Source organism: Pseudomonas sp. B6002 (assembly GCF_013385985.1).
In the GTDB taxonomy this organism is placed as follows: Bacteria; Pseudomonadota; Gammaproteobacteria; order Pseudomonadales; family Pseudomonadaceae; genus Aquipseudomonas.
This window is the reverse complement of the sequence record NZ_JACAOY010000025.1, coordinates 112,925-169,865: the sequence shown is the minus strand read 5'-3', so window position 1 is coordinate 169,865 and position 56,941 is coordinate 112,925. Positions and strand designations below refer to the sequence as shown.

Sequence of the window (56,941 nt, the reverse complement as noted above, 5' to 3'; positions counted from 1 at the left end):
GCACACAAACGTCCCTGCCGTTTGCGAGACTGACGCGGCAATGCCCGACTCACGCACAGCCTTGACCATGGCCTTGGTCGGCAACGTGGAAAAATAGGCAGCCGGGCCATCAGGCACCACGGCCGTATCAATTGGCTGCGCACCCAGGTTATCCGGGATTCGCGCATCGTTGAGGTTGATTGCCACTCGCTCAACGGAGATATCGCTGCGCCCAGGCCCCAGGCCCGTCGCAATGACCATCGACGGTCGCAGCTCATCGATCAACTGGATCAGGCAGTCTCCCGCCGTGGCAAACGCACAGGGCAAGCGACGCGCAACAACCTGCATGTCGCTCCCTACTTGCACTCCATCCAGTTGGCGAACCGCTTCCCAAGAAGGATTCACCGGGTCTTGATCAAAGGGCTCAAAGCCCGTCAGCAAAACAGTGTGCATCGTTAGCCTCACATCAACAGGTAGAGCAGGACAATATTGACCACCAGCATCATCAAGGCGGTCGGCAGCTGCGCCTTGATCACGGCATTCTTGTCGGGCAACTCGAGCAACGCTGCCGGCACGATGTTGAAGTTGGCCGCCATCGGCGTCATCAGCGTACCGCAGTAGCCGGAGAACATGCCGATCGCAGCCATCACCGCCGGGTTACCACCATAGATCCCCACCAGCACAGGGACACCCACGCCACCGGTCATCACCGGGAACGCGGCAAAGCCGTTGCCCATGATCACGGTGAACAAGGCCATGCCCAGCACATAGACCATCACCGCCACCAGCTTGAAATCCAGGTTGATGTAAGTGGTGGTGACATGCGCCACCGCCGTGCCGACCCCGGCCTCGTTGAACAACAGCCCGAGCATGGCCAGCATCTGCGGCAGCACCATGGCCCAGCCCAAGGCTTCGGTCAGGCGTCGTGACTCGCGCAGGGCTTGCACCGGCGTGTCACGGGTCAGCCAGCACGCCAGGCCGAGGGCGATCAGGCAGCCAATGCCGAGGGAGACGAACGTGGTGTTCTTCGGGTCCAGCAATGCCACGCCGCCGATTTGAGTGTTTTTGAGCAGCACCGAACCAATCACCGTGGTCAACGGAATCGCCAGCGCCGGGATAAACAGTTTGTGGCCCAGGCGACCGGCACTGGCGCGGGCAGCCTTGTCGTGCAATTGGCCATGAACCCCGCGCCCTACGCCACCCAACCCTGCGATCAGCGCCATCACCACCACGCCCATCCCGATGACCACCGGCGGCAGGCGCTCGCCTACCAGGAACGGAATAGCGAAAAGTAACCAGAACAACGCAGTGGACCAGCGTTTGGGGTGGTTTCGATCCAGCAGGATCATGCCCGCCGTGATCAGCAGCAACACACCGGCCAGCCAGTACAGGTATTGAATGGAGATGATCATTGCGCAGCCTCCACTGAGGTGGCTGCCGGCGTCATGTCGCGGGTGAGCCTTCGGTCAAATCGATGCAGGCGGATCGCATGGATGATGAAAGCGCAGATCGCCGTCGGGATGCCCCACACGGCGATGTGCAGGGGCTCCACGTCGATGCCGGAGCCCAGCAGGAAGGTGTGCATCAGTGCAATCGCACCAAAGGCGACGAAGATGTCCTCGCCAAAAAACAGGCCGACGTTGTCGGTCGCCGCGCACATGGCCAGCACTTTGTGGCGCAGTTTATCAGGCAGCTTGCCATAGCGTTTTTCCGCCGCACCTTCCGCCATCGGCGCCAGCAACGGGCGCACCATTTGCGGGTGGCCACCCAGGCTGGTCAAGCCCATGGCCGCGGTGGATTCGCGTACAAACAGGTAGATGATCAACAAGCGCCCGACGGTCGCACGCTCGAACCGCGCAATCCAGTTTTGCGCATGCAAGCGCAGGCCATGGCGCTCCAGCAGGCCAATGACCGCCAGGGGCAGTAACAGAATCAGTTGCAGGGCGCGGGTCTGAAGGAAACCTTCACCCATGCTGGCGAGAATTTTCTCCGACGGAAACTGCGCTGCCAGCCCGGTGGCGATGGCGGCTGCGGTGACCACCAGCAGCGGATTGAAGCGCAAGACAAAGCCAACCACGATGACAAGTACGCCGATTAACGGCCATAGGTTCACAACAGTTTGCATGACGATGAGGTCCTGAATGCGCGCTGCGGCGCCGTGATAGCAGGTTGTGAGCCAAGGGTTCACAGCATGAAAGTGGCGTGCAGCCCGGCGCGGTTTTTATTGTTGACCTTGAAGGTCGAGCGTCAGTGGCGGCAACTTTGCTGCCTGGGGGCGGGGGTGTCCAACAAGAAAAATTGTTGCTGCAAACCAATAATTCTTGTGGGTGATTGCAGGGCTGAACGTAACAAGATGTGGACAAACAACCGCATGGTCGAGCATCGTAGCGCCGCCCGATTCTCGGGTGCGGTGCCGACACCGGCGCGCCCTCCCCAAACTGTTGTGGATATGGAAATTCAATGAAAGCCCCAAAGGCCCTGATCGTTCTCTCGTGTGCTGTAGCCCTGTCCATGCTGGGGGGTTGCGCCGCCAAGGTAAAAAGTGGCGGTAGTGAAGCGCTGGCCATCCCCGAATCTGCCAAGCAGAACCTCGTCGTCAGCATCAAAGGCGAAAACCAGGTGGAGCAGAATCCGGACTGGAACCTGCTCAAGCGTGACTGGAACAACGCACTTGCGGTTGAAGCGCGCCAGGCCGGTTTCAACCTGACGGAAAGCCCGTCGGTCACCACTGGTGCCGCAGACGGCGTCGGTATCAGCATCAACGTCAGCAAGTTCCGCTACATCGAACCGGGTTCGCGCTACGTGGCCGGCGCCCTGGTGGGGAATGCCTGGGTGTTCTCACGTGCCGACTTTTCTGACCTGAAATCCGGCGCGCCGATCGGCTCACGTACTTACGACACGTCGTCGTCCGCCTGGGAAGGGATTGCCTCGGCCATGACCCAGAAGCAGGTCCAGGCGATTGCCAAGCAATTGATCAGCGACATCAAGAGCGCCAAAGCCAAGTAATTCGCCTGCAAGAAAAGCCTCGCTGATGGCCTGAAGGTCATCCGCGAGCGCCCCTCCTCACTCCGGCTTGAGCAACGCCTCATAGTCAGGGCTGATCTCGGCCAGGATCATCAGGGCGGCCGCCCCCAGCGCCACCGCATCCTGCCCCGCCGCGCCCATCTGAATGCGCGAATACTGACGGCCCGAACGGCTGCTGATCGAACGGCTCAAGGGCTCAAGGCGGGTGATCAAGCGCGCCAGAATGGCGTCGGGCAGAAAGCCGCTGATCAAGATAGTCTGCGGGTCGAGCACCGACTCAAGAATGTTGATCGCTTGGCGCAACGCTGGCACCGCCTCATCCAGCCAACCCTCTACGCGCGCGTTGAGCACCTGATCGTTGGCGTCCCAGGTGCCGAGGTCATGATCGGCGGGATATCCCAGGTGCTCGAGCAATGCAGCGATCGAAATGTAGCGCTCCAGGCATCCCTGGTTGCCGCAAAAACACGCCTTGCCCCCCGGGATGACCGTCATGTGACCGATCTCACCGGCATTGTGCCAATGGCCGGAATACAAACGGTTACCCAGGTAAAGACCCGCGCCAAGCCCACTGCCGATGAACAAATGCACGAAATTGTTCAGGTCGCTGGCAATACCGTACAGGCGCTCGCCCATGGTCGCGGCGGTGGCGTCGTTTTCAATCAGCACCGGCAGGCCGACCTCTTGCTGCAAGCGCAACGGGATACCTGGATCGTCCCAGCCGGACATCGCCGTTGGCCCCACGGCCGTCATGCCCTCGACGCTGAAAGGCCCGGGCAACGCAATGCCCACCCCCAGAAAACGCGCCCCCGGTCGTTGCTGCCGAAACCCTTTCACATGGTCCAGGATCAGCGGCAACGCCTGCTCGAAAGTGGGATAGCTGACCGTCAGGGTGACTTGAGCCACCGTCTCACCGAGCAGGTTTAGTAATACCCCGATGATGCGGTGCTGCTCGATATGAAACCCAATGGAATAGCCGCCCTCAGGGTTCAACGACAGCGGTACCGGCGGCTGGCCTCGCCCACCCTTCTCGGCCGCGTGGGCCAGCAACACGCCCTCCTCCTGCAACTCGGTGACGATGTTGGAAATCGTCTGCGCAGTGAGCGAGGTCAGCCGTGTGAGGTCGGCACGGGTCAGGCGCCCGCTCTGGCGAATGGCTTCGAGAATCACCCGACGATTATGCAAACGGGCGTGTTCGGCGTTGGTGCCGGTGGTGACGGTGCGTGTGTTCGGGAGGTTCTTCATGGGCCGATAATCCGTGCAGGTGATTAATTAAATCAAGTTGAATTAATACTCTTGCTGTGGTTTTCTAGGCGCCTCGGTCTCTCGCACCCACTGCGAATGCCGGTTACGCCCCATAAAAACAATGACGGGTCGACAGCACCCTCGATGGCAAGCAGGCCCTTTTGCAATCTGCCCTCACGCGTCTGTCACTCGAACAAGAGGTCGTCCCCATGAGCACGCTGACACCCGTCGATCCGGATTTGCCCAACGGCAAACGCAAAATCGGCCTATTCCCCGCCATCACCCTGAACATGAGCCAGATGTGCGGCGTGGGCCCCTTCATTACCATCCCGGCCATGATCGTGATCATGGGTGGGCCCCAGGCCTACCTGGGCTGGATTCTCGGCGCGCTGTTGGCGCTGTGTGACGGGCTGGTTTGGGCCGAACTCGGTGCGTCGCTGCCGGGTGCGGGCGGCACTTACGTTTACCTGCGCGAAGCCTTTGGCAAACGCACCGGCAAGCTGCTGCCATTTCTGTTCGTGTGGACGGCGATGCTGTTTATCCCGCTGATCATGTCCACCGGCATCATCGGCTTCGTGCAATACCTCACCTGGTTCTGGCCCGACATGAGCCCGACGGCTGGCAACCTGATCGGTCTGGCCGTCATCTGGCTGATCATCGTCATGCTTTGGCGCAAAATCGAATCCATCGCCAAATTGAGCATCGTGCTGTGGGCGATCATGCTGGTCAGCATCGGCGCACTGATCGCTGCCGCGCTGTCCAATTTCCACGCCGACCTGGCGTTCACTTTCCCGGAAGGCGCGTTCAACCTGGCCGACAGCGGTTTCTGGTTCGGCATGGCCGGTGGCCTGACCATCGGCATCTATGACTACCTGGGCTACAACACCTCGGCCTACCTGGCGGGTGAAGTCGAGCAGCCCGGGCGGGTGATTCCCAAGTCGATCATCCTGTCGATCGTCGGCATCCTGACGATCTACCTGGTGATGCAAGTGGGCGTGCTGGGCGTGGTGGACTGGCACCGCATGCTGGATCCGGAATCTGCCGCGTACAAATCCGTCGCCTCCGTGGTGCTCAGCGAAACCTGGGGCAGCACCGCTGCGGGCATTGTTACCGTGCTGATCCTGATCACCGCCGTTGCCTCGGTGTTCGCCGGCTTGCTCGGCGGCTCCCGCGTGCCCTTCGAAGCGGCCAAGGACAACGTGTTCTTCAGTGCTTTCAGCAAGACCCACCCCAAGCATGAGTTCCCCACCTGGGGCATCTTGAGCATGGGCCTGCTGACCTCCGTGGGTTTCATGATCGGCCGGCTGACTGACTTGAACACGCTGATCCAACTGCTGACAGCGGTGATGATCCTGGTGCAGTCGGTGGCGCAGATCGTCTCCTTGCTGGTGCTGCGCAAGACCAAGCCGCACCTGGCACGGCCTTACAAAATGTGGCTCTACCCAGTGCCTGCGCTGATCGCTCTGCTGGGCTGGGTCTATATCTACATGGCGTCCAACCACAATGCGCCTGGCGCCTACCCTGTCCAATGGTCGCTGGTGTGGGTGCTGGCCGGCAGCGTGGCCTACCTGTTCTGGGCACGGGTCCAGCGGTTGTGGCCTTTCAATAAGTGATCAATGCAATGCACGAAACCATCGAATCAACGGGCGCTGCGGCGCCCCGGCAAGGCTTGCTGCTGGCGATCGACGTGGGCGGCACCAAGACGCAGGTGGCCTGCTACGACACCGCTCGCCAGCGTATGAATACGCGGATCCTCGCCACCCACGCCGACGGTTTGTCTGGCGTGCCGGCTTTGCAGCGCATCCTCGACGCCGCGCGCGACTGCGTGGCGGAATTCGACAGTGCCCAAGTGCTGAGCGTGGCCGCGGTGTTCCCCGGCGTGGTCCGCGGCCCGACCTTGCTGATGGCGCCCAACACACCAGGCTTCGAGGGGCTCGACTTACAGGCATTGATCGCCCGCGCCTTCGGCAACGTGTGCGTCACCCTCGACAACGATGTGAAAGCCGGCGCCCTGGCGGAAGTGCGCTGGGGTTCGTTGGCCGGTGTCGACAACGCGATCTACTTGAACCTGGGCACTGGGCTTTCTGCCGCCGCCATCGCCAATGGCAAGCTGGTACGCGGGCACAATGGCGCCGCGATGGAAATCGGCTACCTGCTCTCGCCCTTTATCGACCCGGCACATCCTGAGCAATGGGCCACCTTCCAGAACGGCAACGCGCCCCTGGAAGAACTGTTTTCCGGCAATGCGCTGAGCCGCTTGGCTGACGAAATGCTCGGGAACGGGCATCAGCCTCTGGATCTGTTTGCCAGCGCCAATCCCGACGTGCGCAGAGCCCTTGAGCTGCGCATTGCCGCATGTGCCGTACAGGTCGCCAACCTGGCGGTAGCGCTGGATGTGGAGCGCATCGCGATTGGCGGCGGCCTGTATCGCCAGGCGTCCCTGTTGGCACCGATGATTGAGCAATTGATCCAACGCGTAGTGCCCTTCCCGCCCGCGCTCACTACCGCGTTTTTCACCCACGATGCGCCGCTCTGGGGCGCCTTCAGCATGGCCATGGACGCCGCCGGGTTGAACGCCATCGCCCACCAGTTGATCGCCGCTGGCGAGTCCATTGACGCCCTTGGAGATTGATCATGTCGTTCATGTTGAGTGAAACCCTTTCCATCCCCGCGATCGTGCAACGCATGCTCGACGAGGACAGCGCCGTGCGTGCGCTGAGCCAGCAATGGGCCCACGCGCTGCCCGAACTGATGATCACCGTTGCACGCGGCAGCTCGGACCATGCAGCCGCCTATTTCAGCTACGCCCTGATGAGCCAGGTGGGCGTGCCTAGCCTGTCGATTCCGTTGTCGCTGGTCAGCCTGCAACAGCCGCCGCTGCGCCTGAAAAACGCGTGGGTCGCGGCCTTTTCCCAGTCCGGCAAAAGCCCGGACCTGATCGACAGCGTGCGCTACCTGCAGCAACGCGGTGCACGTTCGGTGGCGCTGGTCAACACACCGGCCTCGCCGCTGGCGGCGGTGAGCGATCATGAAGTGCTGTTGCCGGCCGGCCTGGAACAGAGCGTGGCCGCCACCAAGAGCTATGTGGCGATGTTGATCGCGGGCGCTCAATCCGTGGCCTACCTGGCCGACGCGCTGGCCATCGACAACGGATTGACCAGCGCCCTGCATCTGCTGCCGGAGCAAATGCGCCAGGCGGCCAGCGAAGACTGGTCGGCGCTGCACACGTTATTGGCGACCGCCGACAAGATGATCGTGATCGGCCGAGGGGCAGCCTTACCCATCGCGCAAGAAGCCGCGCTCAAGTTGAAGGAAACCTCCGGCATTCAGGCCGAGGCGTTTTCCAGTGCCGAAGTGCGTCATGGCCCGATGGAGATCATTGAAGAAGGCTACCCCGTGCTGGTCTTCGCCCCCTCGGGCCCGGAGCAGCCGGGTAGCCTGGCATTTGCCGAAGAAATGCGCGCCCGCGGCGCCCAGGTGCTGGTGGTGGCCCCGCGTGACACCGTCTGCGAAGGCTTGCTGCCCAGCGTACCGACGGCGCACCCGTTGCTGGAGCCGTTCACGATGATCCAGGGGTTTTATCTGAGTGCTGCGCAGTTGGCGGTGGCGCGCGGGCGTAATCCCGATCAGCCGAGGTTTTTGAAGAAGGTGACGCAGACTCACTGACTTCAGCGACAGGCGAGGCATACGGCAGAAACAAAAATGGGCCAATCTTTCGGTTGACCCATTTTTTTATTCGAGGTCAGAGCTGCTTGAGTGTTTCGCGCGACACTTCCTGCAAACCGGCCTCGGTGATCTTCTTCCAGTCGTTTTCAGTCACTGCCTGCATGCTTTCGTTTTTACGGGTGACCACATTCAACTCAGTGGCACCCGGCGTCTCGATGCGCAGGTGGGACTTGTTGCTGACGTCGACGTAGAAGAACCCCGGGGTGAACCACGACCAGAACTCAACGATGTGCACCTTCACGGCCGTTGCATCGGCGGTGCCCGGCTCGGTCACCACTTGGTAGCCGGCCTGCTTGTAAGCGGCGGCGACCGACTCATTCACCAACTGGGACACCGTGCGCCCCGACGGCAGCAGCACATCGCCCAGGCCTTTGCCATAGCTGTTGCGCTTGCGCGCAATGGCGCGCTCGGTGATCGACTTGTCCGTCACTTCATCGTTTTTCAGGGAGGGGACATCGGGGCTGCGAGGGGAGATCTGGAAGACACGATCATCGACGGTGCTGATCAGCACCTTCTTGCCATTGCTGGCGGCAGCCGCCTGCGTGGTATTCAGCGGTGCAACATTGACATCCACTTCCGAGCGACTGGTGGCACAACCTGCCAACATCACCAATGCTGCAACCCCAAACGCAATCCGAACGCTCATAACCACCACTCCCTATCGCCGTCATTGGCTCGACCGGTTATCGGTCGGGGGCGATTGTACATAGATGATGGCACTTAGGTATTACTGATCAGATGTGAAAATACAGAGCTTCCATCGCCTCGCAGGCACAGTGCCAGCCCAACAGTGACGAATTCTGTTACAGACCTATACTCAATTCAGGCCTTGCGCGTTCCCGCGCATCGCCGACGGCACTGTTGCCGATCAAGAGGGTAGCCGCTATGTACGCCGGACAAATGGGAATGGCGACAACGAATGGTGAAATACGCTGCCAAATGGTGGTGCAAATCATCTGCCTGCTGTCGGTGGCTACACTTTTCTGCTGACTCTCCTGTAGCAACCGATATTGGTGATTAAGGCCAAGGGAGCCGCTTGGCCAAATCACAGGCAACAAAAAAGGGCTCACCTTTCGGTGAGCCCTTCTAGACCGCCCAGCAGAGCGGATTTTGTTTGGTAGGCGCGATTGGACTCGAACCAACGACCCCCACCATGTCAAGGTGGTGCTCTAACCAACTGAGCTACGTGCCTGCTGTGAGGCGGCATTCTACGGAATTCCGAAGGGGTGTCAACATCTTTTTTGCAGCTAACCCTATGAATATGCGAATTTTTTATTTGCGTAGGGCACACCTGTGGTTTTCGGGTGGCTGGCAGGCAATTTTCAACTCAGGTAGGATCTGGGCACTCGTAAAAAATATAAAACAGAGGTTCCAGGATGGCGAACACCCCCTACCCCCAGTCGTATTACGCCGCGTCCGCCAATGCGGTCCCGCCTCGCCCAATGCTGCAAGGGGACGTCGAAACCGATGTGTGCGTGATTGGCGCCGGCTACACCGGCCTCTCCAGCGCGCTGTTCCTGCTGGAGAACGGTTTTCGCGTCACGGTACTGGAAGCCGCCAAGGTGGGGTTTGGCGCTTCGGGCCGCAATGGCGGGCAGATCGTCAACAGCTACAGCCGCGATATCGACGTGATCGAGCGCAGCGTCGGCCCGAAGCAGGCGCAACTGCTGGGGCAGATGGCGTTTGAAGGCGGCAAGATCATTCGCGAGCGGGTCGCCAAGTATCAGATCCAGTGCGACCTGAAGGATGGCGGCGTGTTCGCCGCCCTCAACAGCAAGCACATGGGCCACCTGGAGTCGCAGAAGCGCCTGTGGGAGCGCTACGGGCACACACAACTGGAGCTGCTGGACGAACGCCGTATCCGCGAAGTGGTGGCGTGCGACAACTATGTCGGCGGCCTGCTGGACATGAGCGGCGGCCATATCCACCCACTCAACCTGGCACTCGGCGAAGCGGCGGCCGTTGAATCCCTGGGCGGCACCATCTACGAGCAATCGGCAGCGGTGCGCATCGAGCGCGGCGCGAACCCTGTGGTGCACACCGCAGAAGGCAAGGTCAGAGCCAAGTTCATCATCGTCGCGGGCAACGCGTATCTCGGGAACCTGGTGCCGGAGCTGGCGGCCAAGTCCATGCCCTGCGGCACGCAAGTCATCACCACCGCGCCGCTGGGTGATGAGCTGGCTAAAACGCTGCTGCCGCAGGATTACTGCGTCGAAGACTGCAACTACCTGCTCGATTACTACCGACTCACCCGCGACAAGCGCCTGATCTTCGGCGGCGGTGTGGTGTATGGCGCGCGCGACCCGGCCAACATCGAAGCGATCATTCGTCCGAAGATGCTCAAGGCGTTCCCGCAGCTCAAGGATGTGAAGATTGACTACGCCTGGACCGGCAACTTCCTGCTGACCCTGTCGCGCTTGCCGCAAGTGGGTCGCCTGGGCGACAACATCTACTACTCGCAGGGCTGCAGCGGCCATGGCGTGACGTACACGCACCTGGCAGGCAAGGTACTGGCCGAAGCGCTCAGAGGCCAGGCAGAGCGTTTTGATGCGTTTGCCGACCTGCCGCACTACCCCTTCCCGGGCGGGCAACTCTTGCGCACACCGTTTGCCGCCATGGGTGCCTGGTATTACGGCCTGCGCGACAAGTTAGGTTTCTAACTCAACCCTGTAGGAGCCCGCTTGCGGGCGATGGCATCCATGAAATCGCCATCGCCCGCAAGCGGGCTCCTACAGACCGTATTTATCAAATCGCAGAAACAAAAAACCCCGGTCTTTCGACCAGGGTCTTTGCTATCGGATCAAAGTAGCCAGAGGCTTGCTTTGTGCTTCAAGGCGTTCAGTGGGCCTTGATGCAGATATGGCGCAGCGGACGGGACTCGAACCCGCGACCCCCGGCGTGACAGGCCGGTATTCTAACCGACTGAACTACCGCTGCGTATCGCTTGACTGACTGAGCGAAACCGCTCAACCGTCTTTAAACATCTGATCAATCAGCCTTGACTGTTCAATCTCAAGCCCGACGAGTCGAACCTGGAAAATATGGCGCAGCGGACGGGACTCGAACCCGCGACCCCCGGCGTGACAGGCCGGTATTCTAACCGACTGAACTACCGCTGCGCGTCGGTGCAACCTTTAACGTTGCGTCTTGCCCTGGGGCAAAACTCTCAAGAAGTGGTGGGTGATGACGGGATCGAACCGCCGACCCTCTGCTTGTAAGGCAGATGCTCTCCCAGCTGAGCTAATCACCCTTTGCTTCGTTGAGGCCGCGAAATTTACGCAGGTAACGGACCTAAGTCAATACCCTGCTTGAAGTTTTTCTAAAAAAGACAAAATTACTTCAAGACGGCCACCCGCCTCACTCGCTGTAAATCATCTTCTTGCTCATGCCACCGTCCACCACAAACTCTTGCCCGGTGACAAAGCCTGCCTGACGCGACAACAGCCACGCGACCATCGCAGCAACATCTTCCACCGTGCCTACCCTGCCCGCCGGATGCTGAGCATGATCAGCATCGCTCAACGGCTCGGCACGGCGTGCAGCCGGGTCACGCGCGTCGATCCAGCCCGGGCTGACGGCATTGACCCGCACTTCCGGCCCCAGGCTCATGGCCAGTGCGTGAGTCAGGGCCAGCAAGCCACCCTTGCTCGCCGCATAGGCTTCGCTGTCCGGTTCCGATTGACGGGCGCGGGTCGAGGCCAGGTTGACGATCGCCCCGCCGTGAGCACGCAGGTACGGCGCACAGTGCTTGGCCAGCAGCATCGGCCCGCTCAGGTTCACCGCCAGCACCCGGTTCCAGTAAGCCAGGTCGAGGCTTTCCAGGGTGATGTTGTGCGGGTCAGCCACTGCAGCGTTGCACACCAACGCATCCAGGCGCCCGAACTGGCCGAGCACCTCGGCAACGCCCTGGGCCACCTGCTTCTCGTCAGCCACGTCCATGGTGATAAACCAGGCGTTGTCGCCCAGTACCTTGGACACCTTGGCACCGCGCTCGCGGTCCAGGTCGGTCAACACCACCTGCCAGCCTTCGCTGATCAGCCACGCCGCGATACCGAGGCCAATGCCCCGCGCGGCGCCTGTCACCAACGCTACACGGCCGTTACTGGCCGTCGCTGCTTCCATGGACCACTCGATCACAAGGCTGCCAGCCCGCGAGCCAGGTCAGCCTGCAGGTCGACCACATCTTCCAGGCCGACCGCGATGCGGATCAGACTGTCGCGGATACCGGCCGCTTCACGCTCCGCCGGCGCCAGACGCCCGTGGGACGTGGTGCTCGGATGAGTGATAGTGGTCTTGCTGTCACCCAGGTTGGCGGTGATGGAGATCAGCCGCGTGGCGTCGATAAAGCGCCAGGCGCCCTCTTTGCCGCCCTTCACTTCAAAGCTCACCACCGCACCGAAGCCACGCTGCTGGCGCTGGGCCAACTCGTGCTGCGGGTGGCTCTTGAGGCCGGCGTAATGCACCTTCTCGATACCGTCCTGCTGCTCCAGCCACTCGGCCAGCGCCTGGGCGTTGGCGCAATGGGCCTTCATCCGCAGGTTGAGGGTTTCCAGGCCCTTGAGGAAGATCCAAGCGTTGAACGGGCTCAAGGTCGGGCCAGCGGTACGCAGGAAGCCGACGACTTCTTTCATCTGCTCGCTGCGACCGGCCACCACACCGCCCATGCAACGACCCTGGCCGTCGATGAACTTGGTGGCCGAGTGCACGACGATGTCCGCGCCCAGCTTCAACGGCTGTTGCAGCGCAGGCGTGCAGAAGCAGTTGTCGACCACCAGCATCGCGCCCTTGGCGTGAGCCACTTCGGACAACGCGGCAATATCTACCAGTTCAGCCAGCGGGTTGGACGGCGACTCGACGAACAGCAGCTTGGTATTGGCCTTGATCGCCTTATCCCAGCCAGACAAGTCCGCCAGGGGCACGTAGTCCACTTCGATACCGAAGCGCTTGAAATACTTTTCGAACAGGCTGATGGTCGAGCCGAACACGCTGCGCGACACCAACACATGGTCGCCCGCGCTGCACAGGCTCATTACCACTGCCAGGATCGCTGCCATGCCGGTTGCCGTGGCAACCGCCTGCTCAGCCCCTTCCAGCGCCGCGATACGCTCTTCGAACGCACGCACGGTCGGGTTGGTGTAGCGCGAATAGACGTTGCCCGGCACTTCACCGGCAAACCGCGCAGCCGCATCGGCCGCGGTGCGGAACACATAGCTGGAGGTGAAGAACATCGGATCACCGTGCTCACCTTCCGGGGTGCGGTGCTGGCCAGCGCGCACAGCCAGGGTATCGAAAGCTACGCCATCGAGGTCGCTGTCCAACCGACCGGCATCCCATTCCTGACTCATGCTGCCACTCCTTACTCAATTCTTTATTTAAGATACAAAACCGGCCCCTCAGGGCCGGTGTTTACTCAGTTGTTGTACAGATCGATGATCGCGCTGACCGCCTGGGTCTTGATCTTCGAGGAGTCGTTACGCGCCTGCTCGATCTTGTTCAGGTAAGCCTCGTCGACGTCACCGGTCACGTACTTGCCGTCGAACACGGCGCAGTCGAACTGCTCGATCTTGATCTTGCCACCGCCGACCGCTTCGATCAGGTCCGGCAGGTCCTGGTAGATCAGCCAGTCGGCGCCGATCAGGTCAGCCACGTCCTGGGTCGAACGGTTGTGAGCGATCAGCTCGTGGGCGCTCGGCATGTCGATGCCGTAAACGTTCGGGTAACGCACGGCTGGCGCTGCGGAACAGAAGTACACGTTCTTCGCACCGGCTTCGCGGGCCATCTGGATGATCTGCTTGCAGGTGGTGCCGCGTACGATGGAGTCATCCACCAGCATCACGTTCTTGCCGCGGAATTCCAGCTCGATGGCGTTGAGCTTCTGACGCACCGACTTCTTGCGCGCTGCCTGGCCCGGCATGATGAAGGTACGGCCGATGTAGCGGTTCTTCACGAAGCCTTCGCGGAACTTGACGCCCAAGTGGTTGGCCAGCTCCAGCGCAGCGGTACGGCTGGTGTCCGGAATCGGGATCACCACGTCGATGTCGTGTTCAGGGCGCTCGCGCAGGATCTTCTCGGCCAGCTTCTCGCCCATGCGCAGGCGCGCTTTGTAGACCGAAACGCCGTCAATGATCGAATCCGGACGCGCCAGGTAGACGTGTTCGAAGATGCACGGGGTGAGTTTCGGCGCCACGGCGCATTGACGGGTGTGCAGCTTGCCGTCTTCGGTGATGTACACCGCTTCGCCCGGCGCGAGGTCGCGAATCAGGGTGAAACCCAGCACGTCCAGGGACACGCTTTCGGAAGCGATCATGTACTCGACGCCTTCGTCGGTGTGACGCTGGCCGAACACGATCGGGCGGATGCCGTGGGGATCACGGAAACCGACGATGCCATAACCGGTGACCATGGCCACGACGGCGTAGCCACCGACGCAACGGTTGTGCACGTCGGTCACGGCGGCAAACACGTCTTCTTCGGTCGGCTGCAGCTTGCCGCGCTGGGCCAGCTCGTGGGCGAACACGTTGAGCAGCACTTCCGAGTCGGAGCTGGTATTGACGTGGCGCAGGTCAGATTCGTAAATCTCCTTGGCCAGCTGTTCAACGTTGGTCAGGTTACCGTTGTGCGCCAGGGTGATGCCGTAAGGCGAGTTGACGTAAAACGGTTGAGCTTCGGCCGAAGTCGAGCTACCGGCAGTCGGATAACGCACATGGCCAATGCCCATGTGCCCGACCAGGCGCTGCATGTGACGCTGATGGAACACGTCACGAACCAGGCCATTGTCCTTGCGCAGGAATAACCGGCCGTCGTGGCTGGTCACAATACCGGCAGCGTCCTGGCCGCGGTGCTGGAGGACGGTTAGCGCGTCATACAGCGCCTGATTGACGTTCGACTTACCGACGATACCGACGATGCCACACATGCGACGCAACCCCTACTTAATGAATCTTGACTGAACACAACTTACTGAGGCGTTTTGGCCGGTAAGAGGTGTTCCTTGAACGGAAGGTCAGCGGGTACGCTGATTCCGCTGGCCAGCCACTGACTGCTCCACCCCAATATGAGGTTCTTGGACCAATCTGCAACCAATAGAAATTTTGGCACGAGCACAGACTCTTGCCACCACGAATCCTGCTGTACTGGCCCCAGGCTCAACAGCCCGACCGCCACAACCACCAGCAAGCCGCCACGTGCGGCGCCGAAGGCCATGCCGAGAAATCGATCGGTCCCGGAGAGGCCGGTGACACGTATCAACTCGCCAATAAGATAATTGACCATTGCCCCCACCAGCAGCGTGGCGATGAACATGATGGCGCAGCCCGCGATGACGCGAGCCGAAGGTGTCTCGATGTATCCGGCCAGGTAGACCGACAGTGAACCGCCGAACATCCAGGCTACGACTCCTGCAATGATCCAGGTCAGCAACGACAGCGCTTCTTTTACGAAGCCGCGGCTTAGACTGATCAAAGCGGAGATGGCGACGATGGCAACGATCGCCCAATCAACCCAGGTAAATGGCACAGTGCAGCCTATGGACAGATGAGGCGGCGCATTTTAGCAGAGCGCTGGGCTATCGGTAAGCTGTGATTACGGCTGCTTTGCAAATCAATAGGTTGGGGTTGGAATATCCGATTTCAACCTCACCCCAAAACCAATGTGGGAGCTGGCTTGCCTGCGATGGGGCCGGCACATTCAACATCACTGTTGACTGACCCACCGTCATCGCAGGCAAACCAGCTCCCACATTTGGCTTGCATTAGGCGGTATTAACCGCGCTCAGGCTGGAAACGGGTGACGAAACCCTTCAGGTTCTGCTGGCGATCCAGCAGGTCACGCAGGCGGTCCGCCTCGGCACGCTCGATCAGCGGCCCGATAAACACGCGGTTCTTGCCATCGGCACTGCGGATATAAGCGTTATAGCCCTGGCTGCGCAGCTTTTTCTGCAAGGCATCGGCACCTTCACGGTTGCCCAGGCTGGCAACCTGGATGGACCAACTGATCGGCAAGCCATTCGGGTCGATGCGGCTCTGACCCACATCCGGCTTACCCGGCGCAGCCGGTTGCGGCGCTACGGGCTTGGGTGCAGGTGCCGGGGCGACAGGCTTGGCCGCAGCCACCGGCGCAGCAGGCGCCGGCTTGACCACTGGCACACTCGGCTGCACAGGCGCAGACGGCGGTTGCTGGGCGGCCACTTCCGCATCGCTCGGCACCGGCTCTTCTTCCGGCAACGCCTGAGGTTCGGGCACCACCACCGGCTCAACCTGCACCTGAGGCACAGCGGGCGCCTGGGGCGCAGCCGGGGCTTCTACGACCACTTGGCGCTGCTCGTCCTGGCGGGAAAACAGCATCGGCAGAAAAATCACCGCCAACGCCACCAGAACCAGGGCTCCGACCATTCGCTGCTTGTATGCGCTATCCAGTAATGCCATGTGCAGCTTCCTCCGTGGAGCGCCGGGCCAACCACTCAAGCGCCTCGGCAACACAATAAAATGATCCGAACAACAGGATTTCGTCCTCGGCCGTTGCCACCGCACACTGCGCTTCAAGCGCCGCGGTGACGCTTGCATACGACGCCACCGGCGCACCAAGGTTCTGCAACGCCACTTCCAGCTCGGCGGCCGGGCGGCTGCGCGGCGTATCCAGCGGCGCTACAGCCCAGGCCTGGACATTGCCCAGCAAAGGCGCGACCACGCCCTCCAGGTCCTTGTCGGCGAGCAAGCCAAACACTGCAAGGCGGCGCCCCACCGGCGGCGTGCGGGACAGGCGTTGCGCCAGGTACTCGGCGGCATGGGGGTTGTGCCCCACGTCCAACAACAGGTTCAGGCGCTTGCCCTGCCATTCGAACTCACGACGATCCAGACGCCCCACCACGCGAGTCGCCAACAAGGTGGCGGCGATCTGCTCGGCATTCCACGGCAGGTCCAGCAGCAGATAAGCCTGCAGTGCCAGCGCGGCGTTCTCCATCGGCAGGTTCAGCAACGGCAGGTCGCGTAGCTCGACAACCTGGCCGCGCACATCACGCCCACGCCATTGCCAGGATTGAGCACCAATATCGAGATTGAATTCGCGACCACGCAGGAAGAACGGGCAATCCAGTTCGCGCACCTTGTCGAGCAAGGTGTGCGGCGGGTCAAGATCACCACACAGCGCCGGCTTGCCCTGACGGAAGATCCCGGCCTTTTCAAAGGCCACGGATTCGCGGGTATTGCCCAGGTAATCAGCGTGATCCACACCAATGCTGGTGATCAACGCCAGGTCGGCGTCCACCACATTGACCGTGTCCAGGCGCCCGCCCAGGCCAACTTCCAGCACGACCACATCCAGCTGGGCGCGCTCGAACAGCCAGAACGCCGCCAGGGTGCCCATTTCGAAGTAGGTCAGGGAAATCTCGCCACGCCCGGCATCGAGTGCGGCGAAGGCTTCGCAGAGTTGCGCGTCAGTGGCTTCGACGCCATTGAGCTGCACCCGCTCGTTGTAACGCAGCAGGTGCGGGGAATTGTACACGCCCACTTTCAGCCCTTGGGCTTGCAGCAGCGCGGCGACAAAGGCGCAGGTAGAGCCTTTGCCGTTGGTGCCGGTCACCGTGATCACTCGCGGTGCCGGGCGGCCCAACCCGAGGCGGGCCGCTACCTGTTGCGAGCGCTCCAGGCCCATGTCGATGGCGGACGGATGCAACTGCTCAAGGTAGGCGAGCCATTCGCCCAGGGTACGTTGGGTCATAGGTTTGCTGGCACCGGTGGCACAACGATGGGTTCGACTTTAGGCGCAACGTAGACAGGCGTCGGCAGGCCCATCATCTGTGCCAGCAAGTTACCCAGGCGCGGGCGCAGCTCGCCACGCGGGATGATCAGGTCGATCGCGCCGTGCTCCAGCAGGAATTCGCTACGCTGGAAGCCTTCCGGCAGTTTTTCACGCACGGTCTGCTCGATCACACGCGGGCCGGCAAAGCCGATCAGGGCCTTTGGCTCGCCAACGATCACGTCACCCAGCATCGCCAGGCTGGCGGAAACGCCGCCGTAGACCGGGTCGGTCAGCACGGAGATGAACGGAATGCCTTCTTCACGCAAACGCGCCAGTACCGCCGAGGTCTTGGCCATTTGCATCAGGGAGATCAGGGCTTCCTGCATGCGCGCACCACCGGAGGCGGCGAAGCAGATCATCGGGCAACGGTTTTCCAGGGCGTAGTTGGCAGCGCGCACAAAGCGCTCGCCGACGATGGCACCCATGGAGCCGCCCATGAACGAGAACTCGAACGCCGAAACGACGACGGGCATGCCCAACAGCTTGCCGCTGACGGAGATCAGCGCGTCTTTCTCGCCGGTCTGCTTCTGCGCACCGACCAGACGGTCCTTGTACTTCTTGCTGTCGCGGAACTTGAGACGGTCAACCGGCTCCAGGTCAGCACCCAGCTCGTTGCGGCCTTCGGCATCCAGGAAGATGTCGATGCGGGCGCGGGCGCCGATACGCATGTGGTGGTTGCACTTGGGGCAAACGTCCAGGGTCTTTTCCAGCTCCGGGCGGTACAGCACCGCGTCGCAGGATGGGCACTTGTGCCACAGACCTTCAGGAACCGAGCTTTTCTTCACCTCGGAACGCATGATCGAAGGGATCAGTTTGTCTACTAACCAGTTGCTCATGCTTTCTTTCTCCAGTACCGGTGGCTTGAACACAGCCCCGCGTATGCCCTTGAGCTAAATTCATATGTGGCGATGACGCATGCAGGACGGGGTCAGGTGTTCGACCGGCCATTTCCTGCACATATCCTCAGCCTTCCAGACAACCTGCCAGTGCAAGGTTGCCACTTCATTTCCGGGCCTCCCGCAGGCGGCACCGGTGCTGTTTCACACAGTGGTAGTTATGGACGGCGGCAGACTGCCAGCCGTCACATCCCGCCACTGCTGTTGCGCACGGCCTGCATGAATGCGCGAATCTTGCTGTGATCCTTGATGCCCTTGCCCTGCTCCACCCCACCGCTGACATCCACGGCATACGGGTGCACCTGCTCGATCGCAGCCCCGACATTCGCGGGGTTGAGCCCGCCCGCCAGGATGATCGGCTTGCTCAGCCCCTCGGGAATCAGCGACCAATCGAACGCCTCGCCGGTACCGCCGGGTACGCCTTCGACATAGGTGTCCAGCAAAATCCCGCGAGCGCCGGTGTAGGCTGCGCATGCCGCCGCGATATCGTCACCGGCCTTGACGCGCAACGCCTTGATGTACGGGCGCTGGTAGCTCTCGCATTCGTCAGGGCTTTCGTCACCGTGAAACTGCAGCATGTCCAGTTGCACGGCATCCAGGGTTTCGTTGAGTTCGCAGCGGCTGGCGTTGACGAACAACCCCACGGTGGTCACGAACGGTGGCAGTGCCGCGATGATCGCCCGCGCCTGCAACACAGTCACCGCGCGCGGGCTCTTGGCATAAAACACGAAACCGATGGCATCCGCCCCCGCCTCGACTGCCGCCAGCGCGTCTTCTATGCGGGTAATCCCGCAAATCTTGCTGCGAACGGCGGACATGTCGTAAAAACCTCAGGCATCGGACCGATAAAGTCCCGGATGGTAACAAAAGCTTTTCCGGGCGTCAGCCGCCAAGTTCGCTGAAGCCGGTGAGGAAGTGCGGCCCGATGAAACGATCCGGCAATTCGAACTCGTCGCGGTACTCCACGTCCACCAGGTACAGGCCAAAGGGGTGAGCCGTCACGCCACCGGTACGGCGGATCCGGCTTTCCAGCACTTCCTTGGCCCATTCCACCGGGCGCTCGCCCGTGCCGATGGTCATCAGTACACCCGCGATGTTGCGCACCATATGGTGCAGGAACGCCCCGGCGCGGATATCCAGCACGATCATCTTGCCGTGGCGGGTCACCCGCAGGTGGTGGACTTCCTTGATCGGCGACTTGGCCTGGCACTGGCCGGCACGGAACGCACTGAAGTCATGCACACCCACCAGATACTGCGCGGCCTCGGCCATGCGGTCGGCGTCCAACGGGCGGTGGTTCCAGGTGATTTCTTCGTTGAGGTGCGCCGGGCGGATCTGATCGTTGTAGATCACGTAGCGGTAACGCCGGGCGATGGCCTTGAAGCGCGCATGAAAGTGCGCAGGCATGACCTTGGCCCAACTGACGCTGACGTCATGGGGCAAATTGATATTAGCGCCCATGACCCACGCCTTCATCGAGCGCTCGGCCTGGGTATCGAAGTGCACCACCTGGCCACAGGCGTGAACGCCGGCGTCCGTGCGCCCGGCGCACATCAGCGAGACGGGCGAGTCGGCGACCTTCGACAAGGCGTTTTCCAGGGTTTCCTGCACCGTGGGCACACCCGAGGCCTGGCGCTGCCAGCCGCGATAGCGCGAGCCTTTGTATTCCACGCCCAGGGCGATGCGGTAAAAGCCTGCGGCCGCCATTTCGGCGGCCGGGTTATCTATATTTGCCAAGAACTGAGAGCCTGATGAGTTGCGCAAAGGTGGCCATTATGCCGATTTGTGTGGGAGCTGGCTTGCCTGCGATGCAAGCGACGCGGTCTTTGCAGCCAAACCGAGTCGAGACTATCGCCGGCAAGCCGGCCCCTACAATGCAAAACGGCGACTCGAAGGTCGCCATTGCGTCAACAATGGCCTGTTATGCCAGTCGGCCGAGCATTTCCTTGGCCTCGCCGCGCTGGGCCTCGTCACCCTCGGTCAACACTTCGCTGAGGATGTCCCGCGCGCCGTCGGCATCCCCCATATCGATATAGGCCTGGGCCAGGTCCAGCTTGGTCGCGACCTCATCGGTGCCGGAGAGGAAATCGAACTCCGGCTCATCGCCCCCCAGCGCCGCGTCTTCAGCAGTGAAGGACGGCTCGATAGGCGGATGCTCCAGGCTCTGGGACAGGCGATCCAGCTCAGCGTTGACATCATCCAGTTCCGACGCAAATGCATCAGGCTTGGCGGCAGCAGGCGTCTCTGGCTCATCGGCCAGGGACAGGTCGAAGTCTTCCGGCAGGTCGAAATCGTCCAGCGCAGCCGGTGTGAGGGTCGGCGGCTCAACGGCTGGGACGTCCTTCATCTGGTCTTCAAGACCCGAAAGGAAGTCGTCATCGGACTGCACAGAGGTCGGCGCGTCCAGTCGCAGGTCCAGGTCAAAGTCCGACAGGTCGTCCGGGCTGGCCTTGGCTTCGGTCTGCTGTTGCAGCACCGACTCAAAGCTCAACTCATCATCCGGATTGACCACAGCCGGGGAAGCGGCCTCCAGGTCGTCCAGGCTCAGGTCGAAGTCGGTGTCGAACGCATCAGCCTCAGGAGCCGGCGTCGGTGCCGGTGCGGCCGGCTTGTCTTCCAGCAGGTCCTTGACGTACTGGGCGTCCAGTGCAGCGGCGGCAACCGCGGCGCTGACACCGGCCGCCAACACGGCCATGGCCGGGAAACGCGACTTGAGCTGCTCGACCTGGGCATGGTTTTCACCATTGGCCACCAGTTGGCGCTCCTGGGTCACGAAACCGTCCTTATCGTTTTGCAGACCGTAGACTTCCATCAGCTTCAAACGCAGGTCGCTGCGCTTTGGCTCGTGCTTGATCGCCTGCTCCAGCACATCGGCGGCCTGGTTCAGGTGGCCGCGATCGATATGGGACTGGGCCTGAGCCAGGGCATCGCTGGAATTCATCGGCGCCACTGCAACGGCCAACGGTGCGAGCACGGAGGCCACGGTTGGTGTGATTACCGGCTCCTCAACCACCGGGGCGGGGGTTGGGGCCGCTGCCAGCTTTACATTGGGAGCAGGTACCTCCAGGCCTTCGAAGCTGTCTGGTGGCAGGTCATGATCAAGGTTGGAGGTGAACTCTGGCTCTTCCGCCAGCGCCCGCGCCATGCGCAGGTGTTTTTCCTCCTCGCGGCGAGCATTGCGATGACGCGCCCACAGCAGCAGGAGCAACAACACCACCAGGCCTGCCGCACCGCCGACCACGCCGAGCACGATCGGGTTGGTCAGCAGGTCATTGAATTTGTCTTCGGTCGTGGCAGGCGCGGCTTGCGGCTTGATCGGCTCGGGGGCCGGCGCAGCGGCCTCCGGGGTCGCAGGCGCAGGCGTGGCAGGTGCCGCGGCGGCCGGAGCGTTGGCCAACTGAGCCGGCATCGCTGCCGTCGCAGGAGCAGCAGCCGGGTCGCCTTTTTCGGCCTGCAAGCGCGCCAGCTGATCATTTTTCAGCTGGATCAGCTTTTGCAGCTTGTCCAACTGGCTTTGCAGGTCGGCCGCGCGGCTTTTCAGTTCTTCGTTGTCGCGACGGGTGGTGTCCAGTTGTTCCTGGGTCATCGCCAGCTTGTCGCTCAGGGCACGGTTGTCACCCGCCTTGCCCTTCGCGCCTTTTTTGGCGGACTCGGCCGAGACCAGGCTCAAATTGTCTTGGGCATTGGTCGTCGATGGCGCACTGCCCGCCTGGGTCCGCTTGGTGGCGTCCAGTTGCTGCTTGCCGGCCACCGGGTTCGTCGCCGCGCGACGGCCCTGGCGCCAGGCATTGTTCTGCGCGGTCACCTCGGCAATGGCCTTCGATTGCGGCAGGCTGGTGGCTTGCACACGATCCGGCAGGCGCAGGACCTGGCCGGTTTTCAGGCGGTTGATGTTGCCGTCGATGAAGGCATCCGGATTAAGCGCCTGGATGGCCAGCATCGTTTGCTGCACCGACGCGCCATTGCGGTTCTTCTCGGCAATTTCCCACAAGGTGTCGCGTGATGTCGTGGTGTGCTGGGCCGGTTTGCTGACAGCAGGTGCGGTACTCGCCGGCGTGTTCGCGCGCACGACGGGCGCAGGCGCTGCTGTCGGTGCAGGTGCCGATTGGTCAAACTTGGCCGGGTCGAGCAGCACGCTGTAGTCGCGCATCAGGCGGCCATTGGGCCATTGCACCTGCAACAGGAAACGCACGTAGGAATCGGGCAGCGGCTTGCTGGAGGTGACACGCACCACACTGCGGCCGTTCGGGTTGATGACGGGGGTAAACGTCAGGTCATTGAGGAACGCCTGGCGATCGACACCCGCGTCCACAAACGCCTGGGACGACGCCAGGCTCGGCGTGATCTCGGACGCGGTGAGGCCACCGACATCTAGCAGTTCGATTTCCACCGACAACGGCTGGTTCAACTTCGACTTGAGGGTCATCTCCCCCAGCTGCAGCGCCTGCGCCATACCGGAGGACAGCGCCGAGGCGGCCGCTATTGCTAACACCAGTTTGCGAACTTGAACCATAGCCTCATCCTTTGTTTGAACACTCCCCGGCCCGCGAGAAGGTTGGTAACCGCTGCCATAAGGCATGGCGAGCCGATAGGTCACCGACGCGCATCTTTTGCTGCTTGGGGCCAAGCATAGCGCCTGGCTAGAATCAATCTACAAATTGCCGCCAAGTATCTTTTACACAAGGCCTTTTATCAACAACTGCGCCAGCTGTACCGCATTCAGGGCGGCGCCTTTGCGTACGTTATCTGACGTCAGCCACAGATTTAGTTCCGCGGGGTCATCCACACCTGCGCGAACCCGGCCCACGTAGACCACGTCCTGGCCCACCGCATCGCCCACGGCCGTTGGGTAATCCCCCTCCTCGACCAGCTCGATACCCGGTGCGGCGTCAAGCACGCGGTTGACCGCTGCCAGATCGACCGGCGCGCCCAATTGCAATGACACAGTCAGGCTATCGCCAAAAAACACCGGGGCTTGAACGCAGGTTGCGGAAATCTTCAGCAAAGGCATTTCCAGCACGGCGCGCAGCTCGTGTACGAGGCGCTTCTCCAGGGCTGTATGACCTTGGGCATCTGACTTGCCGACCTGGGCCAGCAGGTTGAAGGCTACCTGGCGATCAAAAAACTGAGGTTCCATCGGGCGTACGTTCAACAGCTCGGCCGTTTGACGAGCCAACTCGCTGACGGCTTCGCGGCCTTGGGCAGAGATTGCAAGGTTGGCAGTGACACTGACACGCTGGATGTCCAGCAAGCTGCGCAATGGCGCCAGCACCACCGCCAGATTGGTGGCCGATGGGCTTGGGCTGCCGAGCTGAAACGGCTTCTTCAGACCATCAAGTACGTGGGCATTGGCTTCCGGCACGACTTGGGGTGCCTGGTCACCCGGCAAGGCGCCAGACAGGTCGATCACCGAGCAACCCGCCGCCGTTGCGCGCGGGGCGAAGCTCAAGGTCACGGCCGGGCCCGCGGCAAAGAACGCCAGCTGCACCTTGCTGAAGTCGAACTCGTCGACTTCCTTGACCCGCACGTTCTTGCCGCGAAACGGCACCGACGCACCCGCCGAGTTGCTGCCAGCCAGCAAATGCAGGGCGCCCACCGGGAAGTCCAGTTCTTCGAGGATCTGCACCAGGGTTTCACCGACAGTGCCGGTGGCGCCAATCACGGCGATATCAAAGGTCTGGGTCATGGGGGCTGCCTCGGGCATTGCGGGGGGAGCGGCACTTTACCGGGTGGTGGGGTAATTGGGCCAGTTTTTGTGGTGAAGCTGATGGCCCCATCGCAGGCAAGCCAGCTCCCACATTTGACCGTGCTCACAAATCGAAATGTGGGAGCTGGCTTGCCTGCGATAGCGCCTCAAGAACAACAAAAAACCCGCGTCTGTCACCAGTCGCGGGTTTCTCTGATTGCCTTACGCGATCAACGCTCCAGCAAGATCCGCAGCATGCGGCGCAGCGGTTCGGCCGCGCCCCACAGCAGTTGGTCGCCAACGGTGAACGCGCCCAGGTACTGGGTGCCCATGTTCAGCTTGCGCAGGCGGCCCACCGGTACGTTCAGGGTGCCGGTGACCTTGGTCGGGCTCAGCTCCTGCATGCTGATGTCGCGGTTGTTCGGCACCAGCTTGACCCATGGGTTGTGCTGGCTGATCAACGCTTCGATATCGGCGATCGGCACGTCTTTGTTCAGCTTGATGGTCAGCGCCTGGCTGTGGCAGCGCATCGCGCCGATACGCACGCAGATGCCATCCACCGGGATCGGGTTCTTGAAGCGGCCGAGGATCTTGTTGGTCTCGGCCTGGGCCTTCCACTCTTCACGGCTCTGGCCGTTCGGCAGTTCCTTGTCGATCCACGGGATCAGGCTACCGGCCAATGGCACGCCGAAGTTCTCGGTCGGGTACGCATCGCTGCGCATGGCTTCGGCCACACGGCGGTCGATGTCGAGGATCGCGCTGGCCGGGTCGGCCAGTTGATCGGCCACGGCGGCGTGGGTCGCGCCCATCTGCTTGATCAGTTCACGCATGTTCTGCGCACCGGCACCGGAGGCCGCCTGATAAGTCATGGCGCTCATCCACTCGACCAGGCCAGCTTCGAACAGACCACCCAGGCCCATCAGCATCAGGCTGACGGTGCAGTTGCCGCCGACGTAGTTCTTGGTGCCCGCATCCAGCTGCTGGTCGATGACCTTGCGGTTCACCGGGTCGAGGATGATCACGGCGTCGTCCTGCATGCGCAGGCTTGACGCGGCGTCGATCCAGTAACCCTGCCAACCAGCTTCGCGCAGCTTGGGGAAGACTTCGCTGGTGTAGTCGCCACCCTGGCAGGTCACAATCACGTCGAGGGTTTTCAGCTCTTCAATGCTGTAGGCGTCCTTGAGCGGGGCAATATCCTTGCCCACGGACGGCCCTTGGCCACCCACGTTCGAAGTGGTGAAAAACACCGGCTCAATAAGATCGAAATCCTGCTCTTCCAGCATCCGCTGCATGAGCACGGAACCGACCATACCGCGCCAACCGATCAGACCTACACGTTTCATCGCAACTACACCTTGTTAAAAAGTGGGCCGCCTGCAGCAAACTTCTGCAAGGGGGCCCGAGAGATTACAGATTCCGCAGCGCGGCGACTACTGCGTCGCCCATTTCTTGCGTCCCAACCTTGGTGCAACCCTGCGACCAGATGTCGCCGGTGCGCAAACCCTGGTCCAGCACCAGGCTCACGGCCTTCTCGATGGCGTCGGCCGCTTCACTCAGGTTGAAGCTGTAACGCAGCATCATCGACACCGACAGAATGGTCGCCAGCGGGTTGGCAATGCCTTGTCCTGCGATGTCCGGTGCAGAACCGTGGCAAGGCTCGTACATGCCCTTGTTGTTGGTGTCCAGGGACGCCGACGGCAGCATGCCGATGGAACCGGTGAGCATCGAGGCCTGGTCGGACAGTATGTCGCCGAACAGGTTGTCGGTGACGATCACGTCGAACTGCTTGGGTGCGCGCACCAGTTGCATGGCGGCGTTGTCGACGTACATGTGGCTCAGTTCGACATCCGGGTAGTCCTTGGCCACTTCTTCGACGATTTCACGCCACAGCTGGCTGGAGGCCAACACGTTGGCCTTGTCGACCGAGCAGACCTTCTTGCCACGCACGCGGGCCATGTCGAAGCCGACACGAGCGATACGGCGGATTTCGCTCTCGCTGTACGGCAGGGTGTCGTAGGCCTGGCGCTCGCCGTTTTCCAGCTCGCGCACGCCGCGTGGCGAGCCGAAGTAGATACCGCCGGTCAGCTCGCGCACGATCAGGATGTCCAGGCCCGCGACCACTTCCGGCTTGAGGCTCGAGGCGTCAGCCAGTTGCGGGTAGAGGATCGCCGGGCGCAGGTTGCCGAACAGGCCCAATTGCGCACGGATCTTCAGCAGGCCGCGCTCAGGGCGAATGTCGCGCTCGATCTTGTCCCATTTCGGGCCACCCACGGCGCCGAGCAGTACGGCGTCGGCCGCACGGGCACGGTCCAGGGTCTCATCGGCCAGCGGTACGCCGTGCTTGTCGATGGCGGCGCCGCCGATCACGTCGTGGCTCAGTTCGAAGCCCAGGCTGTACTTGCTGTTGGCGAGTTCCAGGACTTTGACCGCTTCGGCCATGATTTCCGGACCAATACCGTCGCCAGGGAGAATCAGAATCTGCTTGCTCATGGGTTCCTCATTTCATCAAGCGACCTGCCCGCGGGCAGGTCGGGAAAAATCAATCAGCGTTCGGCAAAGACCACCAGCACGTCGGTACTGAAGGTGCCGTCGGCTTGAATGTCGTAGTAATCACGCACTTCCTGACCCATCGCCTGTTGCAGCTCAAGGATGGCTGCGCGCAGCACCTCTGGCGTGCGCATGCGCTCGACCCACGAGGTGTATTCCAGGCGCAAGCGCTGGCGGCTGCTGTTGCGCACATGCAGGCCGGACTCGCTGAGCTGCTGCATCCACTCGGCGGCGCTGTAGTCGCGCACGTGGCTGGTGTCGCGCAGCACTTCGACGGTTTGCAGGTAAGTGTCCAACAGCGGGCTGCCCGGTGACAAGACGTCGACAAAGGCCGCCACGCCGCCCGGCTTCAGCACCCGGCGCACTTCGCGCAGGGCCAGGCCGAGGTCGCTCCAGTGGTGGGCCGAGTAACGGCTGAACACGAAGTCGAACTCAGCATCGGCGAACGGCAAACGCTCGGCGGCGCCGTGCACGGTGCGGATGTTGCCCAGGTTACGGTCCTTCGCAGCAGCTGCGACCACGTCGAGCATCTGCTGGGACAGGTCGTAGGCCACCACTTCGTTGACCAGCGGCGCCACGTGGAAGCTGACATGACCGGCACCACACCCCAAATCCAGCAGTCGCGCACTGCCCTGCCCGGCCAGTTCGGCCTGCAGCAGAGCAAATTCGGTGCCTTGGGCGTGCACGGCACTGCTCAGGTAGGCGGAGGCTTGCTCGCCGAATTGTTTTTGCACGACTTGGGTGTGGGCGGTGCCGGTCATGGTGGTTTTCCTTGGGTTTTGGGGTGTTGGTACGGGCGCTATCGCAGGCAAGCCAGCTCCCACAGTTGGAATGCATTCCAATGTGGGAGCCGGGCTTGCCCGCGATGGGGCCCGCACGGTCTACCGCCAATCAGGCATCGCGAAACAACCAGGGCTGGCTCGCCCGGTGCCTGGCCTCAAACGCGGCAATCGCATCGCCGTCCTGCAAGGTCAGGCCGATGTCGTCCAGGCCATTGAGCAGGCAGTGCTTGCGGAAAGCATCCACTTCAAAGTGATACACCTTGCCATCCGGACGGGTCACGGTTTGCGCGGCCAGGTCGACGGTGAGCTGGTAGCCCTCCTCGGCTTCCACTTGCTTGAACAGCTCATCCACTTCGGCATCGCTCAGGATGATCGGCAGCAAGCCGTTCTTGAAGCTGTTGTTGAAGAAGATGTCGGCATAACTCGGCGCGATGATGCTGCGAAAGCCATATTCTTCCAGGGCCCATGGCGCGTGTTCACGGCTGGAACCGCAACCGAAGTTCTCGCGGGCCAGCAGCACGCTGGCGCCTTGGTAACGCTCGGCGTTGAGCACGAAGTCCTTGTTCAGCGGGCGCTTGGAGTTGTCCTGGTAGGCGTAGCCCACGTCCAGGTAACGCCACTCGTCGAACAGGTTAGGGCCGAAACCGGTGCGTTTGATCGACTTCAAGAACTGCTTGGGGATGATCTGGTCGGTGTCGACGTTGGCACGGTCCAAAGGAGCGACAAGGCCGGTGTGTTGGGTAAAAGCACGCATCGGGTATTCCTCAGATCAATTCGCGAACGTCGATGAAACGACCGTTGACGGCAGCAGCAGCGGCCATGGCCGGGCTGACCAGGTGAGTACGCCCACCGGCACCCTGGCGGCCTTCGAAGTTACGGTTGGAGGTAGACGCGCAATGCTCGCCCGACTCCAAACGGTCCGGGTTCATCGCCAGGCACATCGAGCAGCCTGGCTCGCGCCATTCAAAACCGGCCTCGAGGAAAATCTTGTCCAGGCCTTCGGCTTCGGCTTGCGCCTTCACCAGGCCTGAGCCCGGCACCACGATGGCTTGCTTGATGGTCGAGGCCACCTTGCGGCCCTTGGCGATGACGGCTGCGGCGCGCAGGTCTTCGATCCGCGAGTTGGTGCAGGAACCGATAAATACGCGATCCAACTGAATGTCGGTGATGGCCTGGTTGGCCTGCAAACCCATGTACTTCAAGGCGCGCTCGATAGAACCACGCTTGACCAAATCGGCTTCTTTAGCCGGGTCCGGCACGTTCTGGTCGACGGCCAAGACCATTTCCGGCGAGGTGCCCCAGCTGACTTGCGGCTTGATCTGGGCAGCGTCGAGTTCAACCACGGTGTCGAACACCGCATCGGCGTCGGAGACCAGGTCTTTCCAGGCTTCAACGGCAGCGTCCCAGTCAGCACCCGCGGGTGCAAATGGACGACCTTTTACGTATTCAACGGTCTTTTCGTCCGCTGCCACCATGCCCACGCGGGCACCGGCTTCGATGGACATGTTGCAGATGGTCATGCGGCCTTCGATAGACAGGTCGCGGATGGCGCTGCCGGCGAACTCGATGGCGTGGCCGTTACCGCCGGCGGTGCCGATCTTGCCGATCACGGCGAGGACGATGTCCTTGGCGGTCACGCCGAACGGCAAGGTGCCCTCGACCTTGACCAACATGTTCTTCATCTTTTTGGCGACCAGGCACTGGGTGGCGAACACATGTTCCACCTCGGAGGTGCCGATGCCATGGGCCAGTGCGCCAAACGCACCGTGGGTGGAGGTGTGGGAGTCGCCGCAGACCACGGTCATGCCTGGCAAGGTGGCGCCCTGCTCCGGGCCGATCACGTGAACGATCCCTTGACGCACGTCATTCATCTTGAATTCGGTGATGCCATATTCGTCGCAATAGTCGTCGAGGGTCTGCACCTGCAAGCGCGACACCTGGTCGGCGATGGCGTCGATGCCACCTTTGCGCTCGGGGGTGGTCGGTACGTTGTGGTCCGGGGTGGCAATGATGGAGTCGACGCGCCAAGGCTTGCGCCCGGCCAGCCGCAGGCCTTCGAACGCTTGGGGCGAGGTCACTTCATGGATGATGTGACGGTCGATATAGATCAGCGACGAACCATCGTCGCGCCGTTTCACTTCATGGGAATCCCAAAGCTTGTCGTAAAGCGTTTTGCCGGCCATCAGTCGGTCCTCATCAGCGGTGTTTCATACGCCGGGCTTTTCAATAACCCTTTGGCTTGTGAGGCTGATGGTATGGCGCTACATTAAATAACTCAAATTCATATTTTTTATGCTTTGGATTACCAACTGGAATACCACAATGGACTTGGCCAACCTCAACGCCTTTATTGCCATCGCCGAGACCGGCAGTTTCTCCGGCGCCGGTGAGCGCTTGCACCTGACCCAACCGGCGGTCAGCAAACGCATTGCCGGCCTTGAGCAACAACTGAAGGTGCGTTTGTTCGATCGCCTGGGCCGTGAAGTCGGGCTGACCGAGGCCGGACGGGCCTTGCTGCCCAGGGCCTATCAGATCCTCAACGTGCTGGATGACACCCGCCGCGCCCTCACCAACCTCACCGGTGAAGTCAGCGGGCGGCTGACTCTGGCCACCAGCCACCATATTGGCCTGCACCGCCTGCCCCCGGTGCTGCGCACCTTTACCCGGGAGTACCCCAACGTGGCGCTGGATATCCAGTTCCTCGATTCTGAAGTGGCCTACGAAGAAATCCTCCACGGCCGCGCCGAAGTGGCGGTGATCACCCTGGCGCCCGACCCGCACAACCTCGTCAGCGCCACCCCGGTGTGGGATGACCCACTGGATTTCGTGGTCGCGCCGGAACACAGCCTCACCAGCAACGGCACCGTCAGCCTGGCGGATATCGCCAAGCACCCGGCAGTTTTCCCCGGTGGCAACACCTTTACCCACCATATTGTCAGCCGGCTGTTCGAAGCCCAGGGCCTCACGCCGAACATCGCGATGAGCACTAACTACCTGGAAACTATCAAGATGATGGTGTCCATCGGCCTGGCCTGGAGCGTGTTGCCGCGCACCATGCTCGATGATCAGGTGGCAAGCATCGCTTTGCCGGGCATACAGCTCAGTCGCCAGCTAGGCTATATCGTGCACACCGAAAGGACGCTGTCGAACGCTGCGCGGGCTTTCATGAGCCTATTGGATGCACAGGTCGATCTGCCAGGGATACCGGCATGAAGCTGTGCGGCCTATAGGCCTGAACCAACCCGCGCCGAACGCCCATTGAGCGAAGGCCCTTTGATAATGCGCAACCCCGTCGATTCCGTGCCACCCCTGCCCCGCATCTACGCCCTTGACCCTCAAGAGGCGGAACAGAGCTGGGACAGCGCCCCACAGCTGCTGGCAGCCCTGAACGCTGCCCGGCTGGGTGCATGGTGCTGGGAAATCGACACCGGGCGCATCAGCTGGTCGCGGGGCACCCAGGCGCTGTTCGGCTTCGACCCCCGCCAGCCGCTGCCCAAGGACCTGGACTACCTCGACCTGCTCGCCCCCGAAGACAGTGCCCGCGTGGTGCGGGCCTTTCACGCGGTGCTGGCCGGCGAGCCGTTCGAGCAGGCCATGCACCATCGCATCCAATGGCCCGATGGCAGCCTGCATTGGCTGGAAATCAACGGCAGCCTGGCGCCGGATAAAAACGGCCGACGCCGGATGATCGGGGTGATCCGCGAAATCACCCACCAGCGCGAACGGGAAAACGCCCTTGGCCACTCCGAAAAACGCTTCGCCACGCTGTTTCACCTGTGCCCGAACATGGTACTGCTCACCCGCCAGTCCGACGGCCTGATCAGCGAGGCGAACCAGTATTTCGAGATGCTGTTCGGCTGGCCAGTCGCCGACGTCATCGGCCGTACCACCCTGGACCTGGGCCTGTGGCGCCACCCCGACCAGCGTGCGCTGCTGGTCAAGGCCACCCAGCGCAAGGGCGAGCCGATCACCATGGAGGTGCAGTTTTGCGCCAGCAACGGCCAGATCCATGACGGCACCCTCAGCGCGCAGAAGGTCGAGCTAGAGGGCGAGGCCTACCTCATCAGCACCTTCCTCGACACCACCGAGCGCAAAAACGCCGAGCAGGCCCTCAAGGACAGCCAGGAACGTCTCGACTTGGCCCTGGACTCGGCGCAGTTGGGCACCTGGGACTGGCACATCCCTACCGGCATGCTCTACGGCTCGGCCCGCGCCGCCCAATTGCACGGCCTGCCACCCGAACCCTTCCATGAATCCTTCGAGGCGTTTTTCGAGGGCATGTCCGATGAAGACCGCGAGGGCATGCGCAACGCCTACCGCAGCCTGCGCGAAGGCCCGGAGGGTAACTATCAACTGACCTATCGCGTGTTGATGGAGGACGGCAGCCCGCGCTACCTGGAAAGCCGCGCCCGCCTGTATCGCGACGACGCTGGCAAGCCGCTGCGCATGGCCGGCACCTTGCTGGACATCACTGACCAGGTGGAGCGCGAGCAACGCCTGACCGCCTCCGAAGAAAAGTTCGCCAGCCTGTTCCAGGCCAGTCCCGACCCCATCTGCGTCACGTGCCTGGACAGCGGCGAGTTCATCGAGATCAACCCGGCCTTTACCCAGACGTTTGGCTGGACGGCCGCCGAGGTCATCGACAAGAGCGCCGAGCAGATCGGCCTGTGGGACGATTCGAGCAAGCGCCTGCAACGCATTGAGCGGGTGATTCGCGAGCAATCGTTGAGCAATGTGGCGATTGTGGTGCACCACAAGAACGGCCAGAGCCTGACCTGTGTGATTTCCAGCCGGCTGATCAAGGTCGGCGACCAACCGTGCATCGTCACCACCTTGCGCGATATTACCCAGCAACAGCGTTCGGAAGCGGCGCTGAAGGCCAGCGAAGAGAAGTTCGCCAAGGCCTTCCATTCCAGCCCCGACGCCATCTCCATCACCGAGCGCGATACCGGCCGGTACGTGGAGGTCAATGACGGGTTCTGCCGGTTGACCGGTTATCGCGCCGAAGAAGCCATCGGCCTCACCCTGTACCAGATCGGCATCTGGGCCGATGAAAACCAGCGCGCTGCACTGCTGGCCGAGTTGCAGATCAAGGGGCGCATCCACCATCTGGAAATGCTCTGGCACAACAAGCGTGGCGAGTTGCTGGCAGTGGAGGTGTCGGTGGAGCCGATCACCCTCAACGAAATGCCCTGCCTGCTGCTGACCGCCCGCGATGTGAGCCTGCTGAAAAATGCCCAGGCGCAGATCCGCCACCTGGCCTACCACGACCCGCTGACCAACCTGCCCAACCGCGCCCTGCTGATGGACCGCCTGAGCCAGCAGATCGCCCTGCTCAAGCGCCACAACCTGCGCGGCGCGCTGCTGTTCCTCGACCTGGACCACTTCAAGCACATCAACGATTCGCTGGGGCACCCGGTGGGCGACACCGTGCTGAAAATCGTCACCGCTCGCCTGGAAGCCAGCGTGCGCATGGAAGACACCGTGGCACGCCTGGGTGGCGACGAGTTTGTGGTGCTGCTCAGCGGCCTGGACGGCACGCGCACCGAAGTCAGCGCCCAGGTGCAGGAACTGGCCGACACCCTGCGCGAGCTGCTCTCGGAGCCGATGTTCCTCGACGGCCACCGCCTGCAGGTCACGCCCAGCATCGGTGTGGCGCTGATCCCCGATCACGGCTCCACCCCGGCCGACCTGCTCAAGCGCGCCGACATCGCCCTGTACCGCGCCAAGGACTCGGGGCGCAACACCACGCAAATGTTCCACAACAGCATGCAAAGAACCGCCAGCGAACGGCTGCGCATGGAAACTGACCTGCGCCTGGCCTTGTCACGCGGCGAGTTCAGCGTGCATTACCAGCCTCAGGTGGATGCACGCGGCAACCAGATCATCGGCGCCGAAGCCCTGGTGCGCTGGCAGCACCCGCAACTGGGCGCGCAGTCACCCACCGAGTTCATCAAGGTGCTGGAAGACAGCGGCCTGATCCTGGAAGTGGGCACCTGGATTCTCGATGAAGCCTGTGCCGCCTTTCAGCAATTGATTGCCGACGGCCTGGTAGACCCGCTGAAGTTCAGCCTGTGCGTGAACATCAGCCCGCGCCAGTTTCGCCAGAACGACTTTGTGGAACGGGTGCAGCGCAGCCTCAGCCAGCACGACCTGCCGTGCAGCCTGCTGAAGCTGGAGATCACCGAAGGCATCGTGATCCAGAACCTGGACGACACCATCAGCAAGATGCGCCGCCTGAAAAAACTCGGCGTGAGCTTTGCGATGGATGACTTCGGCACCGGCTACTCCTCGCTCACCTATCTCAAGCGCCTGCCGGTGGATGCGCTGAAGATCGACCAGTCGTTTGTGCGTGATGCGACCCACGACCCCAACGACGCGGAAATTATCCGCGCCATCGTGGCCATGGCGCGCAGCTTGAATCTGGAAGTGATTGCCGAGGGCGTGGAAACCGAGGAGCAACTGGCGTTTTTGCAGAGGCTGGGTTGCCATGTGTTCCAGGGCTATTTGCATAGCCGGCCGTTGCCGATTGAGGGGTTCAGGCGGTTGTTGGGCTAAACGCGCCATGCAGGATTTTTCTGATAGGCGCCGTCCAGACAGATTTGTAAGGTCAGGCGTTTACCTATCTGGACACGCCAATCATGCAGGACGCAGCTTCCCCCCCTCCAGCACTGCTGGGTATCGACTTGGGCACCACCAACAGTGTTTGCGCCGTCTGGCAATCGGGTAAGGCCATCCTTATCCCGAACGCACTGGGTGATGTACTGACCCCCTCCGTGGTCAGTCTCGACGAAGACGGCCATATTCTGCTCGGCAAGGCCGCCCGATCACGCCTGACCACCCACCCCGAGCGCAGCGCAGCAGCCTTCAAGCGGTTTATGGGCAGCGACAAACGCTTTCAATTGGGCGATCAAGGGTTCAGCCCTGAAGAGTTGTCAGCGTTGATTCTCAGCGCATTGAAACAGGATGCCGAGACATTTCTGGGCGTTGAAGTGTCAGAGGCGGTTATCTCGGTTCCGGCGTACTTCAGCGACGAACAGCGTAAACGTACGGTCTTTGCGGCTGAATTGGCCGGGCTTGCCGTCACGCGCTTGATCAACGAACCCACCGCTGCGGCAATGGCTTATGGGTTACACGAACAGTCATTGCACCGCACCCTGGTTTTCGACCTGGGGGGCGGGACATTTGATGTCACTGTGCTTGAGTACGCGCTGCCGCTGATAGAGGTGCATGCGTCAACAGGAGACAACTTTCTCGGGGGCGAGGATTTCACCTCGGCCTTGGTGCAGGCCTGCCTCGATGATTGGAAACTGGCGAGGGAGCCACTGGATACCAAAGCAGCCGCCAGCCTTGAAGACGCGCTTGAACAGCTCAAGTGCAAGTTGCTCGACGGCCCACAAACCCTGCATTGGGAGCATGCAGGCCAACGCCGTGAATGGTATTTGGACAATGAGTTGGCACATCGCATCTGGGCCCCCCTGCTGCTTCGATTGCGTGCACCAATCGACCAAGCCTTGCGCGATGCTAGGCTTCGCCCTCAAGACCTCGACAATCTGGTATTGGTCGGAGGTGCCACGCGCCTGTCAGCCGTGCAAAAGATGGTCGCCACCTTGTTTGGCCACCTGCCTTACCGTCACCTGGACCCGGACACCGTGGTTGCATTGGGCGCTGCCGCCCAGGCCGCCTGCAAGGCGCGAGACCAGGCCATCGAAGAGCTGATCCTCACGGATGTTTGCCCTTATACCTTGGGTATTTCTTCCATGCGCGGGGAAGACAACAGCGGCGCCTTCTCCCCCATCATTGAGCGCAATACCGTCATTCCCACCTCCCGGGAGCAGCGTTTCTACAGCAGCCTCCCGCACCAGAGATTCATACGCATCGCGGTCTACCAGGGCGAACGACCGTGGGTACAGGACAATACCTTCATTGACGCCTTCGAAGTGCCGCTGACACCGACGGAAGAAACCCAGGCCATCGATGTGCGCTTCAGTTACGACATCAACGGTTTGCTGGAAATAGACGTCACGCTGCTGGAAAACGGCGAGCGCCATAGCCACAGCATCGACCACACGCCCAATGGCCTGGATGAGGAAGCTCGAGCCCGCAGCCGACAACGATTGGCCGGCCTGAAAATCCACCCCCGTGAAAGCCTGCCCAATCGAACGCTGGCCGCCAGGCTGGAGCGTGCCTGGGCCAAGAGCACGGGGAATGAGCGCCAACAGATTGGCGAGTGGCTGGACGCGTTCAACCAGATACTGTCTGCCCAGCAAACTGCTGATATCAACGAGTCTCGCCAGCAACTCAACCGAATACTGGATGAGTTGCACCTTTAATCAATCGGCCCTCAATCGCCTGCGACGGTCGCTTCAGCCTTGCCGGGAGGACGGCCAAAGCGATTTGGCAGGCTGTCACCCGGCCATAAACACAGGAGAAGCGGGAAGAACGGTACGATCGCGGTCAAAACGATGCCGAGCATTAACGTGGGCAACCCACGCCCCATGTCGTGCAGCCGGCGCAATACAGCACCGGCGAGCAAGAAGAGCACAAAGGCCAGCAGCGTTATCGACAAAACAGGCGCCGCAGGTATAGACCAAACCCCATAAACCCCAAGCGCCAATCCTGTCGCGACCTGCCCAGTGAACGCTCTACGCCCCAACCTCGAACCAAAGCACCAAAAAGCCCAAGGCGACACAGGCTCAAGCGAGCGGCCAACGTTTGCAGCAGGCAATGCTTCAGGCTCAGGCGAGTTGCGCATCGCCGACAACCTATCGATGCGTTGCCGCGCCTGATGACGAAACCCTTCCAGGATCAGCTCATCCAGCACGCCAACGATGGGCTCCTGCTCCAGCACCTGCTGCAATTGCTTCAAATCCCCTTCATGCAAGGCCCATGCGTGGCGATAAAAACGCAATAAATCAGCCTCAGCCTGGCCATCGCGCAAGCGTGCAAACAACGGCTGACTGTCGCCACCTGTGACCCATTTCACGTAAGCCCCCGCAACACCTGGCAGCCTGTCGTGTGACGCGTTGTACCACCGGGCCAATGTTTCCGCACGCATGCCCGGGCTAGCCAGCGCCTCATCAATGTCCCGTTGCTCCTGGACCAAATCCAGGGAAAGCGCCTGACAATCGAACGCCTGAATCAACAGCGGCAGGCGCTGTGGCTGATGGCGTGCACATAACGCCAACAGCCACACCGCCGCTTTGGGATGTTGAAATTGGCGCCACAACGCTACCCACCCTTGCAGCGCCTGCTCCTCCAACCCCAACAAACCGTTTTGAGTGGCCGCGAGGTACAAGCTATCGGGATCATCGGGCATCTGTGGGTGCCTTTCGATAATCGCCTCCCTCAAGCCCCTGCCACCGATACCGGCATGTGTGAACTGCGCCAGCAGTCGGCAGATAAGCGTGGGGTCACTCGGAAGCGGCAGGCAGGTATGCAAGTTTGCGAATTCGCAGTACTCATCCAAAGGGCGATGGAGGGACAGATAGTCCAGGTGTCGGATGTACCAGAGCACTTCAAGCTGAACCGGCGCGGGCCACTTTCCCATCATCGTCAGGTCGAAAGGGTCTGGCCGCTGAATGCGCTGGAGAAACTGGTCGATTCGGTTTGCACTGTCAAAGTCGACTTCAAGCAACAACCCGGACCAACCCAGACGATTCGCCAACAGCTGTGCGCATGCATGCGGTACATGCCGGATCTCAATTAGCTCGCTCAACAACCTCAAACTGACAGACTGCAGTGCCTCCAGGGGTAATTTGTCCAACTGAAGCATGAAAACCTTCCAGGCTTCCACGTCATAACGCTGGGTGGAATCCTCGAGAAGCGCGTCGAACGAACCCATTGCCTGAAGCTCTGCCTCTTCCTGAACACGGCTGTGCGTGTCCCTGTCCAGAAGCATTTCATGGGCTAACGCCAGCGCTGATTCGTAGGCACCCCGCAACGCTTGAAACCCCGACGGATCGCGTTCTGGATGGAATGCTGGCAAGCGTGCCCGATAAGCACCCCGGATCAGATCGCTGTCGGTGGTGGGCTCGATACCCAGGATTACCCAGCACGTCATGACCAATCGAACCCACGCAAGCTGGTGGGCCGAGGAGGTGCCGCCAAGGCAAGCTCCCAAGGCAAGCCCTCCAAGAACGCCGCCTCGTCATTGACCAGTGCATTAACGATCAGACGCTTGCTTTCGCAGTTTCCCTGACGATTCAAAGCCTGCGTGAGCGAGTCGACAGGCAACCCCTCACAGCGCCAGAACGCGTGACCGATCAGGAAGCCATTGAAGTAGCTATTCCAATCGCCGTAATGATGGCGAGCGCGTAAAGCAATTCGGCTTTGCAGCCAAAGGCTCTCCGGCGCGTCAATCCATTGGTTGCGCAACCCACAACGCAGTAAAAAGCCCATTCGCCCCAAGTCCCAGGCTCGAATCCCGCCCTCACCGCATTCACCGTGCGTGCGGCTGGCAAACTCATACAACGCACGTTCGCGCGGGTCCAACTGCGACAGCAGGGTTTGCCACTCGCTGGGCAAACACCGCGACCATTGGTCGTACGCGTCATTGAGATGCCGCGCATGCCCGTCATCCGCCATGCCCAGCATGTCGAACAACTGGTCGCGGTCGTTGATTCCCCAACTGCAATTCAGATTGATATAGCTGGGATCAGCATAAAAGGCGGGCTCCGCGTACCCGGCTCCCGGATTGAGCGCAACCATGGGAGCAGACAAGGCATACAGCCAACGACGTTGAGTTTCGTCCATCTAAAGGGCATTCCATGACCAGTGAGAGACCAAAAAGGCTAGACACTGAGCCTTGGAATGCATAAGAGGGTTATCTGATAGCGTGGGCGCTTCATCTCCTTTATGAGTAGGAAAAGAGCAGGCTTGGCGATTGACTCACACCAGCTTCAACGCGCGAAACCCGGTGTTCATCCATCGGGAAGACGCCAGGTCATGTTTCTGCCCGTACAGGTCGAACGCACCATTGATGACGACCACCGAATGGCCATTACCCGCCAGCGTGCCGATGGCGCCTTTGGCGAGTTCATTCACGTCGCTTTCCCTTAGATAGCCAAACAACCCCAGCCGGCGCAGGGCCTGGCCCGGGAATTCGCCATCGCTGAGTGTCGCCAGGGCCACATCGTAGCCTTGGCTGGCGCGAAAATCATTGTTCTCCAACTGGGCACGCTTGGCACTTACGGCGTACAGGAAGTTAGCGTCTTCGAGCAGTTGCTGGTCAGCGCCCGCCAGCCATGAGGCAGCCCTGGCCTTGTTCAACTCTTCATGGGTGAGGCGCAAGGTGAAGCTGTCTCGCATGACCACTTCATACCCCGTCGAGGTTGCAGTGACCTGCCGATAAATAGCTTGGGGGCTTTGCCCGAACCGCATCATCGCCGCCTTGATCGCCGACACCGTGACGCAATTGCCCTGCACGCCCTGGTAGAAACCACCCCATATATCCTTTGGCCTTTCGCTGGCCGTCAACTTGCCGAGCGAAACCACCTGCGGCTTGTCCGGGAACAGTACGTAGCCGTAGCGATCACCCACTGCGCGCTGCCCGGCGTAATGATGCCCGACGCCATCCACCACCAGTGCACTGCCCAGGCTATGGGTCTCCATCACCGCGACGACGCCCTTCCTCTTCATCTCGCTTGGCGGTACGTGCTGGGACAAGCCTGACACGCCCATCCCTTTCAACACCCTGAGCGTGGTTTCGCCCTGAAGCGTTTTTTCCAGGGCCGCTTCAAAACGGGGATAGTCGCCTGCCACCTGCTTACGCTTCACAAACACAGCCAACGCAAAATTGGCATTCATGACCACTACCGGGTCATCACCACTGAACCTGGAGACCTGCGCCACGCGCCTCAGCTCTTCCTGGGTGACGTGAACCTTGAATTCATCCTTCATCGTGACGTCGCAACCACGACCAGACGGAACGACATGGCGGAACATGTCCGACGGACTCGGCCCCAGGGCATGCATCATCATCTTGATCACGGCGGCGTGAGTGCTGCCGTCAAAGTTCTCGCCAAACCTGCGTTCGGCGACGTTGAACGCATGGGCAATAGGTCGCGATTTGCCGCTGGAGGCCTCGTAGGAGCAAGTGTGCGGGGTATTCATTGGAACAAACGGGCATTTTGATATGAAAGCACTCATGGACCAGATTCCTGACGTATAGGCCCTGAGGTTCGTGGGGAATGACGCTATCGAGTTCCGCGCATCACATTTCACAATAAGAAAAGGGCGCCAATGGCGCCCTTTCTTGGGAAGTGAGTATCAGGCCGCGACGGCAGGATGGGACATGCCCAGCAAGCGGCTGACCTGCTCCAGGTCGGTCTCACGGCGCAAGGCCGTGAACAACTCCACCGCCTCGGGGTAGTTGCGCGTCAACATTGCCAGCCATTGTTTCAAGCGGCCCGGCGCCTGGCGTTCAGTCAGTTGCTCGACCGACTGGGTCCAGAAGTCCTGAAGCATGGGCTGCATCTGCGCCCAGGTCATTTCCACGACCTCTTCACCGGCCCGCGCAGCAGCGATCTGGCGCGCCAGGTCGGGACGTGCCACCAGGCCACGGCCGAGCATGATGTCTTCGGCGCCGCTGACTTCACGGCAGCGCTTCCAGTCTTCGACGCTCCAGATGTCGCCATTGGCAAACACCGGCACCTTGACCACGTCCTGCACACGCGGGATCCACTCCCAGTGCGCGGGCGGCTTGTAGCCATCGGTCTTGGTGCGCGCATGCACCACGATATGCGCCGCGCCACCTTCGGCCAGGGCCGTGGCGCACACCAGCGCGCCGTCCGGGCTGTCGAAGCCCAGGCGCATCTTGGCAGTCACCGGGATATGCGCGGGCACCGCGCGACGTACGTGCTCAACGATCTGATTGAGCAGCTCCGGCTCCTTGAGCAGCACCGCTCCACCACGGGACTTGTTCACGGTTTTGGCGGGGCAGCCGAAGTTCAGGTCGATCACTTGCGAGCCCAACTCACAGGCCAGGGCGGCGTTTTCCGCCAGGCACACCGGGTCGGAACCCAGCAATTGCACACGCAGCGGCACGCCCGCCGCGGTGTGGGCACCGTGCAGCAGCTCCGGGGCGAGCTTGTGGAAATAGGCCGGGGTGAGCAGGCGATCGTTGACGCGGATGAACTCGGTCACACACCAGTCGATCCCGCCGACGCGGGTCAGCACGTCCCGCAGGATGTTGTCGACCAACCCCTCCATGGGCGCCAAAGCAATTTGCATGGAAAACACTCAACAAAAATCGTGGCGCAGTTTACTGGGTTTCCCACTGCAACCGCTAACCCCCCGTCAGTTGCGCAGCGCCGGGCCGTAACCGTCGAGGAACTCGGCCGGCATGCGCTTGGGCTTGCCCGTGGACAGTTCGATGCACACAAAGGTGGTCTGGGCACGCAGCAGGGTCGCACCATCGCTCGGGCGCACCAGTTGGAAGCGGCGGGTCATTTTCAGGCGCTGGTCCCAGTCGACGATCCAGGTGGCCAGTTGCAGCTCGTCGCCCTCATAGCCGGCGGCCAGGTAGTCGATCTCATGGCGCACCACCGCCATGGCACGGTCCAGGCGGCGATACTCGGTAAGGTCCAGCCCCAGGCGCTGAGAATGGCGCCACGCGCAACGCTCCAGCCAGGACACGTACACCGCGTTATTGGCGTGCCCCAGGCCGTCGATGTCTTCAGCGGCGACCTGCAGGTCGATGATAAACGGTGTTGCCAGATCCCAGCCCATGCCTTGCTCCAGTCGATTGATGTCGGCCGGGGCAGTGTATCAGGCCGTTTGCCGCTCCTGCACACGACGGCCGGCCAGCAGGGCCAATACGCCCTCGATCACACGGGGATCTGCCAGCACGCGCTGGTGCCCGCCCTGTTCCAGGCGCAGCAGGCGGCTATCAAACCAAGCCTCGTGGATGGCCTGGGACGCCTTGACCGGCACGAACGTGTCGTCCTCGGCGTGTACGATCAGGCCAGGCATATTCATCTGGTAGTGAGCGACATCCAGGTGCTTGAGCGGCATGCCGAAGGTCAATTCGACCTCCTGGATAAACGCCGAGCGCGCACGCGGCGGCAAACCTACCATCCGGGTAAAGCCGCGCAGCACATCGAGAAAGCGCGACGGCGCAGCAATACTGACCAACGCCTCGGTACGCAGCCCCAATTGCACCGCCAGCATCGCGCTGGCGCCGCCCATGGAGTGGCCGACCACGGCGTGCAAGGGTGGCAACTCGTTGGCCGCCTCAAGCATGGCACGGGCGAACAGCAGCACGTGCGCTTCACGCCCTGGCGAACGACCATGGGCCGGGCCATCCAGGGCAATCACCGAATACCCGTTTTGCACCAGGGCACTGATCAGGCTGGCGAACTGTGTTGGGCGCCCTTCCCAGCCGTGCATCAACAGCACCGCGGGGCCTTGCCCCCAACGCAGGGCGGACAGACCGAAACGCAAAGTGATGCGCTCCGATTGCGCCAGCAGTGGCAGCTCCCAGTCACGCGGCGGCAGGTCGCGCGGGGTCATGAAGGTACGCCGCATCTTGCTCGCCACCGTGTGCGGCGCCAGGCGGCCAACGGTGTTATTGAAACCACGAATCCATGTCAGGGCGCCCATGATGCGAATCCTCTCTTAGCGCACGGCCGACTTGGCTGCACGGAGTACACGGTCGGACAACTCACCCGGGCCCAAGGCGCGAGCCAAGGCCAGGCCGCCGATCATCAGCGCCATGTCGGCCAGTGCCTTGTCGGTGTCTTCGGGGCTGGCGGCCAATTGGGCAGCCATCAGCTCCACGTGTTCGTTCAAGGCTTCGCGAAAGGTGTCCGGCAAGCGGGCCATCTCGCCGACAGTGGCGGGAATCGGGCAAGCCTGGGCCGTGGAGTCACGGTGCTTGCGCGACAGGTAGAACGCGGCTACCAGGCTCCTGCGCTCTTCGCCGGTCAGCTGCTCGTCCATGTCGTCAATCGACGCACGGCGCTTGGCCAACAGCTGGGTGAAAGCCTCCAGCATCAGCGCGTCCTTGCTTTCGAAGTGCGCGTAGAACCCACCGACGGTGAGCCCTGCCGCCCCCATGACTTCCCCGACGCTCGGCTCGGCCGGGCCGCGCTGGATCAACGCCGCACTGGCAGCCTGCAGAATGCGTTCGCGGGTTTGCGCTTTTTTATCGCTCATCAAAGCCTCCGTTTCTCATGGGTTGAATATTATTACCATAATAATATTTGGCAAGCCACCGGCATGACCGCTCGTCTGAGCAGCGCATGCAAATAAATGGAATAAAACCGTCGCTTCAGCCGTTGTCGATGCAACGAACCCTACAGCGGAGAGAACGTCATGGCCTGGACGCAGCAAAACGAAAACTGCGCATGGGTGGCCGGCGAAGCCCCCTACGTCTTTGACAATGAGTACAAGGCCAACTTCATCAGCGGCTTTCGCACCGTGCTGATTTCGAAGATCGAAGCGGAAGGCGTGGGCAACCAGCCATTCGGCAAATTCTTCAACGACCGGGACGGCCACGCCGAAGCCAACTTCCTGGAGGCATTGCGTGCCAATGAATGGGTATTCGATGCCGGCTATCAAGAGATCGTGGTAAGCATCAACAACTCACCGTGCCGACAGTGCTGCGTGCTGTTCAAGCAATACATGGAAGAGATTCAGCTGCGCTTTCCGAATACCACGCTGGTCATCGAGACCGCCAACATTTACCACCCCAACGACCCGCAAGACCAGGCCTGCCTGCGCGCACTGTCGCGCCTGCCCGGTATTCGTGTGGAAATGTGGAACGTCGCACTGGTAAACGCCCAGAACCAGGGCCCAGAAGTCAGCCCTGCGCAGGAACTGGCGCGCATCAACAAATCTTTGCGCACCGCTCATGTGGTTCGACGAATGCCGTAAACAAGGGCGGGCAAAAACCCAAACGCCAGACAAACAAAAGGGCCATTCAATAATTGAATGACCCTTAAAAATCCCGCAGAGCGGGTAATCGTGGCGTCCCCTAGGGGACTCGAACCCCTGTTACCGCCGTGAAAGGGCGGTGTCCTAGGCCACTAGACGAAGGGGACACAAACCTTCTATACACCTGATCAGTGCTGAGAACTGATCGATTCAAGGACGGTGTGGCCAGACCTTGAACCTGTAAATTGGTGGAGCTAAACGGGATCGAACCGTTGACCTCTTGCATGCCATGCAAGCGCTCTCCCAGCTGAGCTATAGCCCCGGATTTTTCGTCTCGCGACGCAGCAGGCCTCTCGAACTGCTTGTTGAAACTGGCGTCCCCTAGGGGACTCGAACCCCTGTTACCGCCGTGAAAGGGCGGTGTCCTAGGCCACTAGACGAAGGGGACAAAACCTTCTGTACAACTGATCAGCGCTGAGAACTGATCGATTCAAAGCCGGTGTGGCCAGACCTTGAACCTGTAAATTGGTGGAGCTAAACGGGATCGAACCGTTGACCTCTTGCATGCCATGCAAGCGCTCTCCCAGCTGAGCTATAGCCCCTCATCGGTGAGGACGGGGCGAATCTTAATGGCGCTTTGGAAGTGTGTCAAATTTATTTTCAACAATTTCCAAAATTTTTTGCCGGGATAACAATCACTTACCGGCGAAACCCCGGAAAACCGGGGTTTCGTCGTTGTAGCAGGCTGATTAAGCGATAGCGCCCAACAGCTTTTCCCACTCTTTGTTTTCTTTCTTCGACACACCACCAAGCAAATCAAGGGCTTGGCGCAGACGGAAACGCGTGAGGTCCGGACCGAGAATTTCCATCGCATCCAGCACCGACACCGAACTCGCCTGCCCAGTGATCGCGGCAAACATCAGCGGCATGGCATCACGCAACTTCAACTCCAGGGATTCCACCACCGCCTGGATCGTCGCGGTGATCGCGTCCTTCTCCCACTGGCGCAGGCTCTCGAGCTTCCACAGGATCAGCTGCATCAACTGGCGCACCTGGTCGCCCGAGAGTTTCTTGGACTCAAACAGCTTGGCATCCGGGTTCACGCCCCCGGCAAAGAAGAAGCTGGCCAACGGCGCGACCTGGCTGAACGTCTCCACCCTGCCCTGCACCAGCGGCGCGATCTTCATCATGTACTCGGGGTTCAGCGCCCACTGCTGCACACGGCTGGCGAATTCTTCCACCGGCAGGTCACGCAGCCATTGGCCGTTGAGCCACGACAGCTTCTCGATATCGAAGATCGGCCCGCCCAAGGAAACGCGGGACAAGTCAAAGTTGTCGACCATTTCCTGCAACGAGAACTTCTCGCGCTCGTCCGGCATCGACCAGCCCATGCGCCCCAGGTAGTTGAGCATCGCTTCAGGCATGAAGCCCATGCGCTCGTAGAAGGTCACCGAGGTCGGGTTCTTGCGCTTGGACAGCTTGCTCTTGTCCGGGTTACGCAGCAGCGGCATGTAGCACAGCTGCGGCTGCTCCCAACCGAAGTACTCGTAGAGCAGGATCAATTTCGGTGCCGACGGCAGCCATTCTTCGCCACGCAGTACGTGGGTGATGCCCATCAGGTGGTCATCGACCACGTTGGCCAGGAAGTACGTCGGCAGGCCGTCGGTCTTCATCAGCACCTGCATGTCCATGCGGTCCCACGGGATCTCAACGTCGCCACGCAGCATGTCCGGCACCACGCACACGCCTTCACTCGGCACCTTCATGCGGATCACATGGGGTTCACCGGCCGCCAGGCGGCGCGCCACTTCTTCTTTGGACAGCAGCAACGCACGGCCGTCGTAGCGCGGGGTCTCGCCACGGGCCTGTTGCTCGGCGCGCATCTGGTCCAGCTCTTCAGCCGTGCAGAAGCACGGGAACGCGTGCCCCATGTCGACCAACTGCTGGGTGTACTGCTTGTAGATGTCGCTGCGCTCGCTCTGGCGATACGGGCCGTGCGGGCCGCCGACGTCCGGGCCTTCGGCCCAGGTAATGCCCAACCAGCGCAGGGCATCGAAGATCTGCTGTTCCGACTCGCGGGTGGAACGCAGTTGATCGGTGTCTTCGATCCGCAGGATGAATTCACCGCCGTGCTGCTTGGCAAAGCAGTAGTTGAACAAGGCGATGTAAGCAGTGCCGACGTGGGGATCCCCAGTGGGCGATGGCGCGATGCGCGTGCGGACGGTGGTCATGGCAGGTCTCGAATGGGCGATAAAACTGAAAATTGAAACAAGGGGCGAATGGTAACAGCCCCAGGTGGTTGGGCTCCAGCTTGGGTGATTCTGATGGACCGCGCCGCCCCTATCGCAGGCAAGCCAGCTCCCACCTCGAACTGCGAACGCGGTCAAAATGTGGGAGCTGGCTTGCCTGCGATGAGGCCAGGCCAGTCACCGCAAATCACACTGCCAGCAAACGCTCGCGCAACTTGCCAATCTCATCCCGCGTCTGCGCCGCCGCCTCGAACTCCAGGTCCCGCGCCAGTTGGTACATCTTCTCTTCCAGTTGGCGGATACGCTTGGTGATCTCACTCGGCGAGCGCAATTCGTTCTCGTACTTGGCGCTTTCCTCGGCCGCCTTCGCCATACCCTTGCGCTTCTTGCTGCGCGAGCCCGGCACGGTGGCGCCCTCCATGATGTCGGCGACGTCCTTGAACACACCCTTGGGCGTGATGCCGTTGGCCAGGTTGAACGCAATCTGCTTGTCCCGCCGACGCTCGGTCTCGCCGATCGCCCGCTCCATGGAGCCGGTGATGCGGTCCGCATACAGGATCGCGCGACCATTGAGGTTACGCGCCGCACGGCCGATGGTCTGGATCAACGAACGCTCGGAACGCAGGAAGCCCTCCTTGTCCGCATCGAGGATCGCCACCAGCGACACCTCCGGCATGTCCAGGCCCTCACGCAGCAGGTTGATGCCCACCAGCACATCAAAGGTGCCCAGGCGCAGGTCGCGGATAATCTCCACGCGCTCCACGGTGTCGATGTCCGAGTGCAGGTAGCGCACGCGCACGCCGTGGTCGGCCAGGTAATCGGTCAAGTCTTCGGACATGCGCTTGGTCAGCGTGGTGACCAGCACCCGCTCCTCCAAGGCCACGCGCTTGGTGATTTCCGAAAGTAAATCATCGACCTGGGTCAATGCCGGGCGGATTTCGATTTCCGGGTCCACCAGGCCGGTCGGGCGCACCAGCTGCTCAATCACACGGCCCGCATGTTCGGCCTCATAGTTGCCCGGCGTCGCCGACACAAAGATGGTCTGCGGGCTGATGCTTTCCCATTCGTCAAAGCGCATCGGCCGGTTATCCAGGGCCGACGGCAGGCGGAACCCGTATTCCACCAGGGTCTCCTTACGCGAACGGTCGCCCTTATACATCGCGCCCACTTGCGGCACGCTGACGTGGGATTCGTCGATCACCAGCAGCGCGTCCGGCGGCAGGTAGTCATACAGCGTCGGCGGCGGCGCACCGGACTCACGGCCCGACAAGTAGCGCGAGTAGTTTTCGATGCCGTTGCAGTAGCCCAGCTCCAGGATCATCTCCAGGTCAAAGCGCGTGCGCTGCTCCAGGCGCTGGGCTTCCACCAGCTTGTTGTTGGAACGCAGGTACTCCAGGCGCTCGGCCAGTTCCACCTTGATGCCCTCGACAGCCCCCATCAGGGTTTCGCGCGGCGTCACATAGTGGCTTTTCGGATAGAAGGTAAAACGCGGTAGCTTGCGGATGACCTCGCCGGTCAGCGGGTCGAAGGCCGACAGGCTCTCCACTTCATCATCGAATAGCTCGATGCGGATCGCTTCCAGGTCGGATTCGGCCGGGTAGATGTCGATCACATCGCCGCGCACGCGGAAGGTGGCGCGGGCAAAGTCCATGTCGTTGCGGGTGTACTGCAGGCTCGCCAGGCGGCGCAGCAATTCGCGCTGGTCAAGTTTGTCGCCACGGTCGACGTGCAGCACCATCTTCAAATAGGTTTCCGGGCTGCCCAGGCCGTAGATGCACGACACCGTGGTGACGATGATCGCGTCCTTGCGCTCCAGCAACGCTTTGGTCGCCGACAGCCGCATCTGCTCGATGTGGTCGTTGATCGAGGCGTCCTTCTCAATAAAGGTGTCGGAGGACGGCACGTAGGCTTCGGGCTGGTAGTAGTCGTAGTAGGAAACGAAGTACTCCACCGCGTTGTTCGGGAAGAACGACTTGAACTCGCCGTACAGCTGCGCGGCCAGGGTCTTGTTCGGCGCCAGCACCAACGTCGGGCGGTTGATCTGCGCGATCACGTTGGCGATGCTGAAGGTCTTGCCCGAACCGGTCACCCCGAGCAGCGTCTGGTGCGCCAGGCCGGCTTCAATGCCTTCGACCATCTGGCGAATGGCTTCCGGCTGATCGCCGGCGGGTTCGAAGCGGGTGACGAGCTGGAAATCCGACATAACGTACCTCGTGAAGTCACCCCAGACTCGAAACCGCCAGGGACGAAATAGCTCAGCAACCCGCGAATAGTCATCGCAGGTTGCAGGAAAAAACCATGATAGCTGTAGAAGTGGTGCCGAATGTGACGGGTTTCAAGGCAATCGTCCTACCTGCCGCTCAGGATCAATGTTGCAATAAGACTAACGGTCAGCAAATAAACCGAAAAACTTGGCCGAAAAGCCGTTTCGGTTGTCGCCTCAGGCGGTGATGGCCTCTATACTAGCTCCCCGTTTGTGCACCGCTCTAGTGCATTCGGCTGGAGCGCGACACGTCCCTCCCTTCCCCCATAGAGCTGCCGCAAAAATGAGCCTGTTCTCCGCTGTCGAAATGGCACCACGCGATCCTATCCTGGGCCTCAACGAAGCATTCAACGCCGACACACGAACCACCAAGGTCAACCTTGGCGTAGGCGTTTACTGCAACGAAGAGGGGAAGATTCCACTCTTGCGTGCCGTTGCCGAAGCGGAAGCCATTCGCGTGGCGCAACACGCCGCTCGTGGCTACTTGCCAATCGACGGCATCGCGGCCTACGACAAGGCCGTGCAAACCCTGCTGTTCGGCGCTGAGTCGCCCCTGCTGGCCGCTGGCCGCGTCACCACCGTACAGGCCGTTGGCGGCACCGGCGCACTGAAGATCGGCGCAGACTTCCTCAAGCAACTGCTGCCAGATGCCGTCGTGGCCATCAGCGACCCCAGCTGGGAAAACCACCGCGCCCTGTTCGAAACCGCCGGTTTCCCGGTGCAGAACTACCGCTACTACGACGCCGCCACCCACGACGTGAACCGTGCCGGCCTGCTCGAAGACCTCAACGCCCTGCCGCCACAGTCCATCGTGGTGCTGCACGCCTGCTGCCACAACCCGACCGGCGTCGACCTGAGCCCGGCCGACTGGCAGAACGTACTGGACGTGGTCAAGGCCAAGAAACTCGTGCCGTTCCTCGACATGGCCTACCAGGGCTTCGGCGACGGCATCCACGAAGACGCCGCTGCGGTGCGCCTGTTCGCTGAGTCGGGCCTGACCTTCTTTGTGTCCAGCTCGTTCTCCAAGTCGTTCTCCCTGTACGGCGAGCGTGTGGGCGCACTGTCCATCGTTGGCGAGTCCAAGGAAGAAAGCGCGCGCATCCTGTCCCAGGTCAAGCGCGTGATCCGCACCAACTACTCCAACCCGCCGACCCACGGCGCGGCAATCGTGGCAGCGGTGCTGAACAACCCTGAGCTGCGCGCCCAGTGGGAAGCCGAGCTGGGCGAAATGCGCCTGCGTATTCGCGGCATGCGCGAGCAGATGGTATCGGAACTGGCCAAGGCCGCTCCAGGCCACGACTTCAGTTTTGTCGGTCGCCAGCGCGGGATGTTCTCCTACTCCGGCCTGACCGTTGAGCAAGTCACCCGCCTGCGCAGCGAGTTCGGCATCTACGCCCTCGACACTGGCCGTATCTGTGTGGCGGCGTTGAACCAGTCGAACATTGATGCCGTGACCAAGGCGATCGTTCAGGTGCTGTAAGCCTTTGCGGTTGTGAAAAAAGGGAAGCCATTGAGTGGCTTCCCTTTTTTAATGCCTGTCGCAAAAAGCCCTGCTCCCCTAGACTGAAGCCATGCAGCAATCCCGTAGGAGCCCGGCTTGCCGGCGATGGCGCCCTTGAAAACGCCATCGCCGGCAAGCCGGGCTCCTACAGGTCATGTGTTCCGCCATTACCCTGTGAGTGACCTATGAGAAACGACGACCTGGACCTGCGCGCCGACCGCGACGAACTGCACGACTACGCCCCGCGCGCGCCACAGGTTAAGCGGCAGAAGAGCCTGGTGTTGCAGGTGGCGCTGGGTGTATTCCTCGGCGGTCTGGCCCTGTGGCTGGTGCAGTTGGGCGCCGCAGCCATCATGGCAAAACTGGCCATGGGCACCCTGCAATTCGGCGGCTGACTTCACCTCACCCTCCCCCCAAAAAAATCCCTTGTGGGAGCTGGCTTGTCGAATCGTCGCACCGCGGCGATGGCGTCCGTGAAATCGCCATCGCCGGCAAGCCGGGCTCCTACAGGTGTCAAGCGGCCACCAGGTCGCGTTCTTCCAGCAGTTTTACGAAGCTGTTCAGGCTCTGCGACACCGTCCCCCGTCGCCAGATCAGCCACGTGTGCAGAATCCGGAAGCTGTCGCTCAACGGCCACACACTCACCGCCGTAAACCCCGGCATGCTTTCGAGCATGCTGCGTGGCATCAGCGCCAGGCCCGCACCGGCACTGACGCAGGCGAGCATGCCGTGGTAGGACTCCATCTCGAAGATCCTGCCCGGCACCGCGCCATCCTGTGAAAACCAGCGCTCGAAGTGATGGCGGTAAGAACAGTTCGAGCGAAACGTATAGATGCTCTCCCCCGCCACATCCTGCCCCCGGGTAATCGGCGCATGGTGCAGCGGTGCGATCACCACCATTTCCTCCTCGAACACCGCCACCCCTTCCAGGGTCGCGTGCAACACCGGCCCATCCACAAACGCCGCCGCCAGTCGCCCCGACAACACCCCTTCGATCATCGTGCCCGACGGCCCGGTGCTCAGGTCGAGTTCGACCTTGGTGTGCTTCTGGTTGTACGCCGCCAGCAAGGCTGGGATGCGCACCGCTGCCGTGCTCTCCAGCGACCCCAGGGCAAACGCGCCCTGGGGCTCCTCCCCCGCCACCGTGGCGCGGGCTTCTTGCACCAGGTCGAGAATGCGCCGCGCATAGCCGAGGAAGTTCCAGCCCGCCGGCGACAGGCGCAAGCGGCTCTTCTCGCGGATGAACAATTCCACGCCCAGGTCCTGCTCCAGTTGCTTGATGCGCGTGGTCAGGTTCGACGGCACACGATGAATCAACTGCGCGGCGGCGCTGATGCTGCCTTGCTCGGCAACGGCCTTGAAGATTTCCAGCTGCACCAGATCCATATCATTCTCCAATCGTGAATGTATTGCTTAATATTATTCAGTTTCCAGAAAAGAGATAGCCCCGTAGCCTAAACCCAATCCATTCATTCAGCAGGACGGTGCCATGAACGCAACCACCCACGCTCTCTCGATCAACCCAGCCACCGGCGAAACGGTCGGCAGCTACCCCTACGAAAGCGCGGCGCAACTGGACGCCGCCCTGAACCGCGCCACCGCCGCCTTCCGCACCTGGCGCCGCCAGCCGGTCGGTCAGCGCGCCGAACTGCTGCTGGCCCTGGCCGCCGCCCTGCGTGAACAAGCCGAAGACATGGCGCAGATGATCACCCTGGAAATGGGCAAGCCCATCGCCCAGGCCCGTGCCGAAATCGAAAAATGCGCCCTGCTCAGCGAGTGGTACGCCGCTCACGGCCCGGCCATGCTGGCGCCGGAACCGACCCTGGTGGACAACGGCAGCGCCCAGATCGAATACCGCCCGCTGGGCCCGATCCTCGCCGTGATGCCGTGGAACTTCCCGGTGTGGCAAGTGCTGCGCGGCGCCGTGCCGACCATGCTCGCCGGCAACACCTACGTGCTCAAGCACGCCCCGAACGTGATGGGCAGCGCCTACCTGATCCAGCAGGCGTTCCACAAAGCCGGTTTTGCCGAAGGCCTGTTTGAAGTGATCAACGTGGGCAACGAGGGCGTGTCCAGCGCCATCGCCGACCCGCGCATTGCCGCCGTGACCCTCACCGGCAGCGTGCGCGCCGGCATCGCCATCGGCTCCCAGGCCGGGGCTGCGCTGAAAAAATGCGTGCTGGAGCTGGGCGGCTCCGACCCGTTCATCGTGCTCAACGACGCCGACCTCGACGCCGCCGTGCAAGCGGCCCTGATCGGTCGTTTCCAGAACAGCGGCCAAGTCTGCGCCGCCGCCAAGCGCCTGATCATCGAAGCCGGCGTGGCGGAAGCCTTCACCGCCAAATTCGTTGAAGCCAGCCGTGCCCTGGTCATGGGCGACCCGACCCTGGCCACCACTTATGTAGGCCCGATGGCACGCTTCGATCTGCGCGACGAACTGCACGGCCAGGTCCAGGCCACCCTGGAAGAAGGCGCCACCCTGCTGCTGGGCGGCAATAAAGTCGCGGGTGCTGGCAACTACTACGAGCCGACCGTGCTGGCCGGCGTCACCGACCAGATGACCTCGTTCAAACAGGAACTGTTCGGCCCGGTGGCCTCAATCATCACCGCCCGCGACGCCGACCACGCCGTGGCCCTGGCCAACGACAGCGAATTCGGCCTCACCGCCAGCATCTTCACCACCGATGCGGCCAAGGCCCGCGACATCGCCAACCAGTTGGAAACCGGCGGGATCTTCGTCAACGCCTTCAGCGTGTCCGACCCTCGGGTGGCGTTTGGCGGCGTGAAAAAGAGCGGCTTTGGCCGTGAACTGTCGCACTTCGGCGTACGCGAATTCTGCAACGCCCAAACCGTGTGGCTGAACCGCAAATAACCCACCGCCCTGTAGTGAGCGGGCTTGCCCCGCGCGGCGGTGTGTCAGGTGTATCCAAGGGGCCTGATATGCCGCCGCGCGGGGCAAGCCCGCTCACTACATCACGTTCCAGCAGCGGTTCATGAGGGCCAGGCGCTGCTGATGAGCCTCTTTGGCAGACTGCTCGGCCTGCCGACTTGCCTTCGTGTAGGCAGCAAACCGATCACTGAACAATCCACGCCACAGGCTAAAGGGATTTCCATACCCCGCTGACGGCTCCTTGGCCAAGGCTTGAAGCTGCGCGTCACTGAGTCGGCTCAACTCATTACGGTACGTCTTCTCGTAGTCGTACAACGCCTTATCATCGCGCTGGCTCAGTGCATAACGAAAGGCTTCCAGCTCCTGCTCGTAGAGCGCCCAATAGGCATCGGGCAAGGCCCGTTTTTCCTTTCCACGCAGTTGGGCAATCTGTTCCTCGGGCGCAGGGGGAAAGGACTGATAGCGCACCAACCGCATCAGCATGACCGGGTCCGTGTACACGATATGTAAAATCCAGTTTTCTCGCGCCGCCGTGCTAGGCAGCGGCTTATCCAAAGGTTCAGGAGAAGAGGCACATCCCGAGAGCACAAGCGCAATCAAGAGGAGTAAAGGGCGCACACGCATAAGCTCTCCATGAGCAGGGGATCAATCAAAAGGCTGCACAGATGATATCACCAAGCCACTACCCAAGAAGCTCCCTCTGCGCCCCTCAATCGACTACCATACCGCGCCGGTTCCCAAACGGGACTAATAGGGAATCCGAAGCGCGGCCCCCCGCGTCAATCGGAACTGCCCCCGCAACTGTAGGTGCTGAGCCTGCTCCACACTGCCACTGAGCCTTGCTCGGGAAGGCCGGAGCGTGGCGACGACGCACGAGTCAGGAGACCTGCCGGCCAAGCGTTATCACGACCGGCGGGGTGTCCGGGAAGGACATCCTTGCCCTGCCCTTCGGCAGCGTCCATGGCTGTATTTCCACGACCGTACCTCCCCCTGCTCACTGTACGGTTCACACGGAGATTGCCCCATGCTGCCACGCGTTACCGCCCTGCTCACCGGCCTTGGCTTCTGCACCCTGGCCCAGGCCGCGCCCACCCATTACCCGCTGACGCTGGAAAACTGCGGCAGCACCCAGACCTTCCAGCAAGCCCCCGCACGCAGCGTGACCATCGGCCAGGCCGCCACCGAAATGCTCTACGCCCTGGGCGTGGGCGACAAAGTGGTCGGCACTTCGCTGTGGTTCAACAATGTGTTGCCGCAGTTCAAGGCTCAGAACGACACCATCGAGCGCCTGGCGAACAACGAGCCGAGCTTTGAGTCGGTGATCGCCAAGCGCCCGCAACTGGTGGCCGCCGAGCTGGAATGGGTGGTCGGCCCCCAAGGCGTGGTCGGCACCCGCGAGCAATTCCAGGAACTTAAGATCCCCACCTACCTGCTGCCCTCCGACTGCGAAGGCAAGGACAACCTGGTGGGCGCCGACGGCACGCGGCTGGAGCCGTTCCGCATCGAGACTATCTATAAAAGTATCAGCCAACTGGCGCAGATCTTCGACGTGCAGGACCGCGGCCAACAGCTGAACGACGACCTCAAGGCGCGCCTGGCCAAGTCAGTCGCCACCGCCCAGGGCAAAGGCCTCAAGCAGGCCAGTGCGCTGGTGTGGTTCTCCAGCGCCGAGATGGCCGCCGACCCTTACGTGGCCGGCCACAAGGGTGTTCCGGAATTCATGTTGCAGACCCTTGGCCTGACCAACGTGGTGCAGTCCGATGAAGAGTGGCCCGCCGTCGGCTGGGAAACCATCGCCAAGGCCAACCCCACGTTCCTGGTAATCGCACGCATGGACCGCCGCCGCTACCCGGCTGACGACCATGAAAAGAAACTGGCTTTCCTGCGCAGCGACCCGGTGACCCGCAACATGGACGCGGTGAAAAACAACCGCATCATCATCCTCGACGCCCTCGCGCTGCAGGCCAGCCTCCGTACGTTCGACGGCCTTGAACAACTGGCCACGGCCATCGACGGCTACGACCCACTCAAATGACCCGTACCCTGCTCGCCCTGGCTCTGCTCCTGGCCGCCGTGCTCGCCGGCGTGGCCATCGGCGAAACCGCCATCTCGCCGCAGGTGGTGCTGCAGGTGCTCGCCAACAAACTGTGGGCGGCGGGCTACGCGCTCGACCCCATCGACGAAGGCGTGGTGTGGAACTACCGCCTCACCCGCGCCCTGGTGGCCGCCGCGTGCGGTGCAGGGCTGGCGACCTGCGGGGTGATCCTGCAGTCGCTGTTGCGCAACCCGTTGGCCGACCCGTACCTGCTCGGCATCAGCGCCGGCGCCTCGACCGGTGCAGTGTTGGTGGCGCTGATCGGCGTCGGTGGCGGGCTGGTGTCGTTGTCGGCGGGGGCATTCGTGGGGGCGATGGCGGCCTTTGCCCTGGTGATTCTGCTGGCACGCGCCAGCGGTTCGGCCAGTGGCACCGGCCAGATCATCCTCGCGGGCATTGCCGGCTCGCAGTTGTTCAACGCGCTCACGGCCTTCCTGATCACCAAGTCGGCCAGCTCCGAACAAGCGCGCGGCATCCTGTTCTGGCTGCTGGGCAACCTCAGCGGCGTGCGCTGGCCGTCAGTGTGGCTGGCCGTGCCGGTGGCCATGGCGGGCTTGGCGGTGTGTTTGTGGCACCGGCGTGCGCTGGATGCATTCACCTTCGGCACTGATTCGGCGGCCTCCCTGGGCATCCCGGTGCGGCGCGTGCAGTTTGTGCTGGTGGGCTGTGCCGCGCTGGTGACGGCGGTGATGGTGTCGATTGTCGGCTCCATCGGCTTTGTCGGGCTGGTGATCCCCCACGCTGTGCGCCTGCTGCTGGGCACCGGGCACTCGCGCCTGCTGCCGGCCAGCGCGTTGGGCGGTGCGCTGTTCCTGATCGCGGCGGACGTGCTGTCGCGCACCCTGATCAAGGGCCAGGTGATCCCGGTCGGCGTGGTCACGGCATTGGTTGGCGCGCCAGTGTTTGCGCTGATCCTGATCGGCCGGAGGCACCCGCGATGAGCGTGCTCAGTTGCAGCGGCCTGGGCTTCACGGTGCGCGACGCCGAGTTGCTGCGCGATGTTCACCTCGACGTCGAAAAAGGCGAAACCCTCGGCATCGTCGGCCCCAACGGCTCCGGCAAATCCACCCTGCTCAAGCTGCTTGCGGGGTTGCGCACGCCAGCCAGCGGCGACGTGCGGTTGGGCGGCCAACGCTTGGGCAGCTTGTCCCGTCGCACCATCGCGCAACAGCTGGCGGTGGTGGAACAGCAGGCCGACACCGACGACGCCATCCGCGTCTTCGACGCCGTGGCCCTGGGCCGCACGCCGTGGCTGTCGGCGCTGAGCCCGTGGTCGGCGCAAGACGACACCATCGTGCGCCAGGCCCTGCACGACGTCGACGCCACCCACCTGAGCCAGCGCGCCTGGCGCAGCCTCTCCGGCGGCGAACGCCAACGCGTGCACATCGCCCGCGCTTTGGCACAACGGCCGCAGATTTTGTTGTTGGACGAGCCAACCAACCACCTGGACATCCAGCATCAGCTTGGCATCTTGAAGGGCGTGCAAGCGCTGCCCGTCACCACCCTGATTGCCCTGCACGACCTCAACCAGGCGCTGACCTGCGATCGCTTGGCCGTGCTCGATCACGGACGTTTGGTCGCCCTCGGCAAACCGCTCGACGTACTGACGCCACAGCGATTGCAAGACACGTTCGGCGTGCAAGCGCACTACCTCACAGACCCGTTTGATGGCGCGCAAATCCTGCGACTACGCCCCCACTAAACAGCCTACCGCCATCTTGTAGTGAGCGGGCTTGCCCCGCGCCGCGGTGTGTCAGGTGTATATAAAGGGCCTGACACGCCGCCGCGCGGGGCAAGCCCGCTCACTACAGGTACGGTTTCATATTCGTAGCGAGCCGTTCTGCTAGCATCGCCGCCTGCCTTTTATCGAGTGGCCCGCATGCTACGGATTGCAGCCTTTACCCTCCTCGCCACCCTGTGCACCCAACCGGCTTTCGCCGAGCAAACCTTCGACTGCGCTGGCGCCACCGTGACAATCGGCGTTGACCCAACCCTGCCCTTGCTCACCACCGAAAGCGCCGAAGTCCTGCTGCGGGTAAAGCGCGGCCCCCGGGAAACCCTGCTGCGCTACTACGGCATCGACTCCATCGGCGGCGCCTGCGACACCCACGCAACCGGCGGGCCACGCATCGTCTACCAGGCCGTGTGCAACGGCAGCGGCTGCCACGACCTGTCGAACTGGGGCGTGATCAATCCCCAGACCTTGCAGGTACTGCTCATCCCCGCCGATGACAGCCTGGAACCAGCGACCCGCCTGCTCGGCCACCCGCCCGCACTCGAGGGTGAAAAGGTGAATGTGAGCCTGGAGGCACATCGCCTGGGGTTGCCCACACCTTGATCAGTGCGCCAGTTCAAGCCAGCGCCTACAGGGGGCAGTGACGCTTCAC

At 61.8% G+C, this 56,941-nt stretch carries 48 protein-coding genes, 8 tRNA genes and 1 riboswitch (1 of these 57 only partly in view); of the genes, 16 read left to right on the top strand and 40 right to left on the bottom strand.

All coding sequences use genetic code 11. From position 1 onward, the window contains the following. The 3 genes in view from pcp to HX792_RS25860 are tightly spaced (at most 8 nt apart) and all read right to left on the bottom strand, a layout consistent with a single transcriptional unit that may run on beyond the window. Positions 1–432: the 5' portion of a pyroglutamyl-peptidase I gene (pcp, locus tag HX792_RS25870; protein ID WP_176998740.1), read on the bottom strand. 210 nt of this gene lie to the left of the window's left edge; the window shows 432 of its 642 coding nt (coding positions 1–432); its start codon is at positions 430–432; its stop codon lies beyond the left edge, outside the window. Between the two features lie 8 nt (positions 433–440). Next, positions 441–1,391 carry a DUF979 domain-containing protein gene (locus HX792_RS25865; RefSeq protein WP_176998739.1) on the bottom strand — a complete coding sequence of 317 codons (951 nt, stop codon included), beginning with the start codon at positions 1,389–1,391 and terminating at the stop codon, positions 441–443. Beyond that, positions 1,388–2,104: a DUF969 domain-containing protein gene (locus tag HX792_RS25860; RefSeq protein WP_176998738.1), complete on the bottom strand. Its 717-nt coding sequence runs from the start codon at positions 2,102–2,104 to the stop codon at positions 1,388–1,390. Before HX792_RS25860 ends, HX792_RS25865 begins: the two co-directional genes overlap by 4 nt. Positions 2,105–2,439: 335 nt before the next feature. On the opposite strand from HX792_RS25860, the gene HX792_RS25855 reads away from it, so the two are divergent. Then, on the top strand, positions 2,440–2,985 hold the full coding sequence (locus tag HX792_RS25855; RefSeq protein WP_176998737.1) for a DUF4410 domain-containing protein: 546 nt from the start codon (positions 2,440–2,442) through the stop codon (positions 2,983–2,985). Positions 2,986–3,042: 57 nt separating this feature from the next. On the opposite strand, the gene HX792_RS25850 is transcribed toward HX792_RS25855, so the two are convergent. Further along, positions 3,043–4,245 (bottom strand): ROK family transcriptional regulator, encoded by a 1,203-nt coding sequence (locus HX792_RS25850; protein ID WP_176998736.1) that lies wholly within the window; start codon positions 4,243–4,245, stop codon positions 3,043–3,045. Positions 4,246–4,454: 209 nt separating this feature from the next. Between HX792_RS25850 and HX792_RS25845 the strand changes: the two genes are divergently transcribed. Genes HX792_RS25845 through HX792_RS25835 form a run of 3 tightly spaced genes read left to right on the top strand, consistent with a single transcriptional unit; the run spans position 4,455 to position 7,911 of the window. Next, positions 4,455–5,858: an APC family permease gene (locus tag HX792_RS25845; RefSeq protein WP_176998735.1), complete on the top strand. Its 1,404-nt coding sequence runs from the start codon at positions 4,455–4,457 to the stop codon at positions 5,856–5,858. Positions 5,859–5,866: 8 nt separating this feature from the next. Further along, positions 5,867–6,877, top strand: a complete 1,011-nt coding sequence (locus tag HX792_RS25840) for an ROK family protein (protein WP_176998734.1) — start codon at positions 5,867–5,869, stop codon at positions 6,875–6,877. A gap of 2 nt (positions 6,878–6,879) precedes the next feature. Next, positions 6,880–7,911: an SIS domain-containing protein gene (locus tag HX792_RS25835; protein WP_176998733.1), complete on the top strand. Its 1,032-nt coding sequence runs from the start codon at positions 6,880–6,882 to the stop codon at positions 7,909–7,911. A 76-nt stretch (positions 7,912–7,987) separates the two neighbouring features. On the opposite strand, the gene HX792_RS25830 is transcribed toward HX792_RS25835, so the two are convergent. Next, positions 7,988–8,617 (bottom strand): flagellar biosynthesis protein, encoded by a 630-nt coding sequence (locus tag HX792_RS25830; protein ID WP_176998732.1) that lies wholly within the window; start codon positions 8,615–8,617, stop codon positions 7,988–7,990. A gap of 469 nt (positions 8,618–9,086) precedes the next feature. Then, a tRNA-Val gene (locus HX792_RS25825) sits at positions 9,087–9,163 on the bottom strand. 184 nt (positions 9,164–9,347) lie between these two features. Between HX792_RS25825 and HX792_RS25820 the strand changes: the two genes are divergently transcribed. Further along, entirely contained in the window at positions 9,348–10,631 is a 1,284-nt protein-coding gene (locus HX792_RS25820; RefSeq protein WP_176998731.1) for an FAD-binding oxidoreductase, read from the top strand. 200 nt (positions 10,632–10,831) lie between these two features. Here the strand turns inward: HX792_RS25820 and HX792_RS25815 are convergent. From HX792_RS25815 to leuC, 19 genes are all read right to left on the bottom strand, one after another. Beyond that, positions 10,832–10,908: transfer RNA gene (locus HX792_RS25815), tRNA-Asp, on the bottom strand. Between the two features lie 105 nt (positions 10,909–11,013). Then, positions 11,014–11,090 (bottom strand) — tRNA-Asp (locus HX792_RS25810). A gap of 55 nt (positions 11,091–11,145) precedes the next feature. After that, positions 11,146–11,221, bottom strand: a tRNA-Val gene (locus tag HX792_RS25805). Between the two features lie 107 nt (positions 11,222–11,328). Further along, complete coding sequence (locus HX792_RS25800; RefSeq protein ID WP_176998730.1) at positions 11,329–12,093, bottom strand: SDR family oxidoreductase; 765 nt, start codon at positions 12,091–12,093, stop codon at positions 11,329–11,331. Positions 12,094–12,104: 11 nt separating this feature from the next. Continuing rightward, positions 12,105–13,316 (bottom strand): O-succinylhomoserine sulfhydrylase, encoded by a 1,212-nt coding sequence (locus HX792_RS25795; RefSeq protein WP_176998729.1) that lies wholly within the window; start codon positions 13,314–13,316, stop codon positions 12,105–12,107. 65 nt (positions 13,317–13,381) lie between these two features. Continuing rightward, complete coding sequence (gene purF / locus HX792_RS25790; RefSeq protein ID WP_058426877.1) at positions 13,382–14,887, bottom strand: amidophosphoribosyltransferase; 1,506 nt, start codon at positions 14,885–14,887, stop codon at positions 13,382–13,384. Positions 14,888–14,928: 41 nt separating this feature from the next. Beyond that, positions 14,929–15,486: a CvpA family protein gene (locus HX792_RS25785; RefSeq protein ID WP_003212681.1), complete on the bottom strand. Its 558-nt coding sequence runs from the start codon at positions 15,484–15,486 to the stop codon at positions 14,929–14,931. 245 nt (positions 15,487–15,731) lie between these two features. Further along, the gene (locus HX792_RS25780; RefSeq protein ID WP_176998728.1) at positions 15,732–16,394 is read right to left on the bottom strand and encodes an SPOR domain-containing protein; all 663 of its coding nucleotides are present in this window, start codon (positions 16,392–16,394) and stop codon (positions 15,732–15,734) included. Then, the gene (gene folC / locus HX792_RS25775) at positions 16,378–17,685 is read right to left on the bottom strand and encodes a bifunctional tetrahydrofolate synthase/dihydrofolate synthase (RefSeq protein WP_176998727.1); all 1,308 of its coding nucleotides are present in this window, start codon (positions 17,683–17,685) and stop codon (positions 16,378–16,380) included. The genes HX792_RS25780 and folC overlap by 17 nt, the downstream gene beginning before the upstream one ends. Next, positions 17,682–18,602, bottom strand: coding sequence for an acetyl-CoA carboxylase, carboxyltransferase subunit beta (gene accD, locus HX792_RS25770; RefSeq protein WP_016976632.1), 921 nt, complete (start codon positions 18,600–18,602; stop codon positions 17,682–17,684). Before accD ends, folC begins: the two co-directional genes overlap by 4 nt. Before the next feature lie 245 nt (positions 18,603–18,847). Further along, on the bottom strand, positions 18,848–19,480 hold the full coding sequence (locus tag HX792_RS25765; protein WP_176998726.1) for a phosphoribosylanthranilate isomerase: 633 nt from the start codon (positions 19,478–19,480) through the stop codon (positions 18,848–18,850). 64 nt (positions 19,481–19,544) lie between these two features. Beyond that, positions 19,545–20,369, bottom strand: coding sequence for a tRNA pseudouridine(38-40) synthase TruA (gene truA / locus HX792_RS25760; protein ID WP_176998789.1), 825 nt, complete (start codon positions 20,367–20,369; stop codon positions 19,545–19,547). A gap of 214 nt (positions 20,370–20,583) precedes the next feature. Continuing rightward, entirely contained in the window at positions 20,584–23,175 is a 2,592-nt protein-coding gene (locus HX792_RS25755; RefSeq protein WP_176998725.1) for a FimV family protein, read from the bottom strand. Positions 23,176–23,337: 162 nt separating this feature from the next. After that, positions 23,338–24,348, bottom strand: a complete 1,011-nt coding sequence (locus HX792_RS25750; RefSeq protein ID WP_176998724.1) for an aspartate-semialdehyde dehydrogenase — start codon at positions 24,346–24,348, stop codon at positions 23,338–23,340. Positions 24,349–24,578: 230 nt separating this feature from the next. Beyond that, positions 24,579–25,691 carry an aspartate-semialdehyde dehydrogenase gene (gene asd / locus HX792_RS25745; protein WP_176998723.1) on the bottom strand — a complete coding sequence of 371 codons (1,113 nt, stop codon included), beginning with the start codon at positions 25,689–25,691 and terminating at the stop codon, positions 24,579–24,581. 64 nt (positions 25,692–25,755) lie between these two features. Further along, positions 25,756–26,838: a 3-isopropylmalate dehydrogenase gene (gene leuB / locus HX792_RS25740; protein WP_021491199.1), complete on the bottom strand. Its 1,083-nt coding sequence runs from the start codon at positions 26,836–26,838 to the stop codon at positions 25,756–25,758. A 53-nt stretch (positions 26,839–26,891) separates the two neighbouring features. Continuing rightward, positions 26,892–27,656 carry a class I SAM-dependent methyltransferase gene (locus HX792_RS25735; RefSeq protein ID WP_176998722.1) on the bottom strand — a complete coding sequence of 255 codons (765 nt, stop codon included), beginning with the start codon at positions 27,654–27,656 and terminating at the stop codon, positions 26,892–26,894. A gap of 130 nt (positions 27,657–27,786) precedes the next feature. Next, positions 27,787–28,431 carry a 3-isopropylmalate dehydratase small subunit gene (leuD, locus tag HX792_RS25730; protein WP_176998721.1) on the bottom strand — a complete coding sequence of 215 codons (645 nt, stop codon included), beginning with the start codon at positions 28,429–28,431 and terminating at the stop codon, positions 27,787–27,789. A gap of 10 nt (positions 28,432–28,441) precedes the next feature. Then, the gene (gene leuC, locus HX792_RS25725) at positions 28,442–29,860 is read right to left on the bottom strand and encodes a 3-isopropylmalate dehydratase large subunit (RefSeq protein ID WP_176998720.1); all 1,419 of its coding nucleotides are present in this window, start codon (positions 29,858–29,860) and stop codon (positions 28,442–28,444) included. A 139-nt stretch (positions 29,861–29,999) separates the two neighbouring features. Here leuC and HX792_RS25720 point away from each other — a divergent pair, with 139 nt between their 5' ends. The 3 genes from HX792_RS25720 to HX792_RS25710 all read left to right on the top strand — a co-directional run bounded on the left by HX792_RS25720 (position 30,000) and on the right by HX792_RS25710 (position 36,010). Then, the gene (locus HX792_RS25720; protein ID WP_176998719.1) at positions 30,000–30,890 is read left to right on the top strand and encodes a LysR family transcriptional regulator; all 891 of its coding nucleotides are present in this window, start codon (positions 30,000–30,002) and stop codon (positions 30,888–30,890) included. A 66-nt stretch (positions 30,891–30,956) separates the two neighbouring features. Then, on the top strand, positions 30,957–34,235 hold the full coding sequence (locus tag HX792_RS25715) for an EAL domain-containing protein (protein WP_176998718.1): 3,279 nt from the start codon (positions 30,957–30,959) through the stop codon (positions 34,233–34,235). Between the two features lie 83 nt (positions 34,236–34,318). Then, positions 34,319–36,010, top strand: a complete 1,692-nt coding sequence (locus HX792_RS25710) for a molecular chaperone HscC (RefSeq protein ID WP_176998717.1) — start codon at positions 34,319–34,321, stop codon at positions 36,008–36,010. 11 nt (positions 36,011–36,021) lie between these two features. Here HX792_RS25710 and HX792_RS25705 read toward each other — a convergent pair whose 3' ends face one another. The 7 genes from HX792_RS25705 to HX792_RS25675 form a co-directional block, all read right to left on the bottom strand. Further along, the gene (locus HX792_RS25705) at positions 36,022–37,740 is read right to left on the bottom strand and encodes a DUF805 domain-containing protein (protein ID WP_176998716.1); all 1,719 of its coding nucleotides are present in this window, start codon (positions 37,738–37,740) and stop codon (positions 36,022–36,024) included. Beyond that, the gene (locus tag HX792_RS25700; protein ID WP_176998715.1) at positions 37,737–38,432 is read right to left on the bottom strand and encodes a DUF1266 domain-containing protein; all 696 of its coding nucleotides are present in this window, start codon (positions 38,430–38,432) and stop codon (positions 37,737–37,739) included. Before HX792_RS25700 ends, HX792_RS25705 begins: the two co-directional genes overlap by 4 nt. A 135-nt stretch (positions 38,433–38,567) precedes the next feature. Beyond that, complete coding sequence (locus HX792_RS25695) at positions 38,568–39,827, bottom strand: hypothetical protein (protein ID WP_176998714.1); 1,260 nt, start codon at positions 39,825–39,827, stop codon at positions 38,568–38,570. Between the two features lie 120 nt (positions 39,828–39,947). Then, positions 39,948–40,910, bottom strand: a complete 963-nt coding sequence (locus HX792_RS25690) for a tRNA-dihydrouridine synthase (protein WP_176998713.1) — start codon at positions 40,908–40,910, stop codon at positions 39,948–39,950. Positions 40,911–40,976: 66 nt separating this feature from the next. Continuing rightward, a complete protein-coding gene (locus HX792_RS25685) occupies positions 40,977–41,408 on the bottom strand; it encodes a thioesterase family protein (RefSeq protein WP_176998712.1) in 432 nt (143 codons plus the stop codon). Positions 41,409–41,447: 39 nt separating this feature from the next. Then, entirely contained in the window at positions 41,448–42,281 is an 834-nt protein-coding gene (locus tag HX792_RS25680) for an alpha/beta hydrolase (RefSeq protein ID WP_176998711.1), read from the bottom strand. 15 nt (positions 42,282–42,296) lie between these two features. Further along, on the bottom strand, positions 42,297–42,836 hold the full coding sequence (locus HX792_RS25675) for a TetR/AcrR family transcriptional regulator (protein WP_176998710.1): 540 nt from the start codon (positions 42,834–42,836) through the stop codon (positions 42,297–42,299). A gap of 159 nt (positions 42,837–42,995) precedes the next feature. Here HX792_RS25675 and HX792_RS25670 point away from each other — a divergent pair, with 159 nt between their 5' ends. After that, positions 42,996–43,556 carry a hypothetical protein gene (locus tag HX792_RS25670; RefSeq protein WP_176998709.1) on the top strand — a complete coding sequence of 187 codons (561 nt, stop codon included), beginning with the start codon at positions 42,996–42,998 and terminating at the stop codon, positions 43,554–43,556. A 91-nt stretch (positions 43,557–43,647) separates the two neighbouring features. On the opposite strand, the gene HX792_RS25665 is transcribed toward HX792_RS25670, so the two are convergent. The 6 genes from HX792_RS25665 to uvrB all read right to left on the bottom strand — a co-directional run bounded on the left by HX792_RS25665 (position 43,648) and on the right by uvrB (position 48,008). Then, positions 43,648–43,723, bottom strand: a tRNA-Glu gene (locus tag HX792_RS25665). A 79-nt stretch (positions 43,724–43,802) separates the two neighbouring features. Further along, positions 43,803–43,878, bottom strand: a tRNA-Ala gene (locus HX792_RS25660). A 50-nt stretch (positions 43,879–43,928) separates the two neighbouring features. After that, a tRNA-Glu gene (locus HX792_RS25655) sits at positions 43,929–44,004 on the bottom strand. A gap of 78 nt (positions 44,005–44,082) precedes the next feature. Beyond that, positions 44,083–44,158: transfer RNA gene (locus tag HX792_RS25650), tRNA-Ala, on the bottom strand. A gap of 147 nt (positions 44,159–44,305) precedes the next feature. Next, positions 44,306–45,787, bottom strand: coding sequence for a glutamate--tRNA ligase (gene gltX, locus HX792_RS25645; protein WP_058427800.1), 1,482 nt, complete (start codon positions 45,785–45,787; stop codon positions 44,306–44,308). Between the two features lie 205 nt (positions 45,788–45,992). Next, positions 45,993–48,008 (bottom strand): excinuclease ABC subunit UvrB, encoded by a 2,016-nt coding sequence (gene uvrB, locus HX792_RS25640; RefSeq protein WP_176998708.1) that lies wholly within the window; start codon positions 48,006–48,008, stop codon positions 45,993–45,995. 343 nt (positions 48,009–48,351) lie between these two features. Here uvrB and HX792_RS25635 point away from each other — a divergent pair, with 343 nt between their 5' ends. Then, entirely contained in the window at positions 48,352–49,548 is a 1,197-nt protein-coding gene (locus tag HX792_RS25635) for an amino acid aminotransferase (protein ID WP_176998707.1), read from the top strand. Positions 49,549–49,754: 206 nt separating this feature from the next. Further along, on the top strand, positions 49,755–49,964 hold the full coding sequence (locus HX792_RS25630; protein WP_176998706.1) for a hypothetical protein: 210 nt from the start codon (positions 49,755–49,757) through the stop codon (positions 49,962–49,964). Positions 49,965–50,082: 118 nt separating this feature from the next. Here HX792_RS25630 and HX792_RS25625 read toward each other — a convergent pair whose 3' ends face one another. Then, positions 50,083–50,955 (bottom strand): LysR family transcriptional regulator, encoded by an 873-nt coding sequence (locus tag HX792_RS25625; RefSeq protein WP_176998705.1) that lies wholly within the window; start codon positions 50,953–50,955, stop codon positions 50,083–50,085. A gap of 103 nt (positions 50,956–51,058) precedes the next feature. Between HX792_RS25625 and HX792_RS25620 the strand changes: the two genes are divergently transcribed. Beyond that, positions 51,059–52,441, top strand: coding sequence for an aldehyde dehydrogenase family protein (locus HX792_RS25620; RefSeq protein ID WP_176998704.1), 1,383 nt, complete (start codon positions 51,059–51,061; stop codon positions 52,439–52,441). A gap of 96 nt (positions 52,442–52,537) precedes the next feature. Here the strand turns inward: HX792_RS25620 and HX792_RS25615 are convergent, their stop codons facing one another. Next, on the bottom strand, positions 52,538–53,083 hold the full coding sequence (locus HX792_RS25615) for a hypothetical protein (RefSeq protein ID WP_176998703.1): 546 nt from the start codon (positions 53,081–53,083) through the stop codon (positions 52,538–52,540). A gap of 90 nt (positions 53,084–53,173) precedes the next feature. Next, positions 53,174–53,368: riboswitch (cobalamin riboswitch) on the top strand. A gap of 115 nt (positions 53,369–53,483) precedes the next feature. Here HX792_RS25615 and HX792_RS25610 point away from each other — a divergent pair. The 4 genes from HX792_RS25610 to HX792_RS25595 all read left to right on the top strand — a co-directional run bounded on the left by HX792_RS25610 (position 53,484) and on the right by HX792_RS25595 (position 56,892). Further along, entirely contained in the window at positions 53,484–54,494 is a 1,011-nt protein-coding gene (locus HX792_RS25610) for an ABC transporter substrate-binding protein (protein ID WP_176998702.1), read from the top strand. Next, a complete protein-coding gene (locus HX792_RS25605; protein ID WP_176998701.1) occupies positions 54,491–55,495 on the top strand; it encodes an iron ABC transporter permease in 1,005 nt (334 codons plus the stop codon). The genes HX792_RS25610 and HX792_RS25605 overlap by 4 nt, the downstream gene beginning before the upstream one ends. Continuing rightward, complete coding sequence (locus tag HX792_RS25600) at positions 55,492–56,256, top strand: ABC transporter ATP-binding protein (RefSeq protein ID WP_176998700.1); 765 nt, start codon at positions 55,492–55,494, stop codon at positions 56,254–56,256. The genes HX792_RS25605 and HX792_RS25600 overlap by 4 nt, the downstream gene beginning before the upstream one ends. Positions 56,257–56,433: 177 nt before the next feature. Beyond that, positions 56,434–56,892, top strand: coding sequence for a hypothetical protein (locus HX792_RS25595; protein ID WP_176998699.1), 459 nt, complete (start codon positions 56,434–56,436; stop codon positions 56,890–56,892). Positions 56,893–56,941: the final 49 nt, after the last annotated feature.

What these genes read in the sequence shown, in the direction of transcription:
- HX792_RS25615 (WP_176998703.1), bottom strand. Translation starts at nt 53,083, where the DNA reads ATGCGTGTGCGCCCTTTACTCCTCTTGATTGCGCTTGTGCTCTCGGGA.
- HX792_RS25860 (WP_176998738.1), bottom strand. Translation starts at nt 2,104, where the DNA reads ATGCAAACTGTTGTGAACCTATGGCCGTTAATCGGCGTACTTGTCATC.
- leuC (WP_176998720.1), bottom strand. Translation starts at nt 29,860, where the DNA reads ATGGCCGGCAAAACGCTTTACGACAAGCTTTGGGATTCCCATGAAGTG.
- HX792_RS25765 (WP_176998726.1), bottom strand. Translation starts at nt 19,480, where the DNA reads ATGTCCGCCGTTCGCAGCAAGATTTGCGGGATTACCCGCATAGAAGAC.
- HX792_RS25710 (WP_176998717.1), top strand. Translation starts at nt 34,319, where the DNA reads ATGCAGGACGCAGCTTCCCCCCCTCCAGCACTGCTGGGTATCGACTTG.
- HX792_RS25630 (WP_176998706.1), top strand. Translation starts at nt 49,755, where the DNA reads ATGAGAAACGACGACCTGGACCTGCGCGCCGACCGCGACGAACTGCAC.
- HX792_RS25695 (WP_176998714.1), bottom strand. Translation starts at nt 39,827, where the DNA reads ATGAGTGCTTTCATATCAAAATGCCCGTTTGTTCCAATGAATACCCCG.
- HX792_RS25845 (WP_176998735.1), top strand. Translation starts at nt 4,455, where the DNA reads ATGAGCACGCTGACACCCGTCGATCCGGATTTGCCCAACGGCAAACGC.
- HX792_RS25840 (WP_176998734.1), top strand. Translation starts at nt 5,867, where the DNA reads ATGCACGAAACCATCGAATCAACGGGCGCTGCGGCGCCCCGGCAAGGC.
- HX792_RS25635 (WP_176998707.1), top strand. Translation starts at nt 48,352, where the DNA reads ATGAGCCTGTTCTCCGCTGTCGAAATGGCACCACGCGATCCTATCCTG.
- HX792_RS25700 (WP_176998715.1), bottom strand. Translation starts at nt 38,432, where the DNA reads ATGGACGAAACTCAACGTCGTTGGCTGTATGCCTTGTCTGCTCCCATG.
- HX792_RS25605 (WP_176998701.1), top strand. Translation starts at nt 54,491, where the DNA reads ATGACCCGTACCCTGCTCGCCCTGGCTCTGCTCCTGGCCGCCGTGCTC.
- leuD (WP_176998721.1), bottom strand. Translation starts at nt 28,431, where the DNA reads ATGCGTGCTTTTACCCAACACACCGGCCTTGTCGCTCCTTTGGACCGT.
- HX792_RS25600 (WP_176998700.1), top strand. Translation starts at nt 55,492, where the DNA reads ATGAGCGTGCTCAGTTGCAGCGGCCTGGGCTTCACGGTGCGCGACGCC.
- HX792_RS25690 (WP_176998713.1), bottom strand. Translation starts at nt 40,910, where the DNA reads ATGCAAATTGCTTTGGCGCCCATGGAGGGGTTGGTCGACAACATCCTG.
- HX792_RS25670 (WP_176998709.1), top strand. Translation starts at nt 42,996, where the DNA reads ATGGCCTGGACGCAGCAAAACGAAAACTGCGCATGGGTGGCCGGCGAA.
- HX792_RS25735 (WP_176998722.1), bottom strand. Translation starts at nt 27,656, where the DNA reads ATGACCGGCACCGCCCACACCCAAGTCGTGCAAAAACAATTCGGCGAG.
- HX792_RS25850 (WP_176998736.1), bottom strand. Translation starts at nt 4,245, where the DNA reads ATGAAGAACCTCCCGAACACACGCACCGTCACCACCGGCACCAACGCC.
- HX792_RS25610 (WP_176998702.1), top strand. Translation starts at nt 53,484, where the DNA reads ATGCTGCCACGCGTTACCGCCCTGCTCACCGGCCTTGGCTTCTGCACC.
- HX792_RS25830 (WP_176998732.1), bottom strand. Translation starts at nt 8,617, where the DNA reads ATGAGCGTTCGGATTGCGTTTGGGGTTGCAGCATTGGTGATGTTGGCA.
- HX792_RS25800 (WP_176998730.1), bottom strand. Translation starts at nt 12,093, where the DNA reads ATGGAAGCAGCGACGGCCAGTAACGGCCGTGTAGCGTTGGTGACAGGC.
- HX792_RS25625 (WP_176998705.1), bottom strand. Translation starts at nt 50,955, where the DNA reads ATGGATCTGGTGCAGCTGGAAATCTTCAAGGCCGTTGCCGAGCAAGGC.
- purF (WP_058426877.1), bottom strand. Translation starts at nt 14,887, where the DNA reads ATGTGTGGCATCGTCGGTATCGTCGGTAAGTCGAACGTCAATCAGGCG.
- HX792_RS25620 (WP_176998704.1), top strand. Translation starts at nt 51,059, where the DNA reads ATGAACGCAACCACCCACGCTCTCTCGATCAACCCAGCCACCGGCGAA.
- HX792_RS25820 (WP_176998731.1), top strand. Translation starts at nt 9,348, where the DNA reads ATGGCGAACACCCCCTACCCCCAGTCGTATTACGCCGCGTCCGCCAAT.
- HX792_RS25680 (WP_176998711.1), bottom strand. Translation starts at nt 42,281, where the DNA reads ATGGGCGCCCTGACATGGATTCGTGGTTTCAATAACACCGTTGGCCGC.
- HX792_RS25855 (WP_176998737.1), top strand. Translation starts at nt 2,440, where the DNA reads ATGAAAGCCCCAAAGGCCCTGATCGTTCTCTCGTGTGCTGTAGCCCTG.
- HX792_RS25755 (WP_176998725.1), bottom strand. Translation starts at nt 23,175, where the DNA reads ATGGTTCAAGTTCGCAAACTGGTGTTAGCAATAGCGGCCGCCTCGGCG.
- HX792_RS25750 (WP_176998724.1), bottom strand. Translation starts at nt 24,348, where the DNA reads ATGACCCAGACCTTTGATATCGCCGTGATTGGCGCCACCGGCACTGTC.
- accD (WP_016976632.1), bottom strand. Translation starts at nt 18,602, where the DNA reads ATGAGCAACTGGTTAGTAGACAAACTGATCCCTTCGATCATGCGTTCC.
- HX792_RS25705 (WP_176998716.1), bottom strand. Translation starts at nt 37,740, where the DNA reads ATGACGTGCTGGGTAATCCTGGGTATCGAGCCCACCACCGACAGCGAT.
- HX792_RS25865 (WP_176998739.1), bottom strand. Translation starts at nt 1,391, where the DNA reads ATGATCATCTCCATTCAATACCTGTACTGGCTGGCCGGTGTGTTGCTG.
- HX792_RS25595 (WP_176998699.1), top strand. Translation starts at nt 56,434, where the DNA reads ATGCTACGGATTGCAGCCTTTACCCTCCTCGCCACCCTGTGCACCCAA.
- leuB (WP_021491199.1), bottom strand. Translation starts at nt 26,838, where the DNA reads ATGAGCAAGCAGATTCTGATTCTCCCTGGCGACGGTATTGGTCCGGAA.
- folC (WP_176998727.1), bottom strand. Translation starts at nt 17,685, where the DNA reads ATGACCCAACGTACCCTGGGCGAATGGCTCGCCTACCTTGAGCAGTTG.
- HX792_RS25780 (WP_176998728.1), bottom strand. Translation starts at nt 16,394, where the DNA reads ATGGCATTACTGGATAGCGCATACAAGCAGCGAATGGTCGGAGCCCTG.
- HX792_RS25685 (WP_176998712.1), bottom strand. Translation starts at nt 41,408, where the DNA reads ATGGGCTGGGATCTGGCAACACCGTTTATCATCGACCTGCAGGTCGCC.
- HX792_RS25835 (WP_176998733.1), top strand. Translation starts at nt 6,880, where the DNA reads ATGTCGTTCATGTTGAGTGAAACCCTTTCCATCCCCGCGATCGTGCAA.
- gltX (WP_058427800.1), bottom strand. Translation starts at nt 45,787, where the DNA reads ATGACCACCGTCCGCACGCGCATCGCGCCATCGCCCACTGGGGATCCC.
- uvrB (WP_176998708.1), bottom strand. Translation starts at nt 48,008, where the DNA reads ATGTCGGATTTCCAGCTCGTCACCCGCTTCGAACCCGCCGGCGATCAG.
- asd (WP_176998723.1), bottom strand. Translation starts at nt 25,691, where the DNA reads ATGAAACGTGTAGGTCTGATCGGTTGGCGCGGTATGGTCGGTTCCGTG.
- HX792_RS25675 (WP_176998710.1), bottom strand. Translation starts at nt 42,836, where the DNA reads ATGAGCGATAAAAAAGCGCAAACCCGCGAACGCATTCTGCAGGCTGCC.
- HX792_RS25715 (WP_176998718.1), top strand. Translation starts at nt 30,957, where the DNA reads ATGCGCAACCCCGTCGATTCCGTGCCACCCCTGCCCCGCATCTACGCC.
- truA (WP_176998789.1), bottom strand. Translation starts at nt 20,369, where the DNA reads ATGGCGGCCGCAGGCTTTTACCGCATCGCCCTGGGCGTGGAATACAAA.
- HX792_RS25720 (WP_176998719.1), top strand. Translation starts at nt 30,000, where the DNA reads ATGGACTTGGCCAACCTCAACGCCTTTATTGCCATCGCCGAGACCGGC.
- HX792_RS25795 (WP_176998729.1), bottom strand. Translation starts at nt 13,316, where the DNA reads ATGAGTCAGGAATGGGATGCCGGTCGGTTGGACAGCGACCTCGATGGC.